The organism is Catellatospora sp. TT07R-123 (genome assembly GCF_018327705.1).
Classification (GTDB): Bacteria; Actinomycetota; Actinomycetes; order Mycobacteriales; family Micromonosporaceae; genus Catellatospora.
In genome coordinates this window covers 2,805,822-2,862,934 of the sequence record NZ_BNEM01000001.1, presented here as the reverse complement: position 1 = coordinate 2,862,934, position 57,113 = coordinate 2,805,822, and the positions used below count along the sequence as shown (strand labels likewise).

Genomic DNA, 57,113 nt, shown 5'->3' with positions numbered 1-57,113 from the left:
CCCGTGGTGGCCCTGGATCGGCGGTGCGGTGGTGGCCGGGCTGCTCGTCGGCGGCGTGATCAACCTGGTGAAGCGGCGCCGGGCCTGACGCCGTACCCGCGAAAGAAGCCGTACCCGCGAAAGAAAGAGGCCCGCCGGTCGCGACCGGCGGGCCTCTTCTCGTCTTGTCCCTGCTCAGGCGGCGGGGGTGACCTTCGCCAGGCGGGCGAGCGTGCGCTCGCGGCCCAGCACCTCCAGCGACTCGAACAGCGGCAGGCCCACCGCGCGGCCGGTCACCGCGACCCGCACCGGCGCCTGCGCCTTGCCCAGCTTGAGCCCGTGCGCCTCGCCGACCGCGACCAGCGTGTTCTTGATCGACTCCGCGTCCCAGGACGGCAGGTCCCGCAGCGCCGCCGTCACGTCGGGCAGGATGCCCGCGTCCTTCGACGCCTTGGCCCAGGCCGCCTCGTCGAGCAACGGCTCGTCCAGGAACAGGAAGTCCACGTAGGAGACCACCTCGGACAGCAGCGCGATGCGGGTCTGCACCAGCTCGGCCACCTGCGCGAACACCGCCGGGTCGTACACGGCCGGGTCCCACGGCGGCGCGACGATGCCGTAGCCGCGCTCGGCCCGCTCGGCCTCGGTCGGGAACGGCCCGGTCAGCCACGGCGTGCACGCGTCGGTGAACTCCGCCGTGCTCAGCGCCCGGATGTACTCGCCGTTGAACGCGCGCAGCTTCTTCTCGTCGAAGAACGCCGAGGACGGGTTGACCTGCTCCAGGCGGAACTCATCCTCGATCACCGACCAGGGCACGATCTCGCGGTCGCCCGACGGTGCCCAGCCCAGCAGCATCAGGTAGTTGCGCATGGCGGCGGCGAGGTAGCCCTCGTCGCGGTACATCTCCAGGGCCACCTTGTCGCGGCGCTTGGACAGCTTCTGCCGCTTCTCGTTGACCACCACGGGCACGTGCGCCCAGACCGGCGGCTCGTGCCCGAGGGCCTCCCACAGCAGCTGCTGCTTGGGCGTGTTCGGCAGGTGCTCCTCGGCCCGGATCACGTGGGTGATCCCCATGGTCACGTCGTCGACCACGTTGGCCAGCAGGAACACCGGGGAGCCGTCGCCGCGCGCGATGACGAAGTCCTCGATCAGCTTGTTCTCGAAGGTCGGCTCGCCGCGGATCAGGTCGACGACCTTGGTGACACCCTCGTCGGGCGTACGGAAGCGCAGCGCGCGCCCCTCGCCCGGGGTGAGACCGCGGTCGCGGCAGAAGCCGTCGTATCCGGAGAACTTGTTCTCGGTGCGGGCCTGCACGTCGTCGCGGGTGCAGTCGCAGTAGTAGGCCCGGCCGGCGTCGAACAGCTGCTGCGCGGCCTTGGTCTGCTCGGCGAGGTACGACGACTGGAACAGCGGCCCCTCGTAGGTGTCGCGGGCGATGCCGATCCACTCCAGCGCCGAGAGGATGCCCTCGGTCCACTCGGGGCGGTTGCGCGCGGCATCGGTGTCCTCGATGCGCAGCACGAACACGCCGCCGTGCTGCTTGGCGTAGACCGCGTTCTGCAGGGCTGACCGGGCGCCGCCGACATGGAACATGCCGGTGGGAGATGGGGCGAATCGCACACGTACCGTCACGGCCTCCAGGGTACGGCCCGACCCCCGCCACCCCGCCACGAGGTTATCGGCACGCGGCGCGCGAGCTGCGCGGTCTACGCTCGGAGCGGTTCCCCACCGGAAGGAGCGTGCCGGATGCGCGCGGAGTACGTGGAGATCACCTCGGAGGACGAGCTGCGCGCGCTGCTGGGCGAGCCGCAACCCCGCTCGGTGGCCAAGGAGCGGTCCCGGCTGCACGAGATGGACCGGCGCTGGCTGGCCGCCGCGCCGTTCTGCCTGGTCGCGACGGCTGGCGCCGACGGCACCTGCGACGTGTCGCCCAAGGGCGACCCGGCCGGGTTCGCCCACGTCATCGACGACACGACGATCGCGATCCCGGAGCGGCCGGGCAACCGCCGCGCCGACGGCTTCCGCAACGTGCTGGCCAACCCGCACGTCGGGCTGCTGTTCCTGATCCCGGGGCGCACCGACACGCTGCGCGTCAACGGGCGGGCCCGGCTGCTGCGCGACGCCCCGTTCTTCGACGAGATGACGGTCAAGGGGCACCGGCCGCAACTGGCCCTGCTGGTGGAGATCGAGCAGGTCTTCCACCACTGCCCGAAGGCGTTCCTGCGCTCGCACCTGTGGCAGCACGAGGACTGGAACCCCGACGCGGTGCCCCCGCACCCGGAGATCATCAAGAGCGTCCAGTACACCGCCGAGTCGCTGGACGAGCTGCGCGAGTACTACGGCCCCTCGTACGCCGACCGGCTGTACACCGCGCCCAAGCCCTAGGGCCGGGGCGCGACCGCCGCAGGTTCGGCTCCGGCCGGGACCTGCGGCCTCGGCTGCGGTGAGCGCTCCAGCAGCACCACGGCCACGCCCTGGGTGCGCTGCTCGAACCGCGCGGTGAACTCGGTACGCAGCAGCTCGGCGCGGGTGGCGGGCAGCCAGCCGTACAGGTTGGGGTCCGGGGCCGAGGTGACCAGCCACAGCCGCCGCACGCCCTGCGCGCAGGCGGCCGGGTCGGCGCACTCCACCGCGTTGAAGGTGCCGGTGGCCTGAGCCGGGACGCTGACGAACACGTCCCTGGGCGCGGTGACGCCGCGCAGCTCGAAGGCCATGCCGCGGCGGAACACCCGGGGGCCGCCGTGCGAGGTGCCGCCGTAGGCGATGGCGTCGCCGGGCTCCAGCCGCGCCTTGATGATCGCCGCGGCGGCGCGCAGGTCGGCCTGGTTGCCCGCGGGCAGCGTGCGCGCGTCGACCTGGCCCGGCAGCGCGAGCCCGCCCAGCACCGCCAGGCCCGCGGCCACCACGATCCAGGCCCGGCCACTGCGCGGGGACACGGCTGCGAACCGGCCCTTGGCGGCGGCCACGAACGCGGTCACGGCCAGCGCCGCGCCCCGCCGCAGCGTCACCGAGGCCAGCAGCACCCACGCGGGCAGCGTGAACAGCAGATACCGCGACAGCATCAGGTTGACCGCCGGCGTGGCCGCCAGCACCACCGCGGGCGGCAGCAGCGCCCAGGCCATCAGCAGCCGGCGGCGCGGGTCGGCCAGCCGGATCGCGAGCACGCCCAGCGTCAGCACCAGCAGGCCGACGGTGAGGGAGCCGAACACCGCGGTGACGAACGAGCGGATCGACTCCTCCCGGGTCTCGATCCAGCCGATCTGCCGGGTCTGGCCCCGGCCGAGCAGCAGCAGCGGCACCACCGGCAGGCCGCCGCAGGCGGCGGCGACGGTCCAGTTGCGCACGGCGACCAGGCGCGGCGCGGCGGTGGCGAGCACCACCAGGGCGTGCGCGCCGAGCACGGTGAGCGCGACCAGGTGCGACCAGCCGATCAAGGTCACCACCAGGGCGTACGGCACCCAGCGGCGCACCAGGTCGGGCCGCTCCAGCGCGCGCAGCAGCAGCAGGGTCGCCCCGGCGGTGGCGGCCAGCGCGAACGCGTACGGCCGGGCCTCCTCGCCGTACCGGGAGATCGAGGGGAGCAGGGCGAACAGCAGGCCCGCGACCAGGCCGGTGCCCGGCGAGAACAGCTTGCGCCCGAGCGCGCCGATCAGGGCCGCGGTGAGCGCCATCGCCAGCGCCGAGGGCAGCCGCAGGCTGGTCAGGCTGTCCCCGAACAGGGTGATCCACGCGCGGGTGAACAGGTAGAACGGCGCGAAGACGGCATCTACGTTGGACAGCAGGTGCTTGAGGTCGGCGGGGGACAGGGTCGCCGCGTACCAGGTGGCGTACTCGTCGCGCCAGAGCGCGCGCCGGTCGTGCCCGAGCAGGACGGCGAGCAGGGTCGCGAGCGCGGGGGCCGCGACGGGCAGGCTGCGCATCAGCCGGTGGTCGGCGTGCACGGATGGGCGGGTCACGCGTTGTCTCCAGTGCGGGGCAGTGCGCCTGGCGGCGCGGGGAACATGAAAAGTCCTTATTAGGGCAATACATCAGCTTTCGAGCCTTATCGCTTATGTTGGGTCGTTGTGAAGCAGATTGTCAAACGCCTCCTACCCCGTCCCGCGCTGCGCGCCGCCGCGTGCCGCCTCCCGCTGCGTCAGCGGGTCCGCATCGCGAAGCTGCTGGTCGGCGTGCCGAACCGCAGCAGCCGGGTACGCAGCCACGGGGTGCCCGCGGTCGCCATCGCGGGCGCGTCCCCGGCGACGGCGTGGCACGGCAACCTGCAGATCGTGCTCGGCCTGCTGGAGGACGCCGGGCTGGACTACTTCTGCGTGCCGCACACCGATCCGCGGTGCAGCGCCGTGGCCGTCGGGGTCGAGCACCGGGCCGCCGTGCTGCGGCTGCTGCGCACCCAGCCCGCCGCACCCGGCATGGTGGTGCGGACCATGGACACCGGCGGGCGCCGGACCAGCCCGCAGCGGTGCCGGGTGGTGCAGGTCTACCAGGCCGTGACCAGCCCGGAGGGCAACGCGCTGCTCGACGGGGCGTACGCCTGCGAGATCGAGTTCTGGGACACCGTGAAGGGGCCGGGCTGGGACGCCCCGCGCCTGGTCGGCCCGCGCAACCACCGCGTCGGCACCGTCGTCAGCGTCGACACCCCGGTCGAGTACGTCCCCGCCGGGCGGCTGTCGCAGTTCATGCCCACCGCGCCCGAGCCGCGCTTCCGCAGCCGCGCCGTCTACGCCGAGCCCGGCCCCAACGACGTGCGGTTCCCCGTCGACGTCGTCTACACCTGGGTCGACGGCGACGACCCGGCGTGGCAGGCGCGCAAGTCCAAGGCGATGGGCACCGACGACTCGTTCAACGGGCTCGCCACCAACGCGTCCCGGTTCACCTCACGCGACGAGCTGCTCTACTCGATGCGCTCGCTGCACGCCTTCGCGCCCTGGGTGAACCACATCTACCTGGTCACCGACGACCAGGTGCCGAGCTGGCTGGACCTGTCCTCGAACCGGGTCACCCTGGTCAGCCACCGGGAGATCTTCGGCGACGTCGGGGTGCTGCCCACGTTCAACTCCCACGCCATCGAGTCGCGGCTGCACCGCGTCCCCGGCCTGTCCGAGCACTTCCTGTACTTCAACGACGACATGATCCTGGGCCGCCCCGTGCTGCCCGGCCAGTTCTTCTTCGCCAACGGGGTGGCCAAGTTCTTCCCGTCAAGCTCGCTGGTCGACCTGAACCCACCCGCCCCGGCCGACCACCCGGTGGACGTGGCGGCCAAGAACAACCGGCGGCTCATCCAGGCGCGGTTCGGCACGCAGGTCTACCAGAAGATGCGGCACGTGCCGTACCCGCTGCTGCGCACCGTGCTGGAGGAGATCGAGACGGAGATGCGCGAGGAGTCGCACGCCACCGCCTCGCACCAGTTCCGCGACCGCGGCGACCTGTCCATCCCGTCGTCGCTGGCGCACTACTGGGCGCACAGCACCGGGCGCTCGGTGCCCGGCGGGATCGCCCACGTCTACATCGACCTGGGCCGCCTGGTCGCGCCGGTGATGCTGGCCCGGCTGGTGCGCCAGCGCAACACCGACGTGTTCTGCCTCAACGACACCAACTCGCAGGTGGCCGACCTGGACGAGCAGGCGCAGATGGTCCGGGAGTTCATGGACGCGTACTTCCCGTTCAAGGCCCCCTGGGAGCTGGCCGACGCCGCCGGCCGCATGGGACTGACCCAGCAGCGCCGCGACACCACCCCCACCCACCCCAAGGTCACCGCCTGACCCACCCCAAGATCGGCCAAGCCCCAAGATCGGCCAAGTTGTCGGGCAATCGGGGGAAAGAGTGGTCCTCTTTCCCCCGATTGCCCGGCAACTTCGGTGGTCTTGGCGACTGGGGTGGTCTCGGGGACTTCGGTGGTCTTCAGGAGAGGGTTACGGACTCGCCGAGGTCGATCCGGCTGTACTCCGTGTTTCCCTTCCAGTCGATCCAGCGGTCGACGCCGTTGAGCCCGCGCTCGCTGAGCATGGCGTCGTGGATGGAGTGGGCCCGCTGCGGCTTCACCGCCCGGACGAAGTCCAGCATCCCGGCCATGGTGAACCACGGTCCCGAGGTCGGCACGAGCAGCGTACGGACCTGCTGGGACGGCACGAAGAACGAGTCGCCCGGGTGGTAGACGTCGCCGGCCACGACGAACCCGACGTTGGCGCAGCCGGGCAGGCCCTCGTAGATCTCGGCGTGCAGGCCGCCGACGACCTCGACCGGCAGCCCGGCCGCGGTGACCGTGTCGCCGACGGCGACCGTGACCACCGTGGCGCCGCGCTCGGTGAGCTGGGCCGCGATCGGGTCGGGGGCGTAGACCCGCAGGTCGGCGTCGGCGGCGGCCGCGGCGGCGATCCGGTCGACGTCGATGTGGTCCGCGTGCTCGTGCGTGACGAGCACCGCGTTCGCCCCGGCCAGCGCCTCGTCCTCGCTCCAGGTGCCCGGGTCGATCACCAGCACCTGGCCGTCGTGCTCGATCCGGACACAGGCATGGGTGTACTTGATCAGACGCATGGGGCTCACAGTAACTCGAACGCGCGCTGGTGTTTGGCCAGTTCCCCGCGCATCGCCTCGGCGTACGGGTGCAGCTCCGCGTCCAGCCGCAGCGCCTGCTCGGGCGTCAGCACCACCGCGGCCTGCTGGAACGGCGCCGCCGTGAGCAGGTCGTGGCGCCGCCCCGGCGACGGGTGGCTGCTGAACAGCGAGGCGTGGGTGCGGTTGGACAGCTGCCGCAGCCGGGCCGCCCGCTCGGCGTTGCGCTCGCGGGCCAGCGCCAGCCCGGCCCGCCAGCGGGGCAGTGCCGCACCGGCCTCGACCCGGCTGTCCACCACGGGCGCGAGCACGGGCCACAGCGCCATGTCCGCCGTCAGCCGCAGCGCGGCGGCCGACCCGGCGGCCCGCGCCGCCCGCAGGTCGGCCAGCGCCTCGGCGTGCCGGCTGGCCCGCCCGGCCAACAGGTGCATGCTGATGTGCGCGCTGTACAGCAGCCAGCACAGCACCCCGCCGACCACCTGCCACACGGTCAGCACCAGGGCCGCCAGGTCCGACAGGCCGAGCTGCCAGGCGTCGCGGCGGGGCGGCCGCAGGGCGCGGGCGAAGGTGGCGAACATCGTGCGCGCGGGCTGGGTCAGCAGCCCCCGGCGGATGTCGGCGTTGCTGAAGTGGCTCAGCTCGTGCGCCACCAGCGCGACCGTCTGCTGCGGATCCAGCGCGACCAGCAGCGGGATGCCCAGCACCAGCACCCGGCGCCGCCGCAGGCCGACCTGCGCCGTCCACGCGTTCCACTGCTCAGCCAGCGCGACGTGGTCGGGCAGCGGCGTCCCGACCTCGGCCGCGGTACGCGCGATCAGGGCGAACAGCTCCGGCTGCTTGGCCGCCGAGAGCGGGTACGTGTCGTGCGTCTCGTCCTTCATCCGCCCGAGGCGGGGGCGCAGCCCGTACGCCGCGGCGAGCAGGAGCAGCCCGAGCAGGATCTGCGGCACGAAGCCGCCGCTGACGGCGATCAGCCACCCGCCGGCGGCCAGCAGGCCCAGCGGGATCAGCAGCAGCACCGCCGAGACCGCGACCAGCACGACCGTCCCCACCCGCAGCCTCGGCCTGGCCTCGGCGGTGGCCAGCTCGCCGACGAGCTCGGCGTCGGAGGCGTAACCCAGCCTGCGCTCGTGCCGGCTCAGCCAGCGGAACAGCCACATGGCGTCCGGCGGCGGGAAGTGGTCGAGGTTCCACTCGCAGCGTTCGCACCAGGGTGCTTCGCCGGTCTCACCGACCAGGCGCGACTGGCACCTGGGGCAGAGCACGGCGGTGGCGGTGTCGGTCGTGGTGGGAGGCACGAGGCAGTGTGATCATCCCGTGCCGCGCTGTCAACGCCTGGCGGCCCAGACCAGGCCGCGCTCGGTGAGCGTACGGATCTGGGGGACGTCCAGATCCGGCAGGTGGTGCCCGACGGTGGAGACGAAGATCCGTCCGGCGCCCCACTGCCGCGTCCACACCGCCGGGTGGGTGACCGGCTCCTGCCAGGGCTCGCCGTCCTCGACCGGGAACGTGATGGTGGCCAGCACGTCGTTGAGCGGGTCGGCCAGCAGCCAGTAGCGCTCGGTGTCCAGCTCGACCCGGTCGATCCCCGCCGTGATCGGGTGATCGGCGTGCTCGGGCAGCACGGTGAGGGTGTGCCTGACGAAGTTCGACGGGTGGCAGACGAACCAGGCGCCGGTCAGCCACTGGTAGCGGCGCTCGGTGAACGCGGCGACGATGCCGCCGTGCCAGCCCGCCAGCCCGGTGCCCGCGCGCACCGCCTCGTCGAGGTTGCCCGCGCGCTCGGGGGTGAGCTCGTCACCGCCCGCGGTCCAGCAGTTGACCACCAGGTCGGTGGCGGCGAGCAGGTCGCGGTCGTCGTACACGGCCAGGTCCTCGGCGACGGTGACCTCGAAGCCCTGCTCCTTGAGGAACGGCAGGAAGCTGTCGGTGGTGCCGACGGGGTCGTGGAACTCGGCTCCGCCCCGGACGATCAACGCGCTGCGCATGCCCGACAGGGTAAGCGTTTACCTCCCCCAGGGGAACCGCGGACCGGCCGCCGCTTACCGGTCGGCAGGTAGAGTCGGAGCATGACGGCGGAGACCCCCACCGCGCCCGAGGTCGGCCTGCGCACCCTCTGGCCCTACCTGCGCACCCACCGCACCTCGCTGCTGCTGGTGGCGGTGCTGTCCCTGATCACCACGGCCGGCACGCTGGCCCAGCCGGTGCTGACCCGCGACGTCATCGACGGGCTCCAGCACAGCGTACCCGTCACCTCCAGCGTCATCGGGCTGTGCGTGCTGCTCGTCGGAGCCGCCTCGATCAACGGGCTGCGCCACTACCTGCTCCAGCGCACCGCCGAGGGCCTCGTGCTCACCGCGCGCCGCCGCCTGGCCGGGCACCTGCTCCGCCTGCCCATCACCGAGTACGACAACCGCCGCACCGGCGACCTGCTCTCCCGCGTCGGCGCCGACACCACGCTGCTGCGGGCGGTGGTCACCTCCGGCCTGTTCGAGACCGTCACCGGCGCGATCACCGTCGTCGGCGCCGCCACCGCGATGATCGTGCTGGACCCGGTGCTGTTCGGCGTCACCCTGGTCGGCCTGGTCGTCGGCCTGTCCGGCGGCATCTTCTTCGCCCGCAAGGTGCGCGGCATGTCCCGGCAGGCCCAGGAGCGCATCGGCGACATGACCGCCGCCGTCGAGCGGTCGATCACCGCCGCGCGCACGATCCGGGCCAGCCGTGCCGAGGCCCGCGAGACCGCGACCGTCGTCCACAGCGCCGAGCAGGCGTTCCGCGCGGGCATCCGCATCGCGCGGCTGCAGGCGATCGTCGAGCCCGCCATGGTGACCACGATCCAGGGATCGTTCCTGCTGGTCCTGGGCGTGGGCGGGGCCCGGGTGGCCAGCGGCACCATCACCGTCGGCGACCTGGTGGCGTTCGTGCTGTTCGTGTTCTTCCTGGTCATGCCGCTGGGGCAGGCGCTCAACGCGTACACGCAGCTCCAGGCCGGGCTCGGGGCGCTCCAGCGGATGGAAGAGGTGCTGGTCATCCCGCTGGAGGGCGAGCAGGCGCCGCCGGTGCCCGCGCCGCGCGGGCCCGCCGACGCGCCCGCGGTCGAGTTCGACCGGGTCGGGTTCGCGTACGCCGCCCAGGACGGCGCCCCGCCCGCCCAGATCCTGCACGAGGTGAGCTTCCGCGCCCCCGCCGGGAGCCGCACCGCGCTGGTCGGCCCGTCCGGCGCGGGCAAGTCGACCCTGCTGTCGCTGGTCGAGCGCTTCTACGAGACCAGCTCGGGCAGCATCCGCGTCGGCGGCACCGACATCCGCGACCTCGACCACGACACCCTGCGCGGCCAGCTCGGCTACGTCGAGCAGGAGTCGCCGGTGCTCGCCGGGACGCTGCGCGACAACCTGCGCCTGGCCACCCCCGACGCCACCGACGAGCGGATGCGCCAGGTGCTCGACGCCGTCAACCTCGGTGAGCTGGTCGAACGCACCCCGCTCGGCCTGGACGCCCAGGTCGGCGAGGGCGGGGTGCTGCTGTCGGGCGGCGAGCGCCAGCGCCTGGCCATCGCGCGTACGCTGCTGGCCGCGCCGCCGATCCTGCTGCTGGACGAGCCGACCAGCAACCTCGACGCGCGCAACGAGGCCGCGCTGCGCGCCGCGATCGACACCGTCGCCAGCGGGCGCACGCTGCTGATCGTGGCGCACCGGCTGTCCACCGTGCTCGACGCCGACCAGATCGTGGTGCTCGAACACGGCCGGGTCGTGGCGACCGGCCGCCACCACGAGCTGCTGGAGACCAGCCCGCTCTACCGCGAGCTCGCCGCCCACCAGTTCCTGGTCGCACCGCTCGTCGAGGCCGACTGACCACTCGCCCGACAGGTGGATACGCCTCGGGGCCACACCTCCTGCGGTGTACGTACACCACAGGACGTGTGACCCCGAGAGCGGTACTGCTTAGGAGTCGCCGCCGGTCTCGCCGGCCGGGGCCGCGGTCACGTCGTCGATCGCGTACTTGCGGAACGCCTCGGCGGGCGCCGACGCCGGCACCTCACCGGCGCGGGCCAGCTGCGACAGCACGGCCACCACGACCGACTCCGCGTCCACGTTGAAGTGGCGGCGCAGCGCCGAGCGGGTGTCGGACATGCCGAAGCCGTCCGTGCCGAGCGACGTGTAGTCGCCGGGCACCCAACGCGAGATCAGGTCCGGGACGGCCCGCATCCAGTCGGAGACGGCCACCTTCGGGCCCGGGGCGCCTTCCAGCGCCCGGGTCACGTACGGCACCTTCGCCGGCTGGTCCGGGTGCAGCAGGTTGAACTGCTCCGCCTCGACCGCGTCGCGGCGCAGCTCGGTCCAGCTCGTCGCCGACCACACGTCGGCCGACACGCCCCAGTCCTCGGCGAGCAGCTGCTGGGCCTTGATCGCCCACTGCATGCCGACGCCGGAGGCCATGATCTGCGCCTTCGGGCCCTCCGCCGGGCCGGACGAGTACCGGTACAGGCCCTTGAGCAGGCCCTGCACGTCGATGCCCGCGGGCTCGGCCGGGTGCACGTACGGCTCGTTGTACACCGTGAGGTAGTAGAAGACGTCCTCCGGCGACTCGCCGTACATGCGGCGCAGGGCGTCCTCGACGATGTACGAGATCTCGAAGCCAAACGCCGGGTCGTACGCGACCGCAGCCGGGTTCGTCGCCGCGATCAGGTGCGAGTGGCCGTCCTCGTGCTGCAGGCCCTCACCGTTCAGCGTGGTGCGACCGGCGGTGGCGCCCAGCAGGAAGCCGCGCGTCATCTGGTCGGCCGCGGCCCACAGGCCGTCGGCGGTCCGCTGCCAGCCGAACATCGAGTAGAAGATGTAGACCGGGATCATCGGCTCGCCGTGGGTGCTGTACGAGCTGCCCACCGCGGTGAACGAGGCGACCGAGCCGGCCTCGTTGATGCCCTCGTGCAGGATCTGCCCGGCCGTCGACTCCTTGTACGACAGGAACAGCTCGCGGTCGACGGCGGTGTACTGCTGGCCGTGCGGCGAGTAGATCTTCGCCGTCGGGAACAGCGAGTCCATGCCGAACGTGCGCGCCTCGTCCGGGATGATCGGCACCCAGCGGTGGCCGATCTGCTTGTCCTTCATCAGGTCCTTGAACAGGCGGACGAACGCCATCGTGGTGGCGATCTTCTGCTTGCCGGAACCCTTCTTCAGGTCCGCGTACACCTTGTGCTCGGGCAGCTGGAGCGCCGTGTACTTGGTGTTGCGCTGCGGCAGCGAGCCGCCCAGCGCCGCCCGGCGCTCCAGCAGGTACGCCATCTCGTCGCTCTTGGCGTCCGGCTTGTAGTACGGCGGCTCGTACGGGTTGGCCTCCAGGACCGAGTCCGGGATGTCCAGGTAGAGGCGGTCGCGGAACGTCTTCAGGTCGTCCAGCGTCAGCTTCTTCATCTGGTGCGTGGCGTTGCGGCCCTCGAAGTGCGAGCCCAGCGTCCAGCCCTTGATGGTCTTGGCGAGGATCACGGTCGGCTGGCCGGTGTGCTCGGTCGCCGCCTTGTACGCCGCGTACAGCTTGCGGTAGTCGTGCCCGCCGCGCTTGAGACCCCAGATCTCGTCGTCGGACATGTGCTCGACCATCTTGCGCGTGCGCGGGTCGCGCCCGAAGAAGTGCTCGCGCACGTACGCCCCGGACTCCGCCTTGTAGGTCTGGTAGTCACCGTCGGGCGTGGTGTTCATCAGGTTGACCAGCGCGCCGTCGGTGTCGGCGGCCAGCAGCGGGTCCCACTCGCGGCCCCAGACGACCTTGATGACGTTCCAGCCGGCCCCCCGGAAGAAGGCCTCCAGCTCCTGCATGACCTTGCCGTTGCCGCGCACCGGGCCGTCGAGCCGCTGCAGGTTGCAGTTGATGACGAAGGTGAGGTTGTCCAGCTCCTCGCGCGCGGCCAGGCCGATCGCGCCCAGGGTCTCCGGCTCGTCCATCTCGCCGTCACCGAGGAACGACCATACTCGCTGGTCGGACGTGTCCTTGATGTTGCGGTGGTGCAGGTAGCGGTTGAACCGCGCCTGGTAGATCGCGTTCAGGCCGCCCAGGCCCATGGACACCGTGGGGAACTCCCAGAAGTCCGGCATCAGGCGCGGGTGCGGGTACGACGGCAGCCCGCCGCCCGGGTGCGACAGCTCCTGGCGGAACCCGTCGAGCTGGTACTCGGTCAGCCGGCCTTCCAGGTAGGCGCGCCCGTACATACCGGGGGAGGCGTGCCCCTGGTAGAAGATGTGGTCGCCGCCGCCGGGGTGGTTCTTGCCGCGGAAGAAGTGGTTGAAACCGACCTCGTACAGCGACGCGGACGACGCGAAGGTCGAGATGTGGCCGCCGACGCCGATGCCGGGGCGCTGGGCGCGGTGCACGGTCATCGCGGCGTTCCAGCGGATGTACGCGCGGAGCCGGCGCTCGACGTTCTCGTCGCCCGGGAACCAGGGCTCGCGCTCGCTGGGAATGGTGTTGATGTAGTCAGTGGTGGTCAGTGGCGGAACGCCGACCTGGCGTTCACGGGCACGCTCCAACAGCCGCAACATGACGTAGCGGGCGCGTTTGGCGCCGCGTTCGTCGATCACTCCGTCGAGCGACTCAACCCACTCCGCCGTCTCCTCGGGGTCGATATCCGGGAGCTGGCTCGGCAGGCCGTCGCTGATCACCGGGCGCTTGCGTTCGGTGGCCACAGGCGTTCCCTCGTAGTTGTAGTGATAGTCGGTCTTGCCAACAGAAGTTGTCTGTTCGCCCCATCCTGCCCCTTCGCCGGGGCATTCGTCACGCAGACAGCCGCCCGGTGCGATCCGCGACACGCATACTGACCAGTAACTTCCGGGTCGGATGGGCGACTGCGGCGCGATCACAACGGCGCTGATCGATTAGCCTGCCGCGCATGCGACGACTCCTCGGTCTGCTCCTGTTCCTCTGGGGCTGCCTGCTCGCGGTCAACACGACCTTCCCCCTGGTGGCCGAGGTCGGCGGTGACCCGGTCACCGCGGTCGCCGCCACCGGCCGGGACTGCTCGGCGCCGTTCGGGGCGCCGCCCTGGGCCGGCATCCACCGCCACTGCGACGCCACCTGGACCCACGGCAGCCAGCGCCAGCAGGGCAGGCTGGTCGGAGCCGGGGTCGAGCAGTCGCTGACCGCCCCGACCGGCGCCGACGCGTACGTCATTCCCGGCATGAAGGGTTACGCCTTCCTCGCGCCGACCGGTGCCGAGCAGGTGGCGGGCATCGCGGGCCCGATCGTCGCGCTCCTGGGTCTCAGTCTGCTGTTCGCCCGGCGCCGCCGCCACCGCCGCCGTGCGCACGGCGGCAGCCACCACTCGCACGGCGACTCCGACTCCGACCCCGCCGACTACGACTCCGACGACAGCGGCGATTCCGGCGGCGACTCCGACGGCGGTGGCGGCGGCGGTGGCGGCGGGGACGGTGGCGGCGGGGACGGCGGCGGCGGCGATTGAGGCCCCGGGCGCAGCGGGCGCGGCGACATCCTGACCGGAGAACGCGATCATCGTGACCTGCCGCCCGCAAGATCGGTGTCTGCGGTCAAGAGGCGCCCCGCTGGTGGAGATTCCGCCCGCAGACAACGATCATCACCCCACCCCGCCACGCCCACCCAGCCCAGCTCCGCCCAGCCCAGCTCCGCCCAGCCCAGCTCCGCCCAGCCCAGCTCCGCCCAGCCCAGCTCCGCCCAGCCCAGCCCAAGCTCCGCCCCAGCCCCACCCCAGCGCCGCCCGGCTCTTCGGGGTGGACTGGGGCGGGTGCGTACGGTGATCGCATGGACAGCATCGTGATCACTGTGCGGACCGGGTCGCGGCCCAGCGTGGTGGATCTGACCGCGCAGGCGGAAACTTTCACCAGCGGCCGGGGCGACGGCCTCCTGCACGTGTTCGTGCCGCACGCCACTGCCGGGGTCGCGATCATCGAGACCGGCGCCGGCAGTGACGACGACCTGCTCACGGCGTTGGAGCACGTGCTGCCCGCCGACGACCGGTGGCGCCACCGGCACGGCTCGGCCGGGCACGGCCGGGATCACGTGCTGCCCGCCTTCGTGGCGCCGTACGCGACGCTGCCGGTGCTCGGCGGCCGCATCATGCTGGGCACCTGGCAGTCGATCTGCCTGGTCGACCCCAACGGCGACAACCCCACCCGCCAGGTCCGCTTCTCCTTCCTCCCCGGCTGACCGCCCCTCCCGGCTTACCGCCCTGCCCTGCCCTGCCCTGCCCCGCCCCGCGGCGCGGCCGGGGCGGGGCGTGCTTGGCGGTGCCTGGCCTCAAGACCAGCCAACTTGCCGGGCAATCGGGCACTCAACGCGGCTCTATTCACCCGATTGCCCGGCAAGTTGGCCGATCTTGACGGGCCGGGGGCGGCGCGGGGAGGTGCGGGGAGGTGCGGGGCGGGGTGTCCCGGGGCGGGCTGGCCGGGCGGGCGATTGACACTCCGGAAACGCTACGGCAATAATTCATGCGCACGAATGGGAGCGCTCCCACTCCGCTCCTGCGGTTCCCGCAGGTGGGACCGCCTCCGTGCCTCTTTCGATGCACCACCCGATCGCTTCATCGAAAGGAACCCCAGTGCGCAAACCCGTTCTGATCGCCATCGCGGCGGTGGCCGGGCTCGTCGCCACGAGCCTCACCGCCGCCGGCGCGTCAGCCGATCCGCCCGAGCAGATCGTCAACGGCACCTTCGACTCCGGGCACGCCCCGTGGTGGGGGACCAGCAACATCGTGCTCGACTCCAGCGGCGGCCAGCTCTGTGCGGACATCCCCGGGGGCACCGTCAACCCGTGGGACGTCATCATCGGGCAGGACAACGTCCCGCTGGTCGCGGGCGAGACCTACCAGTACGCCTTCAAGGCGAGCGCCACCCCCGACAAGGTGGGCAAGGCGCTCATCCAGCTCCCGGTGGATCCGTGGACCCAGTTCCTGGCCGCGAATCCGCTGATGACGGGCACTGCCACCGGCTACTCGTACACCTTCACCGCGCCCGTCTCCCTACCGAACGCGCAGGTGGCGTTTCAGATCGGTGGCAGTGCCTCCCCCTGGCGGCTCTGCCTGGACGACATCTCCCTCAAGGGCGGCGCCGCGCCCGAGGTCTACAAGCCCGACACCGGCCCCCGGGTCCGGGTCAACCAGGTCGGCTACCTGACCAAGGGCCCGAAGGGCGCCACGGTCGTCACCGACGCCACGGCCGCCCTGCCGTGGCAGCTCAAGAACGGCGCGGGCACCGTGGTCGCCAGCGGCAGCACCACCCCGCGCGGCGTGGACGCCAGCTCCGGGCAGAACGTGCAGTCGATCGACTTCAGCTCGTACACGGTGGCCGGCACCGGATACACCCTGGTCGCCGACGGGGAGACCAGCCGCCCGTTCGACCTCGGCGGCGACCTCTACGCCGGGCTGCGCGACGACGCGCTGAAGTTCTTCTACCCGCAGCGCTCCGGCATCGCCATCTCCAACGACCTGCGCCCCGGCTACGGCCGCGCGGCCGGGCACGTCGGCGTGGCCCCGAACACCGGTGACACCTCGGTGCCGTGCCAGCCGGGCGTCTGCGACTACCGCCTGGACGTCTCCGGCGGCTGGTACGACGCGGGCGACCACGGCAAGTACGTCGTCAACGGCGGCATCTCGGTGTTCCAGATGCTCAACGAGTTCGAGCGGGGCAAGTACGCCGCCAGCGGCCAGGCGCCGTTCACCGACGGGCAGCTGAACACGCCCGAGAGCGGCAACGGCGTGCCGGACATCCTCGACGAGGCCCGCTGGGAGATGGAGTTCCTGCTCAAGATGCAGGTGCCGGCGGGCAAGCCGCTGGCCGGCATGGCGCACCACAAGATCCACGACAGCGAGTGGACCGGGCTGCCCCTTCTTCCCGACCGGGACGACAAGGTGCGCGAGCTGCACCCGCCGTCGACGGCGGCGACGCTGAACCTGGCCGCCACGGCGGCGCAGGCGGCGCGCGTGTTCGCCTCGTACGACCCGGCCTTCGCCGCGCGCAGCCTGGCCGCGGCCCGCACCGCCTACGCGGCGGCGCTGGCCCACCCGGCGATCTACGCGAGCACCGCCGACGGCACCGGCGGCGGCACGTACGACGACGCCAACGTGACCGACGAGTTCTACTGGGCCGCGGCGGAGCTGTTCCTGACCACCGGCGAGAACCAGTACCGCGACGCGGTGACCGCCTCGCCGCTGCACACGTCCGACATCTGGTCCGGCGGCGGCTTCGGCTGGCAGGGCGTGGCGGCGCTGGGCCGCATCGACCTGGCCACCCTGCCCAGCTCCCTGCCGAACCGGGCCGCCGTCCGGGCCTCGGTGGTGGCCGGTGCCGACAAGTACCTCACCGACGGGACCGCCCACCCGTACGGCGTGCCGTACGCCCCGGCGAACAACTCCTACGACTGGGGCTCCAACAGCGGGATCATCAACAACATGATCGTGCTGGCGGCCGCCTACGACCTCACCGGCCAGCGCAAGTACGCCGACGGCGTGGCCCGCGGCATGGACTACGTCCTGGGCCGCAACGCCCTGAACATGTCCTATGTCACCGGCTACGGCGAGGTGAACTCGCACAACCAGCACAGCCGCTGGTACGCCCACTCGCTCAACCCCGACCTGCCCAACCCGCCCAAGGGCACGCTGTCGGGCGGCGCGAACTCGTCCATCCAGGACCCGGTCGCGCAGCAGAAGCTGACCGGCTGCACCGGCCAGTTCTGCTACATCGACTCGATCGACTCGTGGTCCACCAACGAGCTGACGATCAACTGGAACGCCCCGCTGGCCTGGATCGCCTCGTTCCTGGCCGGTCAGGGCGACGGCACGGCCCCGGCCGCGGCGAAGTGCCAGGTGACCTACACCAAGCACGCGCAGTGGGACGGCGGCTTCAACACCCAGATCATCGTCAAGAACACCGGCAGCACCGCCGTCAACGGGTGGACGCTGCGCTGGTCGTTCCTGGGCGGCCAGTCGGTCGGCAGCGGCTGGAGCGCCGCGTACGCCCAGGCGGGCGCGCAGGTCAGCGCCAGCAACCTGGCGTACAACAAGGTCATCGCCCCCGGCCAGTCGCTGACCTTCGGGTTCATCGGCACCCCGGCCACCGGCGCCAACCCCGACCCGGCCCTGTTCACCCTGAACGGCGCCGCCTGCTCCTGAGCATTCACTCCTCCCTGGAAACCGGGGCGGTCGCGCGGCCACGAGCCGCGGGGCCGCCCCGGCCCCGTTGCGCCGCGAGCGCTGGCCAGGTTTCGGTAGCCTCGGCTTATGAGCCTCGAATCCCTCGACGCACCGATCACTGCCGTCACGGTCTTCCCCGACCGCGCCCGGATCACCCGGCGGGGCACCGTCACCCTCCCCGCGGGCGAGCACCGGGTCGCCTGTGGACCGTTGCCGCTCGGGCTGCTGCGCGACTCCGTCCGGGTCTCCGGGCACGGCCCGGCCGCCGTGGCCGGGGTCAACGTGATCACCAGGCGCGAGGCGGCGAGCGACGACGCGGCCGTGACGGCACTGGAGGCGCAGCTGCGCGAGCTGGAGACCCGGATCGGGGAACTGCTCGACGCCGACACCGTGGCCACGGCCCGGGAGCGGTTCCTGGCCCGGCTGGCGATGCGCGGCGCGGGCAACCTGGCGCAGGGCGAGGTCGCCGCGGCGGCCCGGTTCGCCGACGGCCTGGACGAGCAGCTGACCGCCCTGCACCGCGACCGGCGCTCGCGCGAGCTGGAGCGCACCGACCTGCACCGCCGGCGCGACGCCGTGGAGCGCCGCCTGATGGACCTGCGCGGCAGCGCGCGGCCCGACCGGCTGCTGGCCGAGATCCTGCTGGAGGTGGACTCCGGCGGCGGCGAGGTCGAGCTGGAGCTGACCTACCTGGTCCCGGGTGCGAGCTGGATCAGCGGGTACGACCTGCGCCTGGCCGGGGACCGGCTCGCCCTGACCTGGCACGGCATGATCACCCAGCGCACCGGTGAGGACTGGCCCGAGTGCCAGCTGCGCCTGTCCACCGCCCGCCCGGCGGGCGCGCTGACCGTCCCCGAGCTCGACCCGTGGTTCGTCGACGTGTTCCACCCGGCGCCGCCGCAGGTGTACGGCATGACGGTCGGCGGGGCGCCGATGGCCGCCGCCGCGATGCCCGCCCCCGCCCCGGGCGCCGCCCCGATGCAGGCGATGGCGCCCAAGGCGCGGGCCGCGGTGCGGGAGACCAGCGCGGCGGTGGAGGAGGGGCCGGTCGCGGCGACGTACACCCCGCTCAAGTCGGTGGCGGTGCCCGCTGACGGCACCGCGCACCGGACCCTGATCGCGACCTTCGACCTGGAGGCCAAGCTCGACCACATCACCGCGCCGGTGCGCGCCCAGGAGGCGACGCTGCGGGCCACGGTGCGCAACACCTCCGGCCACACGCTGCCGCCCGGCCAGGCCGCGCTGTTCCACGAGGGCGACTTCGTCGGCTCCACGCGGCTGGAGCCGTGGGCGCCGCTGGAGGAGCGGGAACTGGCCCTGGGCGTCGACGACCGGGTGCGGGTGGAGCGGGAGCTGGTGCGCCGGGCCGCGAGCCGGGCCACGCTCGGCTCCACCCGGCGCACCGACGCCGAATACAAGATCACCATCGCCAACCACAGCCCCCGGCCGATCTCGGTGACCGTGCTGGACCAGCTGCCGGTGTCGCGCGACGCGCAGATCGCCGTACGGGAGCTGCACGCCAAACCCGAGCCCGCCGAGCGCTCCGACCTGGGCGTGCTCACCTGGAAGCTGGCCCTGCCGCCCGGCGCCGGGGCCGAGATCCAGTTCGGCCTGCGCGTCGAGTCGGCCAAGGGCGTCGACATCGCCGGATGGCGCGACTGACCTGGCCGGACGGGGCGACCGGCGTGTCCGATCGGCGATCCGAGTGGTTGCCGGTCGCCCTCCTGGGTCATGCTGTGCTGCGTGAGCACCTCTCATGATCTCGACGAACGGTTCCGCGGCGCGCTGACAGCCTGGTCCCACCAGCCCACCACGACACCGGCCGCCGATCCCCATGCGACGGTGCGCGGTGACAGCGCCCTGACCGCCGCCCAGGCGCGCGAGCTGTTCGACGCCCAGGTCACCAGCCGCCACCTCGACCTGGCCGCGCGCCGCCTGCGCGCCGACGGGGCCGGTTTCTACACCATCGGCTCGGCCGGGCACGAGGGCAACGCGGCCGTCGCCGCCGCGCTGCGGCCCACCGACCCGGCGCTGCTGCACTACCGCTCCGGCGCATTCTACTGCGCCCGCGCCGCCCAGCTGCCCGACGGCAAGGTCGACCCGATCCGCGACGTGCTGCGGGGCATCGTCGCCAGCGCGGCAGAGCCGATCGCGGGCGGGCGGCACAAGGTCTTCGGCAGCACCGAGCTGAACATCATCCCGACCACCTCGACCATCGCCTCGCACCTGCCGCGCGCGGTCGGGCTCGCGTTCGCGATCGAGCGGGCCCGGCAGGGCGGCGACGCGCTGCGGGCCGGGCGGCACGCCGCGCCCGAGGCCGACGTCGCGCTGCCGCCGTGGCCGCGGGACGCGATCGCGGTGTGCTCGTTCGGCGACGCCTCGGTCAACCACGCCAGCGCCACCGCCGCGTTCAACACCGCGGGCTGGTCCGACTTCACCGGCCTGCGGCTGCCGCTGCTCTTCGTGTGCGAGGACAACGGGCTGGGCATCAGCGTCCGCTCGCCCGCGGGCTGGGTCGGCGCCGCGCTCAAGGCCCGCCCCGGCCTGCGCTACCACCACGCCGACGGCTGCGACCTGGCCCAGACGTACGCGGTGGCCCGCTCCGCGGTCGCCTGGGTGCGCCGCCACCGCCGCCCCGCCGTGCTGCACCTGCGTACGGTCCGGCTGATGGGCCACGCCGGGGCCGACGCCGAGCTGGCCTACCGGGCGCCCGCCGAGATCGAGCACGACCTGGCCCTGGACCCGCTGCTGCGCACCGCGCGGCTGCTCATCGACTCCGGCCAGGCCACCGCGCCGGAGCTGCTCAGCCGCTACGACGAGCTCGGCTGGCGGGTGCGCCACGCCGCCGCCCAGGTGCGCGAGGAGCCCAAGCTCGCCTCGGCGGCCGAGGTCGTCGCCCCGCTGGCCCCGCGCCGCCCGCTGCGGGTGGCCCGCAGTGTCACCGGGGCGGGCGAACGTGCCGCCGGTGCGCTGCTGGCGGCCCGTACCGAGGCGTTCGGCGGCACCGCGCCCGAGCGCGGCGGGGCGCTGACCCTGGCCCAGAGCATCAACGCGACTCTGACCGACCTGCTGCTGACCCACCCGCAGGCGCTGGTCTTCGGCGAGGACGTGGCCCGCAAGGGCGGCGTGTACGGCGTCACCAAGGGCCTGCGCGACCGGTTCGGCCCGGCCCGGGTCTTCGACACGCTGCTGGACGAGACGTCCATCCTCGGCCTCGGGCTGGGCGCGGGGCTGGGCGGCATGCTGCCGATCCCCGAGATCCAGTACCTGGCGTACCTGCACAACGCCGAGGACCAGCTGCGGGGCGAGGCGGCCAGCATGCGGTTCTTCTCACAGGGGGCGTACCGCAATCCGATGGTGGTGCGCGTCGCCGGGCTGGCGTACCAGAAGGGCTTCGGCGGGCACTTCCACAACGACCACTCGGTGGCCGTCCTGCGCGACATCCCGGGCCTGGTCGTGGCCGCCCCGGCGCGGCCCGACGACGCCGCCGCGATGCTGCGCACCTGCGTGGCGGCGGCCGAGGTCGACGGCACCGTCAGCGTCTTCCTGGAGCCCATCGCGCTCTACCACACCCGCGACCTGCACACCGACGGCGACGGCGGCTGGACGGCGCCCTACGCCCCGCCCGCGCGCTGGGGCGACACGCACGTGCCCGTCGGACGCGCCCGCGGCTACAGCTTCGGCGCCACCGACGAGCTGACCATCATCACCTTCGGCAACGGCGTACGCATGTCGCTGCGGGTCGCGGCCCGCCTGGCCGAGGCGGGCCACGGCTGCCGCGTCGTCGACCTGCGCTGGCTGGCCCCGCTGCCGGTCGCCGACATCGTCCGCGAGGCCGCCGCCACCGGCCGGGTCCTGGTCGTCGACGAGACCCGCCGCACCGGCGGCGTCGCCGAGGGCGTGCTCGCGACCCTGGTCGACGCCGGATACGTCGGCCTGGCCCGCCGGATCGCGGCCGTCGACACGTTCCTGCCGCTGGGGCCCGCCGCCGACCACGTGCTGGTCGGCGAGGACGCCATCGAGCGGGCCGCGAGAGCGCTCCTGGCGGTGTGATCGGCGCCCGCCTTCGCGGGCGCGGGGGCATGGGCGGCGGATTTTCGGGACCCGCCCGGTGCGCCACTTGCGCTGGGAGCTAGAACTGTGTGGACTACCGGCAGTCGGCTGTGACGCCGACGACAATGGCAACAGAACGCGAAGGGCACGTTAACCCGCCGCAGCGGCGGGCGTGCGCGAACGGAAGAGGAGGCACGCGACAGTGAGCGCGACCGCTGGTCAGGCCGCCGAGGGCGTACGCAGCCTGGCGGACCGGTTCGGTATCGAGCCGGACATGGTGGTCATGGAGATGGGGTACGACGACGACGTCGACTTCGAGCTCCGTGACGCCCTGGCCGACGCATGCGGATCAGATCTGGTCGACGAGGACACCGACGAGGTCGTCGACGCGGTGCTGGTGTGGTACCGCGAGGACGACGGGGACCTGGTCGACCTGCTAGTCGATTCCATCGCCCCACTCGCCGAGAGCGGCGTGGTGTGGCTGCTGACGCCCAAATCAGGCCGGCCCGGACACGTCGAGCCGAGCGAGATCGCCGAGGCGGCACCCACCGCCGGGCTCACCCAGACTTCCACCCTCAGCGCCGGCAAGGACTGGAGCGCGGCGCGGTTGGTGGCACCGAAGGCGGCGCGCGCCCCCAAGCGCTGACAGCCGGCCGCCCGTCGTAGCGGCCTGCCCCACCCGGCAGGCCGCCAGACCGGGCTGCGATCATGAGCAGCGGCGCGGCCGGCCGGCGGCACTGCCCGCGCCTGAGGCAGCGGCCGCCGAGCTTTGGGGGAATCGCCATGATCGAGGTCGGGACGCAGGCACCGGACTTCGTGCTCAAGGACCAGAACAACCAGGAAGTGCGGCTGTCGGACTTCCGCGGCGGCAAGAACGTCCTGCTGGTCTTCTACCCGCTCGCCTTCACCGGCATCTGCCAGGGTGAGCTGTGCTCGGTCCGCGACAACATCGGCGACTTCGCCAACGACACGACCCAGGTCCTGTCGGTGAGCGTCGACTCGGTCTTCGCCCACAAGGTGTGGGCCGACCAGCAGGGTTACGACTTCCCGCTGCTGGCCGACTTCTGGCCGCACGGCGCCGTCGCGCAGGCGTACGGGGTCTTCAACGACGAGCGCGGCTTCGCCAACCGGGGCACCTTCGTCATCGACCGCGAGGGCGTCGTGCGCCACGCCGAGATGAACCTGCCTGGTGAGGCGCGTGACCAGGACGGCTGGCGCAAGGCGCTCGCCGCGCTGTGACACCTCGGGTGCGCCGGGGTTTCGAGATCCCGGCGCACCGTCAGGTAGGATGTCCGGGTTCCGTGCGGGCGCCTGCCCACCGGGCGCGTAGCTCAGCGGGAGAGCATCCGCCTTACAAGCGGAGGGTCGCAGGTTCGAACCCTGCCGCGCCCACTTCACGTGCTTCACGTGCCGAGTCCGGCCAGACCAAAAGGTGATCATGTCCAGCGCTCCGAAGACCACCGTCGTCGTGCCGACGTTCAACGAGCGGGAGAATCTGCCCAAGCTGGTGGAGCTGCTCGCGGCGCTGAACATCCCGAACCTGGGCGTGCTGGTCGTCGACGACAACTCCCCGGACGGCACCGGCGAGGTCGCCGACAAGCTCGCCGTCGACGGGCCGATCCCGGTCAGCGTGCTGCACCGCACCGAGAAGAACGGCCTCGGCCGGGCGTACGTGGCGGGCATGACCCGGGCCCTGGCCGAAGGTGCCGACATCGTGATCCAGATGGACGCGGACCTGTCCCACCCGTGCTCGGCCATCCCCGGCATGCTGGACAAGCTCGCCCACACCGACGCCGCCGTCGTGCTCGGCTCGCGCTACGTCCCCGGCGGCGCGCTGGCCGCCGACTGGCCCTGGCACCGCAAGGCCCTGTCGGCCTGGGCGAACTTCTACGTCAACGCGATCCTCCAGCTCAGGGTCAAGGACGCCACCGCCGGCTTCAAGGCGTGGCACGCCGACACCCTGCGCGCGATCGACGTCGCGTCGGTGCAGAGCAACGGATACGCGTTCCAGGTGGAGATGAACTACCGGGTGGTGCGGCAGGGGCTGCGGATCGACGAGGTGCCGATCCGGTTCGAGGAGCGCGCCGAGGGCGTCTCCAAGATGAGCCTGGGCGTCCAGCTGGAGTCCGCGATGGTCCCCTGGAAGCTCCGCTTCGGCAAGAAGCCCAGCTGACCCTGGCACCGAGCTGACCGCACACCAGCTACTCCGCGCCCCGCTCTCCGGCGCCCCGCTTTGTCATAGACGTTGGCCTATGACGTCGACTTCGATCTGCGTGGAGTCGATGTCATAGGCCAACGTCTATTGAGGGCGGGGTGTCAGGGCATGGTGAGGTTCGCGTGCGCCCGGCGGAGCAGGGCGTTGAACTGGGCCATCTCGGCGGGGGCGAAGTCGGCGAACATCCGTCCGACCGTACGCCCGAAGATCGGCGGCACCAGCGGCAGCAGCGCCCGCCCGGCCGGGGTCAGCTCGATCACCACCGCCCGCCGGTCCTCCGCGTGCGGGGAGCGCCGCAGCAGGCCCTTGCTCTCCAGCCGGTCGACCAGCCGGGTCATGCCCGCGGTGTCGGTGCCGAGGTCGGCCCGCAGGCTGCTCGGGGTCACCGGCCCGCCCGCCGCGTGCATGAGCAGGGCTGCCTGCTGCGTCGTCAGGCCGTGCTCGGCGAACTGCCGGTCCAGCAGATTGGTGAGCTCCCGGGAGACCTGGTGCAGCATCGAGCCGCCGCCGAGGGCCGCGAAGTCGGGTAGGCGCTTGTCCATGACCTGATGCTAGCTGTCGCGACGGCTGCTGTCATGACGGTTGCTGTCGTGACAGGTATGCCGTTAGTCTCACCGGCATGAACGACACCGTCATCCCCGCCCGAGGAGGAGACCCGCTGCACGTGATCATCGCCGGCGCCGGCCTCGGCGGCCTGTGCCTGGCCCACAGCCTGCACCGCAGCGGCGTCAGTGCCGCCGTCTACGAGCGCGACGCCACCGCCGAGTCCCGCGACCAGGGCTACCGCATCAGCCTCAAGGGCACCGGCGCCCAGGCGCTGCGCGAGTGCCTGCCGCCCCACCTGTACGACCTCGCCCAGGCCACCGCCATCCGCCAGGCGCGCCTGATGGCCTTCCTGGACGACCAGCTCGTGCCGAAGTTCGCCAAGGACATCCCGCCCGCCACCGACGGCGGCTTCGGCGTCAACCGGCGTACGCTGCGGGAGATCCTGCTGGCCGAGCTGCCTCAGGTGCACTTCGGCCGGGCCTGCCGCGGCTATGCGGCCACCGCCGGCGGGCGGGTCGAGGCCCGCTTCGGCGACGGCTCGGCCGCCGTCGGCGACCTGCTGGTCGGCGCCGACGGCACCGGCTCGGCCGTGCGCGCCCAGCTGCTGCCCGACGCCGGGCACGACGACCTGGGCTGGGGCCTGTACGGCCGCACCCCGCTCACCCCGGACCTGCTCGCCGCGACCCCGGACGTGCTGGTCGACAGCTTCAACCGGGTGACCGCCGCCGACGGCAGCGCGTTCGCGGCCGCCACCTGCCGCCCGGTCACGCCGTACGCCGAGGCGGTGGCGCGGTTCGCCCCGCACGTGCGGCTGACGCCGGTCGCGGACTGCTTCGCCTGGACGATGACGGTGAACGCGCCCCTGCCCAGCGGCGTGGACGCGGCCGGGCTGCACGCGCTGGCGGTGCGGACGGCGGCGGGCTTCCATCCGGCCGTACGCCGGATCGTGGCCGAGGCCGACGTGGCCGCGACCTTCCCGGTGGTGCTCAGCTCGGCGCGGCCGACGGGGTTCTGGCGCGAGCCCGCGGTGACGCTGCTCGGCGACGCGATCCACACCATGTCGCCGGGGCGCGGCGACGGCGCGAACATCGCGCTACGCGACGCGAGCCTGCTGGGCGCCCTGCTCGCCGACGCGGCGCGCGGCACGATGCCGCTGCTGCGGGCCAAGCAGGAGTACGAGGCGCAGATGCTGGAGTACGGCTTCGCCGCCGTCGACCAGTCCCGCACAGCCCCGTTCGCCCCACCGCGCCCCGCCCCGGCCGGCGTGCCGACAGGCGCCCCGACCGGCCTGCCCCGTTCCTACGCCGCCCCTGACCACCCGCCGCCCCTGACCACCCGCCGCCCCTGACCACCCGCCACCCCTGACCACCCGCCACCCCTGACCACCCCTCACCCCACCCCGTTTGCCATTGACGTTGGCCTATCACATCGACTTCGATCTCGATGCAGTCGATGTGATAGGCCAACGTCTATAGAAGAAGGGGTCGGGTGGCGCGAGGTGTGCCGAGGTCACCGGTGCGGTGAAAGGTCTTTCAAGCCGTGTGGCGTGCCATTCCACTGTCTACACGTTGACCTGACGGCAAGCCGCTTGTAACTTTGCTGAAAGATTTCAGCCAGGTTTCCATCGTGTATGGAGTGTCCCCATGAGACGACGCAGGCTCCTCCCACTGGCGCTGACGGCCGTCCTGGCCGCGAGCGCCGTCACCGGCCTCACCGGCCTCACCGCGGCCGCCCCCGCCGCGGCCGCCCCGTCCGGCACCAAGGACGTGATCGTCCAGCTCTTCGAGTGGAACTGGCCCTCGGTCGCCGCCGAGTGCACCAACTTCCTCGGCCCGCGCGGCTACGGCTACGTGCAGGTCTCCCCGCCGCAGGAGCACGCGACCGGCCAGCAGTGGTGGGTGGCGTATCAGCCGGTCAGCTACCGGATCGAGTCGCGCAAGGGCACCCGGGCGCAGTTCCAGTCGATGGTGACCACCTGCCACAACGCGGGCGTGAAGGTGATCGTCGACGCGGTGGTCAACCACATGACCGGCGTCGGCTCGGGCACCGGCTGGGCGGGCTCGACCTACACCTCGTACACGTATCCGGGCATCTACCAGACGCAGGACTTCCACCACTGCGGCCGCAACGGCAACGACGACATCGTCAACTACAACGACCGGTACGAGGTGCAGAACTGCGAGCTGGCCAACCTGGCCGACCTCAAGACCGAGAGCGACTACGTCCGCACCAAGATCGCGGGCTACCTCAACGACCTGCTGAGCCTCGGCGTGGACGGGTTCCGGCTGGACGCCAGCAAGCACATGCCCGCCGCCGACATCGCCGCCATCAAGGCGAAGCTGTCGCGCAGCGCGTACCTCGTGCAGGAGGTCATCTTCGGGGCGGGCGAGCCGATCCTGCCGACGGAGTACACCGGCAACGGCGACGTGCACGAGTTCCGGTACGGCAAGGACCTGGGCCGGGTGTTCCGGTACGAGAAGCTCGCCTATCTGAACAATTTCGGTGAGCCGTGGGGCTACATCTCCACGTCCAAGGCGGTCGTGTTCACCGACAACCACGACACGCAGCGCGACGGCGGGGACATCCTCACGTACAAGGACAACGGGATCTACGCGCTGGCCAACGCGTTCATGCTGGCCTGGCCGTACGGGTCGCCCGCGGTGATGAGCAGCTACGAGTTCAGCAACCGCGACCAGGGCCCGCCGTCGAACGCCGCGGGCAAGACCAACGACGCGACGTGCTTCACCGGCGGCTGGCGCTGCGAGCACCGCTGGCAGGTCATCGCGAACATGGTCGCCTTCCACAACGCGGTCAAGGGCACCACGGTCGTCAACTGGTACGACAACGGCAACAACCACATCGCGTTCGGCCGCAACGGCAAGGGCTACCTGACGATCAACGACGAGGACGCCGCGGTCAACGGGCGGTCGTACCACACGAACGTGCCCGCCGGGCGCTACTGCGACGTCATCCACGGCGACTACACGGGCAGCGCCTGCACCGGTCCGGTGATCACGGTCGACGCCAACGGCTGGTTCGTCGCCAACGTGGCGGCCCACGACGCGATCGCGATCCACGTCGGCGCGAAGATCGGATAGCGTTCCCGATAGCGGTATGAAACACGCGCCCCGGCCCTCCCCGGCCGGGGCGCGTGGCACTCTGGGGTGATGAGCGCCGCCGGCACGGACCTCCGCTCGACCGCGTCCCGCCCTGTGGACGAGGACTGCGACGTCGGCCTGTTCGGGCCCGACTCGGTCACCTGGCGCGTGCACGCCGAGCCGATCCTGTACGTCGCGGGCGTACGCTCCCTGTTCCTGCAGGCCCTGCACCCGCGCGCCATCGCCGGGGTGGTGCAGAACTCGAACTACAAGACCGACCCGTGGGGCCGCCTGATCCGCACCGCCGAGTATGTCGGCACCGTCGTCTACGGCACCACCGCGCAGGCCAGGTCGGCCGGGCGGCGGGTGCGCGGGGTGCACGCGCGGATGCGGGCGGTCGATCCGCGTACCGGCGAGCAGTTCCGCGTCGACGAGCCGGAGCTGCTGCGCTGGGTGCACGTGACCGAGGTGGAGTCGTTCGTCGGCACCGCCCGCCGGGCCGGGCTGGCGCTGACCGACGCCGAGGTGGACCGGTACTTCGCCGAGCAGCGGGCGGCGGCCGCCCTGATCGGCCTCGACCCGGACACCGTGCCCGGCAGCGCGGCCGAGGTGGCCGCCTACTACCGGGCGATGCGCCCCGGCCTGGCGATGACCCGCGAGTGCGCCGACACGCTGCGGTTCCTGATGGCCCCACCGCTGCCGTGGCACCTGGGCCTGACCCCGGCCCGGCTGCTCTACACCGGCCTGGCGGCCACCGCGTTCGCCCTGCAACCGGCCTGGGCCCGCCGCGTCTACGGCACCATCGCCCTGCCCACCACCGACGTCTCCGCTTCCATCTCGGTCCGGGCACTCCGCCTGGCGGTCGGCGTCCTGCCCGAACGCCTCCTGCACGGCCCCCTCTACCGCGACGCCCTACGCCGCGCCGTGAACGCCGGTCTGCGCGGCTGAGCAGGCTCCCCTCAGGTCCAGGCGGGGGAGGGGGGCTGGGACTGCTGGGCTTCGGGGGAGACCCGGGGGTCGGCGGCTTCGTGCGCCTCCCACCAGCGGACTCCGGCGGCGACGAAGGTGGTCAGCGGGATCGGGGAACCGTCGGCACGCTCGATCTCCAGCCGCTCGAACCGGATGTCGCCCTCGATGCAGTAGCCGATGTCGCCGCCGGGCTCGGCGCGGCCGCACTCGCAGAACCAGTACAGGGTGTGCGTGCCGGGGCCGTCGGCGGGGCCGTTGGGCGAGGTCAGCGTGAAGCTCAGCTCCTCGGGCCAGCCGTGGGTCAGCTGCGGGTCGTCGACGAAGCTCCAGCCGTACATCGGATTGGACCAGCCGACCGAGGCCAGGAAGCGGTCCGCGTCGTCGGCGTCGGCCAGCGTGATCGCCTTGCTGTAGTCGCGGTTGTTGCTGCGGTCGGTGCGCAGCAGCACGCGCAGCTGGGAGACGCCGGTGAAGATCAGTGCCCGCCGCGTGTCGGGATCGGCCGGACCGAGCTCCGGCAGCGCCAGCACGTGCAGCAGCAGCCGTACGGTGCGGCCGGGCCAGTAGACGCGCAGGCCGACCACGTCGGCCTCGTTCAGCGCGGTGTTGAGGCCCGCCACGACGGATCGATCCTGGAGCATGGCCACATCATCGCGCGGCAGTGACGTTCGCGCATGGACCGATCGACCCCATCGACAGTACACCTGGCCGAACGGCGGGTAACGCCCGAGCGAGCGGGCCTCTCGCCGCACGGCCGAGATGGCCCTAAGGTGTCCGCATGCGAGTTAGGGGATACGCACCGGCCACGCCGTGCTGGGCGGAGTACGCCGCAGCCGACGTCGCCGGAGCGACGGCGTTCTACGCGGCCATGTTCGGGTGGGAGCCGGGGGAGGTGTTCTCGCTGGACGGCAGGGCCGTGGCGGGGATCAGACCGGGCACGCCGGGACGGCCCTCCGCCTGGCTCGGGTACGTCTCGGTGGTCAGCGCGGACGACGCCGCGGTGACGGTGGCGGACGCTGGCGGCGCCGTCCTGGCGGGACCGAGCGACATCGGCCCGCGTGGCCGTACAGCGCTGTGCGCCGATGCGGAGGGGGCCGTGTTCGGGCTCTGGCAGAAGGGCAGCTTCGGCGGTGCCGAGCTCGCCAACGAGCCGGACACCCAGTGCTGGACCGAGGTCGTCGCGCGCGACGAGTCGGCCGCGGTGTCGTTCTACGGCAAGGCGTTCGGCTGGTCGGAGCGTAAGGGCGAGATCGTCGAGGGGGTGCCGTACATCGAGTGGCTGAAGGAGAGCCGGACCGTCGGCGGCCTGTCGGTCATGGATGCGCGCTACCCGCTGGACGCGCCCGCGCACTGGCGGGTCACCTTCGAGGTGAGCGACTGCGCGCGAGCGGTGGCGCGGTGCCGGGAGCTGGGCGGGCAGGTGCTGACCGGGCCGCTGGAGATGCCGGTCGGCAACTACGCGATCCTCGCCGACCCGCAGGGCGGCATGTTCGCGATCATCGAGCTGTCCGAGCTCGTCCTGGAGACGATGGGGCGCTGATGGGAGACCGGCTGCGGGGGCTGTGGGACTTCGGCGATCTCGACACCACGTGGCAGCGGTTGTCGGCCCGGCTCGACAGCGAGCCGGGCGACACCGGCCGTGCGGAGGTGCTGACCCAGCTGGCCCGGGTGCACGGGCTGCGCGGTGAGTTCGCCGCCGGCGACGAGCTGGTCGACCGGGCGGAGGCCCTGGCCGGGTCGGTGCCGGTGGTGCGGGCGCGGGTCTGGCTGGAGCGCGGGCGGCTGCGGCGCAGCGGTGGCGACCCGGCCGCGGCGCTGCCGCTGTTCCTGGGGGCGTACGAGGCGGCGCGGGCCGACGCCGACGCCTCGGCCCCGTTCGTGGCCGTCGACGCCGCGCACATGGTGGCACTGGTGCAGCCCGAGGCCGCCGACCGGCGCGCGTGGACGCGCACGGCACTGGAGCAGGCCCGGTCCTCCGCCGACGCCGAGGTGCGCCGCTGGCAGGGCTCGCTGCTCAACAACCTGGGCTGGGACCTGCTGGAGGCCGGCGAGCCCGACGCGGCGCTGGACGCGTTCCGCCAGGCGCTGGCGCAGCGCCTGGCCCACCCGGACTCCCCCGCCCTGGTCCCGATCGCCCGGTACGCCGTGGCGAAGGCGCTGCGGCTGCTGGGCCGCCCGGCCGAGGCGCTGCCGGAGCTGGAGACGGCCGTCGCCGAGTCGGCGGCCCCGGACGGCTGGCTCTACGAGGAACTGGCTCTGTCGTACGCCCTGGCGGGCCGCGACGCCGACGCGGCCGCACCGGCCCGCCAGGCGCTGGAGCTGCTGCCCGGCTGCGACCCCGCGTTCGCCGCCGACTCCGCCCGCACGGATCCCCTCCACCGCCTGGCCGGGCGGTAGCGGGCAGCTCAGACGGCGGTGCGCAGGCGGGCGCGCAGGGCCGCGAGGTCGGCCTCGGGCAGGCCCGCGCCGAGCAGGTAGGCCTCGATCGAGCCGTGGTGACCGCGCAGCTGCGTCAGGAAGGTCAGCATCGCCTCGGCGGGGGTGCCGGCCAGGTACGGCTCCAGCGGCGGCTTTCCCGGCCGGTGCTCGTCGCGCCAGGCCAGGAAGCGGGCCGTGCCCTGCTCGGTGCGGTGGTAGTCGGCGGCGATGTCGGCGTCGGCGACCCCGCACAGCGCCAGCACCAGCGCGATCACCACACCGGTCCGGTCGCGCCCGCCCCAGCAGTGCACCACCGCCGGGCCGCAGCCGGGATCGGCCAGGATGCGCACGGCGCGCACGATGTCGTCGGCGGCGTGCCGGGCCGCCTCGTGGTAGCGCTCGACCAGGAACGCGGCCACGCCGTCGGCGGGGGAGTAGTCCTCGTGCCGCCACATCGGGTTGTTCAGCGGCACGTTGTGCCAGCGCTCGCAGGCCCACTCCGGCGCCCGCCCGTAGCGGTCCAGCTCGACCTGCTTGCGCAGGTCGACGACGGTTCGGATGCCCAGCGCGGCGTACGCCTCCCGGTCGGCCTCCGCCAGGTCGCACAGCGCGTCGGAGCGGTACAGCAGCCCGGGGCGCACCGCGGCCCCGTCGGCGGTGGGGACGCCGCCCGCGTCGCGGAAGTTGAAGACCGTACCCGTGAAATCGAGCATCTCGCCGGTCATCGCTGGAGCAGCCGGTCGCGCAGCATGGCGATCCGGTCCGGGTGCAGCCCGGCCGCGACCAGGTACTCGCGTACCGACCCGTACCGCCCGCGCAGCTCGTGCAGGGTGATCAGCATCGCCTCGGCCGGGGTCTGCTGGTAGACGATCGGGGTCGGCTGCTGCGCCTGCTCGGGGTGGGTCTGGAGGAACCAGCGGGTGAACGCGGCCTCGCTGAGGCCGGTCAGCGCGTAGTCCTGGGCGATCTCGTCGTCGCCGACCCCGAGCAGCTCCAGCGTCATCGCGACGATCAGGCCGGTGCGGTCCTTGCCGGCCAGGCAGTGCACCACGGTGGGGCCGTTGTCGGCGTCGGTGAGCATGCCCACGACCCGGGCGATGTCGCCCCGGCCGAAGTGCGCCAGCTCCAGGTACCGGTCGGCCAGCCAGCGGGCCACGCCGGTCTCGGCGGTGTACGTGCTGTGGTCCCACAGCGGGTGGTCCAGGTGGTTGTGCCGCCACACCACCCCGGTCCACTCCGGCACCCGCCCGTAGGCGGCGACCTCGCTGGGGCGGCGCAGGTCGATCACGGTACGGACGCCCAGCGCGCCGAAGGAGTCGCGGTCGGCCTCGATGAGGCGGCTCAGCGTGTCCGACCGGTACACGGTGCCCGGCCGGACCACGGCCCCGCCGCCGGCGGGCAGCCCGCCGAGGTCGCGGAAGTTGAAGACGGCGGTGAAGGCGATGCTGCGGTCGGGCGTGATCGTCACGCCCCTACCGTAGTGTCCGTCCGGGCGCCCGTTCCACCGCCGCCCGCCTCGACGCGTCGCCCCGTCAGCCGACCTGGATCGACCGCTTGGCCAGCCCCATCCAGAACCCGTCGATGATGCTGCGCTGGCTGTCCAGGTCGGATTCGCCGGCCCCCAGGGTGACGAACAGCGGCGCGAAGTGCTCGGTGCGCGGGTGCGCCATCCGGCCCGCGGGCGCGGCGTGCAGGAAGTCCAGCAGGCCGTCGACGTCGCCGGCGGCCAGCGCCCGCGCGCCCCACTCGTCGAACTCGGCCGACCAGCCCTGCACCGGCGCGTCGGCGCCGAGGAATCCGTACTGCATGGCGGCGCGCAGGTTGTGGGTGAAGAAGCCGCTGCCCACGATCAGCACGCCCTCGTCGCGCAGCGGCGCCAGCCGCCGCCCGATCTCCATCAGCTCGCGCGGGTCGAGGCTGGGCATGGAGATCTGGAGCACCGGGACGTCGGCGTCGGGGTACATCTCCTTCAGCGGCACGTACGCGCCGTGGTCGAGGCCGCGGTCGGGCACGTCGACGACGGAGCGGCCGGGGCCGCGCAGCAGCGAGCGCACCTTGGCGGCGAGCTCGGGCGCGCCCGGGGCGGGGTAGGTGACCTCGTAGTAGCGGCGCTCGAAGCCGCCGAAGTCGTACACCAGCGGGACCGTCTCGGTGGCGCCGAGGGCCAGCGGGGCGTTCTCCCAGTGCGCGGAGACCATCAGGACCGCGGTGGGGCGGGGCAGCCCGGCCGACCAGTCGGCCAGCTGGCGGGTCCACAGCGGGTCGTCGGCCAGCGGCGGGGCGCCGTGGCTGAGGTACAGGGCGGGCATGCGCTCGGTCATGTGGACCAGAATACTTGAGCGTTCAACAATCGCCCAGCCGCGAGGCGGAGCCAGGGCGCACTGTCGTGACCTGCGGATTACGCAATCGTGCGCTGTGGCATCAGACACAGCACCCGTGGCCTGCCCAGTCGCGTTCGAGGGGCGCCACGGCGTCCCGGAATACGGGAGCTTGCTGGCCTGGGCACCGCAAAAGTGGGACGCTACCGAACGTGATCCGCCCCGTACTGATTATTCGCACCTAGCGTGCCGGCCCGCCTGGACCCCCAGGCCCCTCGCCGACGCGCAGACCTCCCGCGACCGCGGGGGGTCTTTTGTTTTTGCCGATCCAATGATCGGCGTCAACGTCCCATCCATGCGGCATGCGGCTCTAGGAGGAGCGACATCATGCAGATCTTCGACACCACGCTGCGCGACGGGGCACAGCGGGAGGGGATCACGTACTCGGTGGCCGACAAGCTCGCGGTGGCCCGGCTGCTCGATCAGTTCGGCGTCGGCTTCATCGAGGGCGGCTGGCCCGGCGCCGTGCCGAAGGACACCGAGTTCTTCGCCCGCGCGCAAACCGAGTTGCAACTCAAACATGCGGTCCTGGTCGCGTTCGGCTCCACCCGCAAGGCGGGCACGCCGGTCGCCGACGACCAGCAGATCGCGGGCCTGCTCGCGGCGAACACCCCGGCTGTGTGCCTGGTCGCCAAGTCCGACCGGCGCCACGTGGAGCGGGCCCTGCGCACCACGGTCGAGGAGAACCTCGACATGGTCCGCGACAGCATCACCCACCTGCGCGAGCACGGCCGCCGCGTCTTCGTGGACTGCGAGCACTTCTTCGACGGCTTCCGCTTCGACCCCGACTACACCGCCGAGGTGGTGCGCACGGCGCTGGCGGCCGGCGCCGAGCGCGTGGTGCTGTGCGACACCAACGGCGGCATGCTGCCCTCGCAGGTCACCCGGGCCATCGAGGCGCTGTGCGGCATGCTCGGCATCGACGCCGACGTGCTCGGCATGCACGCCCAGAACGACACCGCCTGCGCCGTCGCCAACACCATCGCCGCGGTGGAGGCGGGCGTACGGCACGTGCAGGGCACCGCGAACGGCTACGGAGAGCGCCCCGGCAACGCCGACCTCTTCGCCATCACGGCCAACCTGCAGCTCAAGCTCGGCATGACCGTCCTACCGGACGGGTGCCTGGAACAGATGGCGCACGTCTCGCACGCCATCGCGGAAATCGCCAACATCGCACCCGACACCCACCAGGCCTACGTCGGGTCCGCCGCCTTCGCCCACAAGGCGGGGCTGCACGCGAGCGCGATCAAGGTCGACCCGGCGCTCTACAACCACGTGGACCCCGCGGTCGTCGGCAACGACATGGCGATCCTCGTCACCGAGATGGCCGGCCGGGCCAGCATCGAGCTCAAGAGCCGCGAGCTCGGGCTGGACCTGGCCGCCCATCCGGACACGCTGTCCAAGGTCACCCACCGGGTGAAGGAGCTGGAGGCGGCGGGCTGGTCGTTCGAGGCGGCCGACGCCTCGTTCGAGCTGCTGGTGCGCCAGTCGCTGGGCGAGCAGACCACCCCGTTCGCGCTGGAGTCCTACCGCGTGAGCGTGGAGCACCGCGAGGACGGGGCGGTGGTCAGCGAGGCGACCGTCAAGCTGCGGGTGCGCGGCGAGCGGGTGATCGCCACCGCCGAGGGCAACGGCCCGGTCAACGCGCTGGACCACGCGCTGCGCCAGTCGCTGTCGCGGCACTACCCGCAGCTGGCCGGGCTGGAGCTGGCCGACTACAAGGTGCGCATACTGGCCGGGTCGCACGGCACCGACGCGGTGACCCGGGTGCTGGTCGAGACCGTCGACACCGACGGCCGGGACTGGACCACGGTCGGCGTGCACGAGAACGTGGTCGAGGCCAGCTGGCGGGCCCTGGTCGACGCGCTGGCGTTCGGCGTGACCGCAGCGGGCGACGGCGGGCGGGTGCGTTCCGGGCACTGAACGTGCAGGATTACTTCATGAACACATCAGTTCATGTAAAGTATTGACATCGACGTACGTGGTTGGCATGGTTTCGCCATGCCCCCTCGTACCCTCAGAAATGCCCTTATCCGGGCACTGACCGTGCTGGTGATGGCGGCCGTCGGCTCGACGGCCGCCGTCGTCGTCGGTGCCGCCCCCGCCCACGCCGACGGCTGCTACACCTGGACGCGCAACCTGTCCACGGGCACGTCCGGCGAGGACGTGCGCCAGCTCCAGATCCGGGTCGCGGGCTGGCCCGGCTACGGCGGCTTCATCACCATCGACGGCGTGTTCGGCCAGCAGACCCACGACGCGGTGGTCCGCTTCCAGTCCGCGTACGGCCTGGGCGCCGACGGCATCGCCGGGGCGCAGACCTACAGCAAGATCTACTCGTTGCAGGACGACGACTGCACCCCGGTCCACTTCGCCTACAGCGAGCTGAACACCTGCAACAGCACCTGGGCCGGCGGCAACGTCTCGGCCGCCACCGCCAAGGCGAACGCGCTGAAGGTGATGTGGCGCCTGGAGGCGCTGCGGCACGCGCTGGGCGACCAGCCCATCCGGGTCACCTCCGGGTTCCGCAGCCAGGCCTGCAACGCCGCGGTCGGCGGCGCCTCCGACAGCCAGCACCTGTACGGCAACAGCGCCGACCTCGGCGCCGGGTCGCACACGCTGTGCACCATGGCCAAGGAGGCCCGCTACCACGGGTTCAACGGCATCCTCGGGCCCGGCTACCCCGACCACAGCGACCACGTGCATGCCGACATCCGGGCCAGCCGCCTCTGGTCGGCCTCGCAGTGCTTCTGACCTGACCGTCCCGCCGATCCGGTCCGGATCGGCGGATCGGCCGAACCCCGGCCCGTGGTCCGCGGCGCTACGCTGCGAGCCACGGGCCACCCCTTGCGCCCGGGACGGAGGCGGCAATCCCATGCGCGACAACCCCTACCAGGCACCCGCGAACCCGGCGGCGGCCACCGCCGTGGCCGAGGCGCCGGTGCCCGTCGCGCCGGCCGACCCGAACCAGGTGCGGGCCCGGCAGATGTGGCGCGGTCTCGGGCTGTCCGCCCTCGGCCACCTGGGCACCGTCCTGGCGGCGACGGTGTTCGCGCTGGCGTTCGGCAGCGGCCCCGACTACTACGGCTCCGACATCGAATCGGTCTACGCCGTCACCGGGCTGATCAGCCAGGGGCTGCTGGCGGTGGCGGCGGTGACGTACAGCGTCGTGCGCCTGGTCCGCCGCGACACCGGCACCGGCACCGGCGTGCTCGTCGGCTGGGGCGTCGGGCTGATGGTCACGCCCGTCGTCGCGGTCATGGTGCTCGTCATCCTGACCCGCTGAGACCCTCACGCCGCTGACGGGGCAGACCGCGCCGCCGGGACCTGCTACCGTGCTCGGCCGTAGCCGATCATGAGGAGTGCCGTGGCCGTCCTGGAGCCGCCCTGCGGGGGCTGTTTCGTCTGCTGTTCCCCGGCGATCTGCTGCGATCTCCACAGCCAGGCATGGCTGCACCTGCCCGAGGTGGTGTTCCGGGCGGTGGCCGGGTTGTTCACGGCCGCGCCGGTGGCCGGGCCGCGCCCCGGCGTCGCCACCCGGCTGGCCGAGAACCTGATCCGCGAGTACCAGCTGCGAATCTCCGCGCGCACCCCGGCCCACTGCCGGTTCACCCCGAGCTGTAGCAACTACGGCCTGGAGGCGGTGCGCCGCCACGGTGCGTGGACCGGTGCGCGCATGATCGCGCAGCGGCTGCTGCGCTGCCGTGCCACCGTCCCGGTCGGCACCGCCGACCCGGTCCCGTCGGCCGCCTGAGCCGCGCTAGGCGGCGGCCGCCGCGACCGTGAGCGTGCCCGCGTCGACGTCGAGCACGGCCCGGGTGCCCAGCGGCACCGCGGTGTGCTGGGCGCCGTGGCCGACCGGCAGCCCGCCGAGCACCGGCAGGCCCAGCCCGGCCAGGCGCTCGGCGACGACCTCGGCCACGGTCACCGGCCAGCCGTCGGCGCAGTCGGTGAACTGGCCCACCGCGATCCCGGCGACCCCGTCGAGCGCGCCGCCGCGGCGCAGCTGGGTCAGCATCCGGTCGATGCGGTACGGGAACTCGCCCACGTCCTCGATCAGCAGGATCGCGCCGGTCAGGTCGGGGGAGTGCGGGGTGCCCAGGGTGCTGGCCAGCAGGGACAGGTTGCCGCCGAGCAGCACGCCCTCGGCCCGCCCGGAGGTGCGCACCGGGTAGGTCTCCTCGGCCGGGTCGGCCGCGACCACCACCGGCTCACCGGTCATCAGCGCGTGCCGGGCACCCAGCGCGGTCGGCGAGTCGGCGCCCTTGTCGAACTGGGCCGCGACCGGCCCGTGCACAGTGGCCAGCCGGGCGCCCTGCCACAGCGCCAGGTGCAGCGCGGTGATGTCGGAGAAGCCCATCACCAGCTTCGGGTCGCGCAGCACCGCGTCGAGGTCGATGCCGTCGACGATGCGCTGGGCGCCGTACCCGCCGCGGGTGCACAGCACAGCCCGCATCCGGTGGTCGGACAGGGCCGCGTTCAGGTCGTCCAGGCGCTGCTCGTCGGTGCCGCCGAAGAAGCCGTGCCGGGCCAGCACGTGCGGGTACACATGCGGGCGCAGTCCCCAGCCGGTCAGCACGGCCACCGCCGCGTCCACCCGCTCGGCGGGCACCGGGCCCGACGGCGAGACCAGCGCCACCGTGTCGCCGGGCCGCAGCCGGTCCGGGTGCAGGGTCGGCAGCAGGGCGGGAGCGGCGGACGGGGCGGCCGGGGCGGTCATGGGGGCAGAGCTTAGCTCTGCACACAACCTTCACAAAGGCGGCCCCCGAGCTCGGGCGCCGCTGCCTAGAGTCCGAGCACATGCGGAGCTTCCTGCGGTTCACCGTCCGGTCCGTGCTGCCGTGGCTGCTGGTGCTGCCCGGCGCGATGTGGGCGCTGCTGCGCCTGACCGGCGCGGACGAGTGGTACCCGATGACCCAGCTGATCGCGTTCACCCCGTACGTCGCGCTCGGGGCGCTGGTGCCCCTGGCGGTCCTGCTGGTGTGGCGGCGCTGGCCCGCCGCGGCCGCCGCAGGCCTGGTGGCGGTGCTGCTGGCGGCCGTCGTGCTGCCCCGGATGACCGCAGACGGCGACCCGCTCGCCGGGGCGAAGGGCCCTGAGCTGAGGGTGCTGACCGCCAACGTGCTGGCGGGCTCGGCCAGCTCGGCCGGGCTGGTGGCACTGGTGCGCGAGCAGCGGGTGGACGTGCTGGCGATCCAGGAGATGACGCCGACCTTCGTCGCGGAGCTGGAGGCGGCCGGGCTGCGCGACACGCTGCCGTACTGGGTGACCTATCCGGACCCGAACGTGGGCGGCTCCGGCCTGTTCGCGCGGTATCCGCTGCGTGACGCCGGGATGCGGCTCAACCCGTGGCACTTCGGGCAGGCCAAGGCCGTGCTGACCATGCCGGGCGGGCAGGAGGTGGCGCTGGAGTCGATGCACCCGACCGCGCCGTCGACCGAGGTCGCGGTGCCGCCGTGGCGGACCAGCTACGCCGACCAGCAGCCGGCCACGCCGGACGGGCCGGTGCGGGTGCTGCTGGGCGACTTCAACGCCACGCTGGACCACCACTTCGTGCGCGACCTGGTCGACTCCGGCTACCGCGACGCCGCCGACGTGACCGGGCACGGGCTGATCGGCACGTGGGGCCCGTACGACGGGGACCGGATCCCGCCCGTGGTGCTGGACCGGGTCCTGGCCGACCGGCGCGTCGGCATCCGCGACTACCGCGTGCTCTCCCTGCACGGCAGCGACCACCGCCCCGTCCTGGCCGAACTCGTCCTGCCCTGACCCCACCCGGGGGTCGGGGGGTGAGCTGGGTCGCAGGTGACTTGAGCGATCGCTCAAACATGGCTACAGTCTGAGTTGACCGATCGCTCAAATCGCGCGGAGGGAGGGCGGTATGCGGCCGATCTACGTGGAGACGCTGGTGCGGGCCGGGCTGGAGCCGCTGTGGCGCGCCACCCAGGACCCGGGCGAGCACCAGCGCTGGGACGCCCGCTTCGGGCGGATCAGCTACCTGCCCCGGCCGGACGGGCAGCCGCAGCGGTTTCGGTACGCCACCACCGTGCTGCCCGGACTGACCGTCCACGGCGTCGGCGTGAGCGCGGGGGAGCGCGTGCGCCCCGACGGCACCCGCACCTCGGTGCTGCGGTTCCGGGCGGAGCACCCGCTGTCGCTGGTCGACACCGGGTCCGGCTACTGGCGGTACGTCCCGGTCCCCGGCGGCACCAGGTTCCTCACCGGGTACGACTACCGCCCCGGCTGGGGCCGCCCCGGCACGGTCGCCGACCGGCTGTTCCGGCCGGTGTTCGGCTGGCTCACCGCGTGGTCGTTCGACCGGCTGCGGCTGTGGCTCGACCACGGGATCGACCCGCGGCGCTCGCTGGCGCACGCCCTGGCCGAGACCGCCGTCCGGGCGGCCGTCACCGTGGCCGCCGCGCTGCTGGGCGGGCCGGTGGCGGGGCTGGCCGCCGGGGTGCTGGCGCTGGCCGTGCCCCCGCATCCGGCCACTCCCGCCGCCCGCCGCTGCCTGCGCCGCCCACCCGACCGCACCGCGGCCACCGCCCCCGCCCGGCTCGACCCCCTGGAGCAGCCATGACCTCGATCTTCCAGCGCGCGCTTGGCGCCGACTTCGACCGCCTGCACCCGCAGTTGCGCCGCCGCTTCGGCTTCGCCAGCGACGACCGCACCGCCTGTGTCGGCACCGGGGTGATGGCCGAGATCTGGCGCGGGCGCGCCTTCACGCTGCCGTTCCTGTACGCGGGCGCCACCCGCAACATCCTGTTCCCCGAGCGCGGCCGCGACGTGCCGTTCACCATCCAGAACTTCGCCTACCGCGACTCCCACGACCGCGAGACCGTCACCTTCGTCCGCACCTTCGACCTGGGCGGAGTGCGCCGCCGCTTCGACGCGACGATGATCTACAGCGCGGCCCGGGGCCGGGTCGTGGACTACCTCGGCACGCACCAGCACCTCGCCGTCGACCTCGACCTGCGCGTGGACGGCCAGGGCGGCCTGCACATCCGCACCGGCAGCCAGCGCTTCCACGAAGGACTCATCGGCATGCGGCTGCCGCTGGCGCTGTCCGGCACCGCCCGCGTCCACGAGTGGTACGACGACGACGCGGGCTGCTTCCGGATCCAGGTCGACGTCGCCAACAGCAGGTTCGGGCCGCTGTTCGGATACCGGGGCGCGTTCACGGCGACCTATCTCGACACCGCCGCGTCGCCGGTGCCGGATTCTGTCAGACCCGTGCGCGAGAGTCTCCGAGACTGAGTCGGATAACAGACTTCGGGCGGCGCCGGCCACAAAGGCAACGGGGGGTGGCCGGCGCCGCCCGGGACCTCTACCTAGGCTGGACGGGCGGAGAGGGGAACGATGTCCGACACCAAGCAGCGGCTGCTCGACGGTGCCATGGCCACGCTGCGCGACCACGGCATCGCGGGCGCGTCGGCGCGCACGATCGCCACCGCCGCCGGGGTCAACCAGGCGCTGATCTTCTACCACTACGGCAGCGTCGAGGACCTGCTCGTGACCGCCTGCCAGACCGCCACCGCGGCCCGGGTCGAGGCATACCGGCAGCGGCTGGAGTCGGTCACCTCGCTGCGCGGGCTGCTCGACGTCGGCCGCGCCCTGCACGAGGAGGAGCGCGAGCTCGGCAACGTCGCGGTGCTGGCACAGATGCTGGCCGGGGCGCAGCACGGCGGCAAGCTCACCGAGACCACCGCGCAGGCGCTCGCACTGTGGACGGTCGAGATCGAGCACGTGCTGCGGCGGGTGCTGACCGGCTCGCCGATCTCCGAGATCGCCGACGTCCCCGGGCTGGCCACGGCGGTGTCGGCCGCGTTCATCGGACTCGAGCTGTACGAGGGCGTCGACCGCGACGGCGCCCAGCGGGCCATGGCGGCGCTGGAGCAGCTCGCGGTGCTGGTCGAGATGGTCGAGGACCTCGGCCCGGTGGCCCGCCGCGCCCTGCGCGCCCGCATCGCGAAGAAGACCTCCCGCCGCCCCTGACCCGCCCGTGTCCCTTCGGGCACACGGGATTGCGCCCCGCCGCTACGCTTCGCCGCGACGAACGGGGCGACGCATGCGGCGATGGCACGACATGAGGGCGGCGCGCAAGGCGACCGCGGTGGGCATGGGCTTCGTGCTCGCCGCCGCGTCTTTCGGCCTGCAGCATGCCATCGTCGGGGCCGAGGTGCCCCCGGCCGATCCACTGCCCCGAGTCTGCGGCCTCATGCGGCCCGAGCTGCTGGCGAGCCTGCTGCCGGGCGGCGCGGAACCGGACGAGTTGTGGGGCGAGAAGAGCGACCGGCGCTGGGCGGCCTGCATCGCCGGGAGCCGGGAGGTCGCCGGTGCGAAGCTCTCGGTGCAGGTCACGCGCTTCGGCAGGGGCGAGCACGGCGGCCCGGCCGACCAGGCGAAACACGCGCACGGCGGCTTCCTGGCGGCGGACAGGGACATTCCCGTGTCAGGTCTGGGCGACGCGGTCCGCTGCTGGATGGACCACGACTTCACGGAGGCCTACCTGATGGTCTGGTCCGGTACGTACGTGCTCTACCTGCACTACAAGAATCCGCAGGCCAGAGGCAAGCAGCTGGTCGAGGGCGTGCTACTGACGGGGCAGGAGGTGCTCGCCGCGCTATGACGTACGGTCACTCACCCGTTCCGGCGGTGACGAACCTGCGCGACAGCCTGCCGCCGCGCCATCGGCTCACCCGGTTCGAACGCAAGGTCGCGGCCCTGGTCCTGGTCGCGACGCTGGCCGCCGGGTTCGGCGGGTACGGCCTCGGACTGCTGGTCGTCGGGAGGCTCACCCAGTGGCAGATCGTCGTCGAGGACGGCATGCGGGGCCGCCCCCAGCGCCCCGTGCTGCCCACGGCCCCGTTCCGTGGCGCGTCGCCGCGCCCGACCGGCACCCCGGGGCCGACACCCTCCTGACCGGGCGGGCTAACCTCGTCGGCGTGGCGACCGCACTGGTGATCGAGAACGACCCGACCGACGACCTGCGCCGACTCGGCGACTGGCTGACCGAGGCCGGCCTGGACCTGGCCGTGCTCCGGCCGCACGCCGGCGAGGAGCTGCCCGACGACCTCGCCGGGTACGACGCGTTCGTGGTGCTCGGCGGTGAGCAGGACGCGTTCCCGACCGGCGGGGTGCCCGGCGCGCCGTGGTTCCCGAAGCTGGAGGGGCTGCTGCGCAAGGCCGTCAAGCACCGGGTGCCGACGCTGGCGATCTGCCTCGGCGGGCAGCTGCTCGCCCAGGCGCACGGCGGCACGGTCGAGCGGTCCACCACGGGTCCCGAGATCGGCGCCCGGCTGGTGGCCCGGCGCGACGTGGCCGAATCCGACCCGCTGTGGTGGGCGGTGCCGTTCGCGCCCGACGTGATCCAGTACCACTTCGACGAGATCACCGAGCTGCCGATCGGGGCGACCCTGCTCGCGGCCTCGCCGCGCTACCCGCACCAGGCGTTCCGGCTCGGCGACCGGGCCTGGGGCACCCAGTTCCACATCGAGTGCGACCTCGACATGTTCGCCGGGTGGATCGAGAACAACCGCGACTGGATGACCGAGCAGGGCTGGCAGCCCGACGGGCTGATCGCGGGCGTCGAGGCCACGCAGGAAGACGTGGCCGAGGTGTGGCAGCCGTTCGCGCGGCGCTTCGCCGACCTGGCGCTGGGGCGTACGCCCGAGGTGGACGTGCGCCGGGATCTGCCGCTGCTGGGCTGACCCCCGGCCAACCGATAGCCTGGGCGCGTGGCGGGCATCGGCAGGCTGGCGCGGTTCGGCTTCACCCTCGGGGCGACCGGGCCCGACCCGGTGGTGCTGCTGCGCGGGCTGCGCCTGTGGGACCCCGAGGCGCAGCGGCCCGTCGACGAGGAGAGCGCGCTCGTCCTGGAGCAGCTCGGCCGCGCCGCCGACCCCGACCTCGCGCTGCGCCAGCTGCACCGCATCTGGGAGCGCGACCCCGAGGTGCTGGAGCGGCTGGGCGCCGACGAGGACCTGCGCATCCGGCTGCTCACCGTGCTCGGGGCGTCGTCGGCGCTGGGCGACCAGCTCGCGGCGCAGAGCGGGCAGTGGCGGGTGCTCACTCACACGGTGCCGCCGCGCTACGAGGTGCACAGCGGGCTGGCCGACGTGCCCGCGCTGCGGCTGGGATACCAGCGGGGGCTGCTGCGGATCGCGGCGGCCGACCTCGCCGACGGGGTCGACGTCGAGACGACGATGGCCGAGATCACCGCGCTGGCCGACGCGACGCTGCGGGCGGCGTACCGGATCGCGCTGGGGCGGGTGCCGACGCGGCCGAGGCTGGCCGTGATCGCGATGGGCAAGTGCGGCGGGGACGAGTTGAACTACGTCTCCGACGTGGACGTCATCTTCGTCGCCGCCGAGGACGAGGACCTCAGCGCCGGTACGACCGTCGCGGCGGCGCTGATGGAGATCTGCGGGCACGTGGCGTGGCCGGTCGACGCGGCGCTGCGGCCCGAGGGCGGGCGCGGCCCGCTGGTGCGTACGCTGGCCAGCCACCTGGTGTACTACAAGCGCTGGGCGCGGACCTGGGAGTTCCAGGCGCTGCTCAAGGCGCGTCCGGTGGCCGGGGACGCGGGGCTGGGCAAGGCGTGGCTGGCCGCACTGCAACCGCTGGTCTGGCACGCCGCCGAGCGGCCCGAAGCCGTCGAGGACGTGCGGGCCATGCGGCGGCGCATCATCGACCAGGTGCCCCGCAACGAGGTCGACCGCGAGATCAAGCGCGGGCCGGGCGGCCTGCGCGACATCGAGTTCGCGGTGCAGCTGCTGCAACTGGTGCACGGCCGCGGCGACGAGTCGCTGCGCTCGGGCAACTCGCTGCGCGCACTGCGGGCCCTGGTCGCGGGCGGGTACGTCGGCCGCGGCGACGGCGAGGCGCTGAGCAAGGCGTACCGGTTCCTGCGCAACGTCGAGCACCGGCTGCAACTGCAGCGGCTGCGGCGTACCCACACGGTGCCCGCCGACGACGGCGCCGCCGGGACCGCCGCGCTGCGCTGGCTGGCCCGCGCCATGAACTACCGGCGCGAGGAGCCCGCCCTCGGCGTGGGACGCGCCCGCGAGGGCGCCGGGCTCGACCCGGTGGCGGCGTTCCGCGCAGACTGGGTCACCCACGCCGCCGAGGTGCGCCGCCTGCACGCCAAGCTGCTCTACCGCCCGCTGCTGGCGGCCGTGGCCCGGGTGCCCGCCGACGGCCTGTCGCTGCGCGCCGAGGGCGCCCGGCGCCGCCTGGAGCTGCTCGGCTACGCCGACCCGGCCGGGGCGCTGCGCCATATCGAGGCGCTGACCGCCGGGGTGTCGCGCACCGCCGCGATCCAGCGGACGCTGCTGCCGGTGCTGCTGGCCGAGTTCGCCGACGCGCCCAACCCCGACGCCGGGCTGCTGGCCTACCGCCAGGTCTCCGACACCCTCGGCAGCACCCCGTGGTACCTGCGGCTGCTGCGCGACGAGGGGCCGGTGGCGCTGCGCCTGGGCCGGGTGCTGGACAGCTCCCGCTACCTCACCGACCTGCTCACTCGCGACCCGGAGGCGCTGCGGCTGCTCGCCGACGACACCGAGCTGGCGCTGCGGGCCCGCGAACCGCTCTGCGACGGCCTGGCCGCCGCCGCGGCCCGCCACCCCGACCCGCGCTCGGCCGTCGCGGCGGTCCGCGCGATGCGCCGCCGCGAGCTGTTCCGCATCGGCAGCGCCGACCTGCTCAGCGGCGCGGGCGAGCTGGCCCCCGCCAGGCCGCTGGACGTGCTCGAGGTGGGACAGGGCCTGGCCGACCTCACCGACGCGACCCTCGGCGCCGCGCTGGCGGTGGCTCGTCAAGCGGTCGGCGCGCCGCCGGACTTCCGCTTCGCGATCATCGGTATGGGCCGCCTCGGCGGCGCCGAGCTGAGCTATCCCAGCGACGCCGACGTGCTGTTCGTCTACGAGCCCGCCCCCGGCATGCGCGACACTGAGTCGACTGCTCGTCGCATGCGCGACGACGAGGCCAACGGCGTCGCCCTGGCCATCGCCGAGCAGCTGCGCACGCTGCTGTCGGCCCCGGCGCCCGACCCGCCGCTGGGCGTCGACGCCGACCTGCGCCCCGAGGGCCGCCAGGGCCCGCTGGTGCGCAGCCTCGCCGCGTACCAGCGCTACTACGCCACCTGGTCGCAGGTGTGGGAGGCGCAGGCGCTGCTGCGGGCCCGCCCGGTGGCCGGCGATGCCGACCTGGCGCGCCGGTTCACCGCGCTCGTCGATCCGATCCGCTACCCCGCCGACGGGCTGCGCCGGGAGCAGATCACCGAGATCCGCCGGATCAAGGCACGGGTCGAGAGCGAGCGGCTGCCCCGGGGCGCCGACCCGCTCACCCACACCAAGCTGGGCCGGGGCGGCATCGCCGACGTCGAGTGGACGGTGCAGCTGTGGCAGCTGCGCCACGGCCACGAGGTCGAGGGCCTGCGCAGCACCCGTACCCTGGTCGCGCTGCGTGCCGCGCACGAGGCCGACCTGGTCTCGGTCGAGGACGCCGAGGTGCTCGACGCGGCCTGGACCCTGTGCTCCCGGGTCCGCAACGCGCTCACGCTGATCCGCGGCCGGGCCGTCGACCAGCTGCCCCGCCACGGCGACGAGCTCGCGGGCGTGGCCCGCATCCTGGCGGCGGGCGACCCCGGCGAGTTCCTGGACGAATACCTCAAGACCACCCGTCGCGCCCGCGCCGCCGTCGAGCGACTGTTCCACGCGTGAGCCCACACCTCATGCGGTGTGTCCACACCACATGAGGTGTGGACCGCGATGAGGAATACGCCGCCGACCGTGTTCCGGCCGTGATCGTTTTCGAAACGCGCCTGGCGTACTGTGTGCCCCGTGACGCTGTATGTGGTCGGTGACGTGCATGGACACCTCGTGCCACTGACCCGGGCGCTGCGCGGGACAGGCCTGCTCGACGAGCACGGTGCCTGGTCCGGCGGCGACGCGCGGCTGTGGTTCCTGGGCGACCTGACCGACCGGGGCCCGGACGGGGTCGGCGTGATCGACCTGATCCGGCGCCTGCAGGGCGAGGCCGCGGCGGTCGGCGGCGAGGTCGGCTGCGTCATCGGCAACCACGACATGCTGCTGTACGGCAGCAGGCACACGCCCCACTCCGCCGTCACCGACCTGCGCGACATCATCGGCGTCTGGGCCCTCAACGGCGGCCAGGAGGCCGACCTGGCCGGGCTCGACGACGGGCGCTCGGACTGGCTGGCCGCCCTGCCCGCGGTGGCGCTGGTCGAAGACCACCTGCTCATCCACGCCGACACCATGGCCTACCTGGAGTTCGGCGCCACGATCGACGAGATCAACGCCGCGGTACGGCAGATCATGCTCGACCGCGACCCGGAGACGTTCGGGCGCAACACCCGGCTGCTGTTCCGCCGCTTCGAGTTCCTGTCCACCGGCGGCCCCGACAACGCTCGCGACCTGCTGTCGCGGCTCGGGGGCAGCCGGATCGTGCACGGGCACTCCACCATTCCGGAGACGTTCGGGGTGCCGCCGGAGGTGGTGTGCGCGCCGGTCGTGTACGCCGAGGGGCTGGCGGTGGCCGTCGACACGGGGATCTCGCTCGGCGCGGCCTGCCTGGTGGTGCCGCTCCCGCTTCAGCAGGCCTAGAGACCGCTTCAGCAGGCCTAGAGACGAAGGAGGGGCACCTGCTTGCAGGTGCCCCTCCTGACCTCTGGCGGCGGACGCTAGGGCGTCAGCGTCAGGGTCTGCTCGGTCTCCTTGTCGGTGCCGAAGCGGAACGGCAGCAGCTGGCCCGTACGCCACAGCTCGAACTGGTCGAAGTAGTTGTCGTGGAACGCGTGGCCCGAGTTGCCGGTCAGCTGCACCCAGCGCGAGTCGTCCAGGTCCGCCAGGTTGACGATCATCCGCATCGACGGCACCGCGTCGACCTCGTACCCGTCGCCGGCGCTCCAGCCGGTCGCGTTGACGATCGAGTCGCCGCCGGAGACACCGGCCGCGGGCTCGTTGAACAGCCACTCGATCGGGCCGATGCCCGACTCGCCGAACGTCGCGTGGGTCGGGGTCAGCGTGTGCATGGCACCCCAGCGCCACTGCGACACGTCCTCGCCCTGCGCCTCCGACAGCTCCTTCACCGCGTCCGACATGGCCCGGACCAGGATGTCGTCGCGCTTCTCCACCGCCGAGGTGGACTTCACGTCCCAGTACGGGTCGTCCGGCTTGTCCAGCAGCGCCCGCACCACCTCGAACCACCGGTCGCCGCCGTCGGGGGCGTAGTCGGCCGGGATCTCGTCGAAGGTCAGCAGCAGCAGGTTGCGCCAGATCGCGTTGTAGTACGCCGCGGCCGCCGAGCCCTCGCCCTGCTGGAAGTCCCAGCCCTGGAGCAGCTTGTCCGCGTCCTGCTCCACCTTCGAGCGGCCCGCCCGCTGGTCGGCCTGGAGCACCGGGATCAGCGTCGGGGCGAAACCGTTGCGGTTGTCGAACTGCATCTGCTGCACGTCGTCCAGCGTGATGCCGGACTTCGCCTTGATCATGTCGTTGATGCGCTGGCTGCGGTAGCCGAAGCTCCAGTCGTCGGTCAGGTGGTGCTGGTACTGGTCACCGATGACCTTCTGGTTGGCGGTGGCGACGTACCCCTGCTCCGGGTTGAACACGCTGGGCAGCTCCGCGAACGGGAGGTAACCGGTCCAGTCGTACTTGCTGTCCCAGCCCTGGGCGAACCACCTGCCGTCGCCCTGGGCGCCCCGCACGGGGATGCGGCCGGGGGACTGGTAGCCGATGTTGCCGTCGACATCGGCGTACACGATGTTCTGCGCCGGGACCTCGAACAGTGACGCCGCCGACCGGAACTCGGTCCAGTCCTTGGCCTTGTTCAGCGAGAACAGGGCGTCCGCGGTGCGGCCGGGGTCCAGCGCGGTCCAGCGGATCGCCAGGCCGTACTGGCCGCCGAGCTTCTTCAGGCTCTCGCTGGCGTCCGACAGCAGCGGGCCGTGCTTGCTGGAGCGGACCGTGATGGTCACGTCCTGGCCGCCCGCGACCTTGATGACCTCCTGGCGGGTGGTCAGCGGCTCCCAGGCGCCGTCGACGTTCACCTTGTCGCCGTCGAGCTTCTCCAGGTACATGTCGATCACATCGGGGTCGAGGTTGGTGAAACCCCATGCGATGCGGTCGTTGTGGCCGATCACCACGCCGGGCACGCCGGAGAAGGTGAAGCCCGCGACCTTCAGGCCGCACTCGCAGAACAGGCCCATCTGGTACCAGATGCCGGGCTGGCTCGGGCTCAGGTGCGGGTCGTTGGCCAGGATCGGCTTGCCGGTCGCGGTCAGCTTGCCCGAGATCACCCACGAGTTCGAGCCGATGCCGTCGCCGTCGGCGTTGCCCATCAGACCCGGCAGCTTGGCCAGGCCGTCGGCCAGATCCATCAGGCCGCCCGCGGGCAGCGGCACCGTGTCGGCCTTCGGGGCCGAGGTGGTCGGCTCGCCCTTCGCGTTCTGGTCGAACGCCCCGTTCACCACGGCGCCGCCGGGCACGATCGGCACGTTGCGGTCCACCGGGTACGCCGGGTAGAGCTGCTCCACCTGCTCGACCGTCAGGCCCTCGGCCTTGAGCGCCTCGCGGCGGATCTCGGTCTCCATGTTGCCGCGCAGGTCCCACGCCATCGCCTTGAGCCAGGCGAGGCTGTCGGCGGCCTGCCACGGCTCCACCACGTAGTCGGAGTTCTGCAGCCCGAGGATCGAGTACTCCAGGCTCAGCGCGCCCGAGGCGGCGAAGCCCGCACCCTTCTTCTCGGTGTTGGCGGCCAGCCACGCGTTCACGCCGTCGGCGTACGCCTTGAGGCCCTGCTGCGCCTGCGGCGACAGCAGCCCCACCTCCTGCTCGGCCACCCGGCGCCAGCCCATGGTGCGCAGGTACTTGTCCGTGTCGAGCTGGCTCGCGCCGAACAGCTCCGAGATCCGGCCCGCCGTCACGTGGCGGCGGAAGTCCATCTCCCAGAACCGGTCCTGGGCGTGCAGGTAGCCCTGCGCCCGGTACAGGTCGTCGGCGGTCTTCGCGAAGACCTGGGGGATGCCGTGCCCGTCGCGCTTGACGGTGACCGGCGCGGACAGGCCCGGCAGGGACAGGGTGCCGTCCTGGGTGGGGAAGGCCCGGCGCACCGACCACACCCCGAGCCCGGTGGCGACGATGGCGAGCACCACCACCACACCGAGGGCCCAGAGCGCGACCTTGCGCAGGCGGCGCAGGAAAGTACGTGGGGGTTTCACGTTGGCGGAGTCTACGCACCAGGTGTGATCGTCGTTACCGCCAGGTAACGGAAATCCTACGGACGGCTGGCCGAGGCTGGCCGAACCGCCAGCAGGGCAGGTGGGGGCAGGTGTCGTACACGCGACGCCTCCCGGCGACCCGAGGCATCTAGGCTCATGCGCGTCTTCGGGCTTCACCCCCCTTTAGGGAGCAACCGCATGTACCTGCTCAACAAGCAGTTCTGGATCGGCACCATGGAGCGTGCGATCAAGACCTTCGTCCAGGCGCTGATCGCGGCGTTCGGCGTCGGGTCGGTCAGCGGCGCCATCGGCGCCGACGTCACCGCCATCGAGTGGCGCGGGGCGCTGTCGCTGGCGGTCAGCGCGGCCCTGCTGTCGGTGCTGATGTCGGTCGGATCGGGCCCGATCGGCGCCCCGAACAGCCCCAGCCTGGTATCGCTGGCCGCCCCGGTCCTCGGCGCCTCCCCGGCCGCCGTCGCCCTGGCCACCGCCACCGCCACCGCCCCCGCTCCGGCCGCCCCCGCGCCCGCCGCCCCCGCCGCCCCGGCTCCGGCCGCTGCTGCTCCGGCCGCTGCTGCTCCGGCCGCTGCTGCGGCGGCCCCGGCTGCGCCCGCTGCCTCCTCCGCCGCGTCGGCGCCGACGGCCTGATCCACCGGCCCGGATCGGGTCGGCGTCGCCTTTCGACGTCACCGGCCCGGAGACGGGCCCGGTTGGCGACGCGATGGGTCCGGCGAGGCGAAGAGTCGGCGACGCGACGGCTCCGGCGACCTGCGCGGGACCGGCGACGTACGCGGGTCCGGCGACCTGCGCAGGTCCGGCGACGTACGCGGGACCGGCGACGTACGCGGGACCAGCGACCTGCGCAGGTCCGGTGGCGTGCGCGGGACCGGTGGCGTGCGCGGGACCGGTGGCGTGCGCGGGACCGGTGGCGTGCGCGGGACCGGCGGTCACCCGGGCGGGTCGGACTGCGGCTTCAGGCGGTTGATCGCCGTCTTCGGTCGAAAGGTGGGCTGGATGCCCAGGCCGCGACCGAAGACGGCGATCATGCGGACACCCGGCAGCCGCGAACGGTGTTTGACGCCGGAAAGCGGTCGGCTGCTGCGGCGATCGTCGCGATGCGGCTCTGATGATCGCTGGTTGCGGTCGCGAAATGAACTCTGAGCGCATCCGATGACCGGAAACCCCGATCTTGGCGCGAAGGCCTGGCAGAACGCGGGGCCTGGCAGAACGCGGGGCCGGCGCGGTGCGTGTTGGTGGAGCGCGTGGCGGCTAGAGCGCGGACGCCGGCGGGCGCCAGGCCGGTGGCGCGGAAACCCCGGCGGGCGCGGAAACCCCGGCGGGTGCGGAAGCTCGTGGGCGCGTGGCGCGGTGGCGCGGTGGAATGTCGTGGCGCGGTGGAATGTGGTGGAAGAGGGAGAGGGCCGGGCGTTTGACGCCCGGCCCTCTCGCCGTGGTGCAGCGGCTGCTGGAATCAGCAGTCGAAGTACATCTGGAACTCGTGCGGGGTCGGGCGCAGGCGGACCGGGTCGATCTCGTTGGACCGCTTGTAGTCGATCCAGGTCTCGATCAGGTCGCTGGTGAACACGCCACCAGCCTGCAGGTAGTCGTTGTCCTTCTCGAGCGAGTCGAGCACGTCGGACAGCGAGCCCGGCACCTGGGTGACGTTCGCGACCTCCTCCGGCGGCAGGTCGTAGAGGTCCTTGTCGATCGGAGCCGGGGGCTCGATCTTGTTGCGGACACCGTCGAGACCGGCCATCAGCATCGCCGAGAACGCCAGGTACGGGTTCGACGACGGGTCCGGGCAGCGGAACTCGATGCGCTTGGCCTTCGCGTTCGTGCCGGTCACCGGGATACGGGTGCAGGCGGAGCGGTTGCGCTGCGAGTACACCAGGTTGACCGGCGCCTCGAAGCCCGGCACCAGGCGGCGGTACGAGTTGACCGACGGGTTGGTGAAGGCCAGCAGCGACGGCGCGTGGTGCAGCAGACCGCCGATGTACCAGCGGGCCATGTCCGACAGGCCGCCGTAGCCGGTCTCGTCGTAGAACAGCGGCTCGCCGCCCAGCCAGAGGCTCTGGTGGGTGTGCATGCCCGAGCCGTTGTCGCCGAACAGCGGCTTCGGCATGAAGGTCGCGGTCTTGCCGGCCTGCCAGGCGGTGTTCTTGATGACGTACTTGAACAGCTGCATCTGGTCGCCGGAGGCGAGCAGCGTGGAGAACTTGTAGTTGATCTCAGCCTGACCGGCGGTGCCGACCTCGTGGTGACCGCGCTCGACCGTGTAGCCGAGGTTCACCAGGTTGGTCACCATCTGGTCGCGCAGGTCCGCGTAGTGGTCGGTCGGCGCGACCGGGAAGTAGCCGCCCTTGTAGCCGGGCTTGTAGCCGCGGTTCGCCGAGCCGTCGGCGTTGGTCGCCGCACCCGTGTTCCAGGCACCCTCGATCGAGTCGATGTGGTAGAACGCCTGGTTCGGCTGGGTGGAGTAGCGGATCGAGTCGAAGATGTAGAACTCCGCCTCGGCGCCGAAGTACGCGGTGTCGGCGAAGCCGCTGGCGGCCAGGTAGGCCTCGGCCTTCTTCGCCACGTTGCGCGGGTCACGCGAGTACGCCTCACGCGTGAACGGGTCGTGGGTGAAGAAGTTCAGCGCCAGGGTCTTCTGGACCCGGAACGGGTCGATGAACGCGGTGGTCACGTCCGGCAGCAGCATCATGTCCGACTCGTGGATCTGCTGGAAACCACGGATGGACGAGCCGTCGAAGGCGAGCCCGTCAGTGAAGACGCTCGCGTCGAACGACTGCACCGGCACCGTGAAGAACTGCATCACGCCGGGCAGGTCACAGAAGCGGACGTCGACGAACTTGACGTCTTCGTCCTTGAGGTACCGAAGCAGTTCTTCGGAGTTGGCGAACACACGTCCTCCTGGCACGGATGGTCTCTGGGAGAGCTACGGCCCCCACTCAGCACATCTCTCGGGGGCTCTTCCCTGGGAAACGCGGCCGACGGCGCTGCGTTGCGTCGGGTGGCCATTGGCTGGTCGCGACGCTAGAACCGCGGCGTTGCCCGGCCGTGTCAGTTTTGTTTCGGCCGTGTTACGTCACCTGTAAACCGGCCCGATGAGCTGCCCCAGACCCGGGCGGTACGCTCACCGGGTGACAGACGCCTCGCTACCTGCTGTTCCCTCGCTGGCCAGGCGGTTCGGCGCCCTGCTGCTCGACTGGATGCTGTGTGTCCTCGTCGCCGGGTTGTTCGCCCGTCCGATGGTGGACGCCTGGGCCCCGGTTGTCGTGCTCATCGCCGAATACACCTTCTTCGTCGGCCTGTTCGGCCAGACGCCCGGCATGCGCCTGGCGAAGATTACCTGCCTGGGTGAGCAGACGGGTCAGCCGGTCGGCCTACTTCGCGGTGCCGTCCGCGGCATCCTGCTCGCGCTGGTCCTGCCGGCCCTGCCGCTGGACGCCGAGCGCCGCGGCCTGCACGACCGCATCACCGGCACCCTGATCCGCCCCGCAGTCTGAGCGTTCCCGGCGCCCGCCCCCGCGGAACAACCTGGAACTGACAGCTCCCGCTGCGGGCTCCACCCGCACGACCACCGCTTCCGCGCGACGCGCCACGAACCCCCGTTGCGCCACGGACCTCCGTTTTTCATAGACGTTGGCCTATCACATCGAGCCCGACGGCGTGCCAACTCTTTGTAATAGGCCAACGTCTATGAAAAACGAGTCTGTCAGGCGGCTGCGCCGGTCAGGGTGGCGCCCCGCAGGGCGGGGACCGCGACGCACAGGGCCGCCGCCACCAGCTCCAGTGACGCGCTGCCCGCGAACGTCGCCACCGTCCCGAACGTGCCCGCCGCAGCGCCGACCGCCGCGATCGCCAGCGGGGTGACCCCCAGGCTGGCCAGCGTATTCACACTGGCGATCCGCCCCCGGTGGGTGTCGGCCGTGTGCCCCTGCACCAGCGCCGACAGCAGCACCCCGAGCGGCCCGCTGGTCAGCCCGACGACGGTCGTGGCGGCCACCGCCCACCCCGCCGCCGGGGCCAGCGCGACGGAGAACACCGCAGCCCCCTGTAGGGCCGCGGCGGCGGCCAGGACCGGGCCGAGGCGGCGCTTCGGGCGTACCCGCAGCATGGCCAGGCTGCCCACCGCGGCGCCGGCGCCGAATCCGGCGAGCATGGCCCCGATGCCGCCTGCGCCCCAGCCCCGGTCGTCGGCGACCAGGGCCAGGCCGACGTTCATCGGTCCGACGAAGCCCACGTTGACCAGCAGGGACACCCCGAGCGTGCTGCGCAGGACCGGGTGGCCCGCCAGGTGCCGCAGGCCGTCGCGGATCGAGGCGGCCAGCGGTGTACGGGCGGCGGCGGCCGGGGCGGGCGCGGGGCGCACCGACCAGAGCGCGAACACCGATACGGCGAAGGTGGCCGCGTTGACCAGGCAGGCCAGCGGCAGGCCGCCGAGCGGCAGCAGCAGGCCGCCCAGCGGGGCGCCCAGCGTGAGCGCCAGGCGCGCGGCCAGGCCGGACAGGGCCAGCCCGCCGGTGAGCTGCGCCGGGGCGAGCAGGCGCGGCGGCATCGTGCCCGCGGCGGGCAGGAACAGCGCGTCGGCGACGCCGAACGCCAGCGCGACCAGCACCAGCAGGGTGATGCTCGGCTGGGCGAGCGCGATGGCGGCGGTGGTCAGCGCGATCGCGCCCCGGGCCAGGTCGCTGCCGATCATGAGGCGGCGGGGGCCGTACCGGTCGACGAACGCGCCGCCGAACAGCAGCAGCAACAGCCGCGGCACCGAGGAGACGGCCAGGACGGCACCGGCGGTGGCCGGGTCGGCGAGCTGGACGGCGGTGTACGACAGCGCGACGTACCAGACCTGGTCGCCGAGGACGGAGACGGCCTGACCCGTGACGTAGCGCAGGTAGGCGGGTTCGCGGTGGGCGGGGCGGGCCGGGGTGGTGGCCGGGGCGGGGGCGAGGGTGGCGGTGGTCATCGGGGGCTCCAGCCGGTGCTCAGGGACGCTCGGGGAAGGCGTGGAAGAAGAGGAAGACGTGCTCGCGGTCGGGGTCCGGGTCCGGGGCGGCGGCACGTTCGCGGCCGCGGCCGGCCCAGCGCACGAGCACCTCGTGCAGTTCGGCGGTCAGCTCGCCCAACTCGTCCGGGGTGAGCCGGAGGAACGAGTCGCTGCTGGTCGCGGCGGCCTGCCACTGGGGGCTCCAGGTGTCGCGGCCGCGCTCGTACGCGCGCACCCGCTCGAACTCGTCGATGACGACCTGGGCCTTGGCCGCCGCGGCGACGGCCTGGCCCTCCGGGGTGGGGAAGTCGACGTGGGCCCAGCCGGTGGAGCCGGGCACGGCGCGCCACCAGCGCTCGCGGCGGTCGCGGGCCAGCTCGGGCACGTCCTCGACGAAGCCGTGCCGGGCCAGCTCGCGCAGGTGGTAGCTGGTCTGCCCGGGATCGGTCCCCAGCCGCTTGGACAGGGTCGCGCCGGTCGACGGCCCGAGCTGCACGAGCAGCCGGTACAGCTTCTGCCGGATCGGCTGGGCGAGCCCCTTGAGCACCTGCGGATCGGTGATGCGTCGCATGCCGTAGACGTTAGATCCAGTAGAACTCTTCCGGAAGCTTTCTACTGGATCTTATAGATATCGATGAACTGAAGCATAAGAAAGGGCACCTTCCACCGCGTCAAGCGATGAGAAGGTGCCCTTCCGTACGTCAGCGTCAGCGCATGCGGCCGCGGGGCATCTTGGGGCGGAACTCCTTGGGGAGGCCGCCCTTGGGCATCTGTGGGCGGGCCGTCAGCGCGGTCAGCGCGCGGTCCAGGGCGTTGATGTCCTTGCCCTTCAGGCGGGGAGGCAGGCGCAGCAGCGTGGTACGCAGCTTGCGGATGCTCAGCTGGCCCTCTTCGGTGCCGATGATGTAGTCGTACAGCGGGGTGTCGCCGATGACCTTGGCCAGGCGGCGCTTCTGCTCGCCGAGCAGCGGCTTGACCCGCTGCGGGGCGCCCTCGGCCAGCAGGATGATGCCGGGCTTGCCGATCACCAGGTGCACCACGTCCATCTGCGCGGTGGCGCTGACGGCCTGCTTGACCCGCCAGTCACCGCGCATCTGCTCGACGAGCTGGCCCGCCGCGCCCGGCTGGCCCTCCATCATGTTCATCATCGCGGTGTTGGACCGCAGGTTGAGCACGATGAGCACCGCGAGCAGCGCGAACAGGATGCCGATGGGGAGCCACATCCAGCCGGCGCCGAGCAGCACGGCGGTGATCGCCACGGCCAGCGGGATCAGCGAGGCGGCCGCGACCAGCGGCACGAACCAGCGGTCCTGCTTGGCGGTGAACGAGAACACCATGCCGATCTGCTTCAACCGCTGGAAGAAGGAGACCTTTTCTTCGGCCTTTGCCATGGGTGTGGATCCTAAGGGTCGATGTCGACGGTTCAGGCGGCGGTACGGGCTGCCAGGGCCTGACGGTACAGGCGTCCGGCCCGGTACGACGAGCGAACGAGCGGACCGCTCATCACCCCGGCGAAGCCGATCTCGGTCGCCTCGGCGCTCAGCTCGACGAACTCCTCCGGCTTGACCCACCGCTCGACCGGGTGGTGGCGCGGGGTCGGGCGCAGGTACTGCGTGATGGTGATCAGCTCGCAGCCGGCCGCGTGCAGGTCGCGCAGCGCCTGCGACACCTCTGCGCGCTCCTCGCCCAGGCCCAGGATCAGGTTGGACTTGGTGACCAGTCCGGCCGCGCGGGCCTTGGTGATCACTTCGAGGGAGCGCTCGTACCGGAACGCGGGCCGGATGCGCTTGAAGATGCGCGGCACGGTCTCCACGTTGTGCGCCAGCACCTCGGGCGCGGCCGCGAACACCTCGGCCAGCTGCTCGGGGACGGCGTTGAAGTCGGGGATGAGCAGCTCGACGCCGCAGCCCGGGACCAGGTTGTGGATCTGGCGCACGGTCTCGGCGTACAGCCAGGCGCCGCCGTCGGGCAGGTCGTCGCGGGCCACCCCGGTCACGGTGGCGTACTTCAGGCCCATGGTCGCCACGGACTCGCCGACCCGGCGGGGCTCGTCGGCGTCGAACTCGGCGGGCTTACCGGTGTCGATCTGGCAGAAGTCGCAGCGACGGGTGCACTGGTCGCCGCCGATGAGGAAGGTGGCCTCGCGGTCCTCCCAGCACTCATAGATGTTCGGGCAGCCCGCTTCCTGGCAGACCGTGTGCAGGCCCTCCCGCTTCACCAGCGAGTGCAGCTGGGTGAACTCCGGGCCCATCTTCGCTTTAACCTTGATCCACTCGGGCTTGCGCTCGATCGGCGTCTCGGCGTTGCGGGCCTCTACGCGCAGCAGGCGGCGGCCCTCAGGAGCGACGATGGTCATGCGGCCAGCGTACGCGCCGACGACCCCTTGATCTCAGCATGGGTAACGGACGTCTCAGCGCCCGACACGGCCCGAAAACGGTTGCCCACGGCGCGGCGGACCGCTAGCGTCGTCGCTCAACAGCTGGGACGGGGCGAATCACCGGAGTGACGCCCGGGTCGAGCCGGTCAGACCGTGCT

At 72.5% G+C, this 57,113-nt stretch carries 50 protein-coding genes and 1 tRNA gene (1 of these 51 only partly in view); 33 read left to right on the top strand and 18 right to left on the bottom strand.

All coding sequences use genetic code 11. The features are described from left to right. A protein-coding gene (locus Cs7R123_RS12170) for a copper resistance CopC family protein (protein WP_212826134.1) crosses the window boundary here: on the top strand, positions 1-88 show its 3' end. The gene continues 497 nt to the left of window position 1, outside the view; 88 of the gene's 585 nt are visible here — the last part of the coding sequence; its start codon lies beyond the left edge, outside the window; its stop codon occupies positions 86-88. Positions 89-174: 86 nt separating this feature from the next. Here Cs7R123_RS12170 and gltX read toward each other — a convergent pair whose 3' ends face one another. Further along, positions 175-1,608 carry a glutamate--tRNA ligase gene (gene gltX / locus Cs7R123_RS12165; RefSeq protein WP_280517291.1) on the bottom strand — a complete coding sequence of 478 codons (1,434 nt, stop codon included), beginning with the start codon at positions 1,606-1,608 and terminating at the stop codon, positions 175-177. Between the two features lie 114 nt (positions 1,609-1,722). Here gltX and Cs7R123_RS12160 point away from each other — a divergent pair, with 114 nt between their 5' ends. Continuing rightward, a complete protein-coding gene (locus tag Cs7R123_RS12160; RefSeq protein ID WP_212826132.1) occupies positions 1,723-2,361 on the top strand; it encodes a pyridoxamine 5'-phosphate oxidase family protein in 639 nt (212 codons plus the stop codon). Here Cs7R123_RS12160 and Cs7R123_RS12155 read toward each other — a convergent pair. Beyond that, positions 2,358-3,932: a glycosyltransferase family 39 protein gene (locus Cs7R123_RS12155; protein ID WP_212826130.1), complete on the bottom strand. Its 1,575-nt coding sequence runs from the start codon at positions 3,930-3,932 to the stop codon at positions 2,358-2,360. The genes Cs7R123_RS12160 and Cs7R123_RS12155 overlap by 4 nt on opposite strands. Before the next feature lie 108 nt (positions 3,933-4,040). Here Cs7R123_RS12155 and Cs7R123_RS12150 point away from each other — a divergent pair, with 108 nt between their 5' ends. Further along, complete coding sequence (locus tag Cs7R123_RS12150) at positions 4,041-5,735, top strand: stealth family protein (RefSeq protein ID WP_212826128.1); 1,695 nt, start codon at positions 4,041-4,043, stop codon at positions 5,733-5,735. A 139-nt stretch (positions 5,736-5,874) separates the two neighbouring features. Here the strand turns inward: Cs7R123_RS12150 and Cs7R123_RS12145 are convergent, their stop codons facing one another. From Cs7R123_RS12145 to Cs7R123_RS12135, 3 genes are read right to left on the bottom strand one after another with little or no spacing between them, the layout of a single operon-like run. Beyond that, positions 5,875-6,507, bottom strand: coding sequence for an MBL fold metallo-hydrolase (locus tag Cs7R123_RS12145; RefSeq protein ID WP_212826126.1), 633 nt, complete (start codon positions 6,505-6,507; stop codon positions 5,875-5,877). Positions 6,508-6,512: 5 nt separating this feature from the next. Beyond that, on the bottom strand, positions 6,513-7,823 hold the full coding sequence (locus Cs7R123_RS12140) for a M48 family metallopeptidase (protein ID WP_212826124.1): 1,311 nt from the start codon (positions 7,821-7,823) through the stop codon (positions 6,513-6,515). A gap of 30 nt (positions 7,824-7,853) precedes the next feature. Further along, positions 7,854-8,513 carry a ThuA domain-containing protein gene (locus tag Cs7R123_RS12135; RefSeq protein WP_212826121.1) on the bottom strand — a complete coding sequence of 220 codons (660 nt, stop codon included), beginning with the start codon at positions 8,511-8,513 and terminating at the stop codon, positions 7,854-7,856. Positions 8,514-8,594: 81 nt separating this feature from the next. Here Cs7R123_RS12135 and Cs7R123_RS12130 point away from each other — a divergent pair, with 81 nt between their 5' ends. Beyond that, the gene (locus Cs7R123_RS12130) at positions 8,595-10,376 is read left to right on the top strand and encodes an ABC transporter ATP-binding protein (protein ID WP_212826119.1); all 1,782 of its coding nucleotides are present in this window, start codon (positions 8,595-8,597) and stop codon (positions 10,374-10,376) included. Between the two features lie 90 nt (positions 10,377-10,466). Here Cs7R123_RS12130 and aceE read toward each other — a convergent pair whose 3' ends face one another. Further along, positions 10,467-13,202 (bottom strand): pyruvate dehydrogenase (acetyl-transferring), homodimeric type, encoded by a 2,736-nt coding sequence (gene aceE, locus Cs7R123_RS12125; RefSeq protein ID WP_212826117.1) that lies wholly within the window; start codon positions 13,200-13,202, stop codon positions 10,467-10,469. Between the two features lie 203 nt (positions 13,203-13,405). On the opposite strand from aceE, the gene Cs7R123_RS12120 reads away from it, so the two are divergent. The 9 genes from Cs7R123_RS12120 (at position 13,406) to Cs7R123_RS12080 (ending at position 23,903) form a co-directional block, all read left to right on the top strand. After that, positions 13,406-13,975, top strand: a complete 570-nt coding sequence (locus Cs7R123_RS12120) for a hypothetical protein (RefSeq protein ID WP_212826115.1) — start codon at positions 13,406-13,408, stop codon at positions 13,973-13,975. Between the two features lie 317 nt (positions 13,976-14,292). Beyond that, entirely contained in the window at positions 14,293-14,697 is a 405-nt protein-coding gene (locus Cs7R123_RS12115; protein ID WP_212826113.1) for a YjbQ family protein, read from the top strand. A 355-nt stretch (positions 14,698-15,052) separates the two neighbouring features. Continuing rightward, positions 15,053-17,656 carry a glycoside hydrolase family 9 protein gene (locus tag Cs7R123_RS12110; RefSeq protein WP_212829107.1) on the top strand — a complete coding sequence of 868 codons (2,604 nt, stop codon included), beginning with the start codon at positions 15,053-15,055 and terminating at the stop codon, positions 17,654-17,656. 108 nt (positions 17,657-17,764) lie between these two features. After that, entirely contained in the window at positions 17,765-19,339 is a 1,575-nt protein-coding gene (locus tag Cs7R123_RS12105) for a DUF4139 domain-containing protein (protein ID WP_212826111.1), read from the top strand. A gap of 69 nt (positions 19,340-19,408) precedes the next feature. Further along, positions 19,409-21,730, top strand: a complete 2,322-nt coding sequence (locus Cs7R123_RS12100; RefSeq protein WP_212826109.1) for a thiamine pyrophosphate-dependent enzyme — start codon at positions 19,409-19,411, stop codon at positions 21,728-21,730. A gap of 202 nt (positions 21,731-21,932) precedes the next feature. After that, a complete protein-coding gene (locus Cs7R123_RS12095; protein ID WP_212826107.1) occupies positions 21,933-22,376 on the top strand; it encodes a DUF3052 domain-containing protein in 444 nt (147 codons plus the stop codon). A 137-nt stretch (positions 22,377-22,513) separates the two neighbouring features. Beyond that, positions 22,514-22,969, top strand: a complete 456-nt coding sequence (locus Cs7R123_RS12090; RefSeq protein WP_212826105.1) for a peroxiredoxin — start codon at positions 22,514-22,516, stop codon at positions 22,967-22,969. An 81-nt stretch (positions 22,970-23,050) separates the two neighbouring features. Next, a tRNA-Val gene (locus Cs7R123_RS12085) sits at positions 23,051-23,122 on the top strand. A gap of 46 nt (positions 23,123-23,168) precedes the next feature. Next, positions 23,169-23,903 carry a polyprenol monophosphomannose synthase gene (locus Cs7R123_RS12080; protein ID WP_212826103.1) on the top strand — a complete coding sequence of 245 codons (735 nt, stop codon included), beginning with the start codon at positions 23,169-23,171 and terminating at the stop codon, positions 23,901-23,903. 143 nt (positions 23,904-24,046) lie between these two features. On the opposite strand, the gene Cs7R123_RS12075 is transcribed toward Cs7R123_RS12080, so the two are convergent. Then, positions 24,047-24,487 (bottom strand): MarR family winged helix-turn-helix transcriptional regulator, encoded by a 441-nt coding sequence (locus Cs7R123_RS12075; RefSeq protein ID WP_212826101.1) that lies wholly within the window; start codon positions 24,485-24,487, stop codon positions 24,047-24,049. 77 nt (positions 24,488-24,564) lie between these two features. Between Cs7R123_RS12075 and Cs7R123_RS12070 the strand changes: the two genes are divergently transcribed. From Cs7R123_RS12070 to Cs7R123_RS12060, 3 genes are all read left to right on the top strand, one after another. Further along, a complete protein-coding gene (locus Cs7R123_RS12070; RefSeq protein WP_212826099.1) occupies positions 24,565-25,839 on the top strand; it encodes an NAD(P)/FAD-dependent oxidoreductase in 1,275 nt (424 codons plus the stop codon). 295 nt (positions 25,840-26,134) lie between these two features. Continuing rightward, a complete protein-coding gene (locus Cs7R123_RS12065) occupies positions 26,135-27,589 on the top strand; it encodes an alpha-amylase family protein (protein WP_212826097.1) in 1,455 nt (484 codons plus the stop codon). A 69-nt stretch (positions 27,590-27,658) separates the two neighbouring features. After that, positions 27,659-28,537 carry an oxygenase MpaB family protein gene (locus tag Cs7R123_RS12060; RefSeq protein WP_374706938.1) on the top strand — a complete coding sequence of 293 codons (879 nt, stop codon included), beginning with the start codon at positions 27,659-27,661 and terminating at the stop codon, positions 28,535-28,537. A gap of 11 nt (positions 28,538-28,548) precedes the next feature. On the opposite strand, the gene Cs7R123_RS12055 is transcribed toward Cs7R123_RS12060, so the two are convergent. Next, positions 28,549-29,199 (bottom strand): hypothetical protein, encoded by a 651-nt coding sequence (locus Cs7R123_RS12055; protein WP_212826095.1) that lies wholly within the window; start codon positions 29,197-29,199, stop codon positions 28,549-28,551. A gap of 137 nt (positions 29,200-29,336) precedes the next feature. Here Cs7R123_RS12055 and Cs7R123_RS12050 point away from each other — a divergent pair, with 137 nt between their 5' ends. Then, positions 29,337-30,098: a VOC family protein gene (locus Cs7R123_RS12050; protein ID WP_212826093.1), complete on the top strand. Its 762-nt coding sequence runs from the start codon at positions 29,337-29,339 to the stop codon at positions 30,096-30,098. After that, positions 30,098-30,955 (top strand): tetratricopeptide repeat protein, encoded by an 858-nt coding sequence (locus Cs7R123_RS12045; protein WP_212826091.1) that lies wholly within the window; start codon positions 30,098-30,100, stop codon positions 30,953-30,955. The genes Cs7R123_RS12050 and Cs7R123_RS12045 overlap by 1 nt, the downstream gene beginning before the upstream one ends. Before the next feature lie 8 nt (positions 30,956-30,963). Here the strand turns inward: Cs7R123_RS12045 and Cs7R123_RS12040 are convergent, their stop codons facing one another. The 3 genes from Cs7R123_RS12040 to Cs7R123_RS12030 form a co-directional block, all read right to left on the bottom strand. Then, complete coding sequence (locus Cs7R123_RS12040) at positions 30,964-31,701, bottom strand: tyrosine-protein phosphatase (protein WP_212826089.1); 738 nt, start codon at positions 31,699-31,701, stop codon at positions 30,964-30,966. Next, a complete protein-coding gene (locus Cs7R123_RS12035; protein ID WP_212826087.1) occupies positions 31,698-32,444 on the bottom strand; it encodes a tyrosine-protein phosphatase in 747 nt (248 codons plus the stop codon). Before Cs7R123_RS12035 ends, Cs7R123_RS12040 begins: the two co-directional genes overlap by 4 nt. 64 nt (positions 32,445-32,508) lie before the next feature. Then, positions 32,509-33,297: a dioxygenase gene (locus tag Cs7R123_RS12030; RefSeq protein WP_244871772.1), complete on the bottom strand. Its 789-nt coding sequence runs from the start codon at positions 33,295-33,297 to the stop codon at positions 32,509-32,511. 384 nt (positions 33,298-33,681) lie between these two features. Between Cs7R123_RS12030 and cimA the strand changes: the two genes are divergently transcribed. The 4 genes from cimA to yidD all read left to right on the top strand — a co-directional run bounded on the left by cimA (position 33,682) and on the right by yidD (position 37,105). Continuing rightward, the gene (gene cimA, locus Cs7R123_RS12025; protein WP_212826085.1) at positions 33,682-35,277 is read left to right on the top strand and encodes a citramalate synthase; all 1,596 of its coding nucleotides are present in this window, start codon (positions 33,682-33,684) and stop codon (positions 35,275-35,277) included. Between the two features lie 78 nt (positions 35,278-35,355). Continuing rightward, entirely contained in the window at positions 35,356-36,105 is a 750-nt protein-coding gene (locus tag Cs7R123_RS12020; RefSeq protein ID WP_212826083.1) for a D-Ala-D-Ala carboxypeptidase family metallohydrolase, read from the top strand. Positions 36,106-36,226: 121 nt separating this feature from the next. Next, a complete protein-coding gene (locus Cs7R123_RS12015; RefSeq protein WP_212826081.1) occupies positions 36,227-36,637 on the top strand; it encodes a hypothetical protein in 411 nt (136 codons plus the stop codon). Positions 36,638-36,718: 81 nt separating this feature from the next. Next, positions 36,719-37,105, top strand: a complete 387-nt coding sequence (yidD, locus tag Cs7R123_RS12010) for a membrane protein insertion efficiency factor YidD (protein WP_244871771.1) — start codon at positions 36,719-36,721, stop codon at positions 37,103-37,105. 6 nt (positions 37,106-37,111) lie between these two features. Here yidD and Cs7R123_RS12005 read toward each other — a convergent pair whose 3' ends face one another. Next, entirely contained in the window at positions 37,112-38,071 is a 960-nt protein-coding gene (locus Cs7R123_RS12005) for an LD-carboxypeptidase (protein ID WP_212826077.1), read from the bottom strand. A gap of 80 nt (positions 38,072-38,151) precedes the next feature. On the opposite strand from Cs7R123_RS12005, the gene Cs7R123_RS12000 reads away from it, so the two are divergent. From Cs7R123_RS12000 to Cs7R123_RS11960, 9 genes are all read left to right on the top strand, one after another. Then, positions 38,152-39,120, top strand: a complete 969-nt coding sequence (locus Cs7R123_RS12000) for an endonuclease/exonuclease/phosphatase family protein (protein WP_212826075.1) — start codon at positions 38,152-38,154, stop codon at positions 39,118-39,120. Positions 39,121-39,232: 112 nt separating this feature from the next. Further along, the gene (locus Cs7R123_RS11995; protein ID WP_212826073.1) at positions 39,233-39,931 is read left to right on the top strand and encodes a hypothetical protein; all 699 of its coding nucleotides are present in this window, start codon (positions 39,233-39,235) and stop codon (positions 39,929-39,931) included. Continuing rightward, on the top strand, positions 39,928-40,608 hold the full coding sequence (locus Cs7R123_RS11990) for a DUF4166 domain-containing protein (RefSeq protein ID WP_212826071.1): 681 nt from the start codon (positions 39,928-39,930) through the stop codon (positions 40,606-40,608). The genes Cs7R123_RS11995 and Cs7R123_RS11990 overlap by 4 nt, the downstream gene beginning before the upstream one ends. 102 nt (positions 40,609-40,710) lie before the next feature. Then, positions 40,711-41,346 (top strand): TetR/AcrR family transcriptional regulator, encoded by a 636-nt coding sequence (locus Cs7R123_RS11985; protein WP_212826069.1) that lies wholly within the window; start codon positions 40,711-40,713, stop codon positions 41,344-41,346. A 73-nt stretch (positions 41,347-41,419) separates the two neighbouring features. After that, entirely contained in the window at positions 41,420-41,980 is a 561-nt protein-coding gene (locus Cs7R123_RS11980; protein ID WP_212826067.1) for a hypothetical protein, read from the top strand. Then, complete coding sequence (locus Cs7R123_RS11975; protein ID WP_212826065.1) at positions 41,977-42,273, top strand: hypothetical protein; 297 nt, start codon at positions 41,977-41,979, stop codon at positions 42,271-42,273. The genes Cs7R123_RS11980 and Cs7R123_RS11975 overlap by 4 nt, the downstream gene beginning before the upstream one ends. Positions 42,274-42,296: 23 nt before the next feature. Continuing rightward, complete coding sequence (locus tag Cs7R123_RS11970; protein WP_374706937.1) at positions 42,297-43,061, top strand: type 1 glutamine amidotransferase; 765 nt, start codon at positions 42,297-42,299, stop codon at positions 43,059-43,061. Positions 43,062-43,088: 27 nt separating this feature from the next. After that, positions 43,089-46,073: a bifunctional [glutamine synthetase] adenylyltransferase/[glutamine synthetase]-adenylyl-L-tyrosine phosphorylase gene (locus Cs7R123_RS11965; RefSeq protein WP_212826063.1), complete on the top strand. Its 2,985-nt coding sequence runs from the start codon at positions 43,089-43,091 to the stop codon at positions 46,071-46,073. 120 nt (positions 46,074-46,193) lie between these two features. Beyond that, positions 46,194-46,976, top strand: coding sequence for a metallophosphoesterase (locus Cs7R123_RS11960; protein ID WP_212826061.1), 783 nt, complete (start codon positions 46,194-46,196; stop codon positions 46,974-46,976). A 77-nt stretch (positions 46,977-47,053) separates the two neighbouring features. On the opposite strand, the gene Cs7R123_RS11955 is transcribed toward Cs7R123_RS11960, so the two are convergent. Further along, a complete protein-coding gene (locus tag Cs7R123_RS11955) occupies positions 47,054-49,588 on the bottom strand; it encodes a penicillin acylase family protein (RefSeq protein WP_244871770.1) in 2,535 nt (844 codons plus the stop codon). A 198-nt stretch (positions 49,589-49,786) separates the two neighbouring features. On the opposite strand from Cs7R123_RS11955, the gene Cs7R123_RS11950 reads away from it, so the two are divergent. Further along, positions 49,787-50,236 (top strand): holin, encoded by a 450-nt coding sequence (locus Cs7R123_RS11950; protein ID WP_212826059.1) that lies wholly within the window; start codon positions 49,787-49,789, stop codon positions 50,234-50,236. A gap of 823 nt (positions 50,237-51,059) precedes the next feature. On the opposite strand, the gene glnA is transcribed toward Cs7R123_RS11950, so the two are convergent. Further along, on the bottom strand, positions 51,060-52,493 hold the full coding sequence (glnA, locus tag Cs7R123_RS11945) for a type I glutamate--ammonia ligase (protein ID WP_212826057.1): 1,434 nt from the start codon (positions 52,491-52,493) through the stop codon (positions 51,060-51,062). A gap of 238 nt (positions 52,494-52,731) precedes the next feature. Between glnA and Cs7R123_RS11940 the strand changes: the two genes are divergently transcribed. Next, positions 52,732-53,097, top strand: a complete 366-nt coding sequence (locus Cs7R123_RS11940) for an RDD family protein (RefSeq protein WP_244871769.1) — start codon at positions 52,732-52,734, stop codon at positions 53,095-53,097. 209 nt (positions 53,098-53,306) lie between these two features. On the opposite strand, the gene Cs7R123_RS11935 is transcribed toward Cs7R123_RS11940, so the two are convergent. From Cs7R123_RS11935 to lipA, 4 genes are all read right to left on the bottom strand, one after another. Next, positions 53,307-54,557 carry an MFS transporter gene (locus Cs7R123_RS11935; protein ID WP_212826053.1) on the bottom strand — a complete coding sequence of 417 codons (1,251 nt, stop codon included), beginning with the start codon at positions 54,555-54,557 and terminating at the stop codon, positions 53,307-53,309. A 19-nt stretch (positions 54,558-54,576) separates the two neighbouring features. Then, on the bottom strand, positions 54,577-55,149 hold the full coding sequence (locus Cs7R123_RS11930; protein WP_212826052.1) for a helix-turn-helix domain-containing protein: 573 nt from the start codon (positions 55,147-55,149) through the stop codon (positions 54,577-54,579). Positions 55,150-55,285: 136 nt separating this feature from the next. After that, entirely contained in the window at positions 55,286-55,969 is a 684-nt protein-coding gene (locus Cs7R123_RS11925; protein WP_212826050.1) for a DUF4191 domain-containing protein, read from the bottom strand. 32 nt (positions 55,970-56,001) lie between these two features. Next, a complete protein-coding gene (lipA, locus tag Cs7R123_RS11920) occupies positions 56,002-56,934 on the bottom strand; it encodes a lipoyl synthase (RefSeq protein WP_212826048.1) in 933 nt (310 codons plus the stop codon). Positions 56,935-57,113: the final 179 nt, after the last annotated feature.

Bases quoted from the DNA above. Each gene is read 5' to 3' on its own strand.
- Cs7R123_RS12045 (WP_212826091.1), top strand. From the start codon at position 30,098: ATGGGAGACCGGCTGCGGGGGCTGTGGGACTTCGGCGATCTCGACACC.
- Cs7R123_RS12050 (WP_212826093.1), top strand. From the start codon at position 29,337: ATGCGAGTTAGGGGATACGCACCGGCCACGCCGTGCTGGGCGGAGTAC.
- Cs7R123_RS11990 (WP_212826071.1), top strand. From the start codon at position 39,928: ATGACCTCGATCTTCCAGCGCGCGCTTGGCGCCGACTTCGACCGCCTG.
- Cs7R123_RS12120 (WP_212826115.1), top strand. From the start codon at position 13,406: ATGCGACGACTCCTCGGTCTGCTCCTGTTCCTCTGGGGCTGCCTGCTC.
- Cs7R123_RS12040 (WP_212826089.1), bottom strand. From the start codon at position 31,701: ATGACCGGCGAGATGCTCGATTTCACGGGTACGGTCTTCAACTTCCGC.
- Cs7R123_RS12005 (WP_212826077.1), bottom strand. From the start codon at position 38,071: ATGACCGCCCCGGCCGCCCCGTCCGCCGCTCCCGCCCTGCTGCCGACC.
- Cs7R123_RS12145 (WP_212826126.1), bottom strand. From the start codon at position 6,507: ATGCGTCTGATCAAGTACACCCATGCCTGTGTCCGGATCGAGCACGAC.
- Cs7R123_RS12075 (WP_212826101.1), bottom strand. From the start codon at position 24,487: ATGGACAAGCGCCTACCCGACTTCGCGGCCCTCGGCGGCGGCTCGATG.
- Cs7R123_RS11930 (WP_212826052.1), bottom strand. From the start codon at position 55,149: ATGCGACGCATCACCGATCCGCAGGTGCTCAAGGGGCTCGCCCAGCCG.
- Cs7R123_RS11950 (WP_212826059.1), top strand. From the start codon at position 49,787: ATGTACCTGCTCAACAAGCAGTTCTGGATCGGCACCATGGAGCGTGCG.
- Cs7R123_RS12130 (WP_212826119.1), top strand. From the start codon at position 8,595: ATGACGGCGGAGACCCCCACCGCGCCCGAGGTCGGCCTGCGCACCCTC.
- Cs7R123_RS12080 (WP_212826103.1), top strand. From the start codon at position 23,169: ATGTCCAGCGCTCCGAAGACCACCGTCGTCGTGCCGACGTTCAACGAG.
- Cs7R123_RS12160 (WP_212826132.1), top strand. From the start codon at position 1,723: ATGCGCGCGGAGTACGTGGAGATCACCTCGGAGGACGAGCTGCGCGCG.
- Cs7R123_RS12135 (WP_212826121.1), bottom strand. From the start codon at position 8,513: ATGCGCAGCGCGTTGATCGTCCGGGGCGGAGCCGAGTTCCACGACCCC.
- Cs7R123_RS12020 (WP_212826083.1), top strand. From the start codon at position 35,356: ATGCCCCCTCGTACCCTCAGAAATGCCCTTATCCGGGCACTGACCGTG.
- Cs7R123_RS12105 (WP_212826111.1), top strand. From the start codon at position 17,765: ATGAGCCTCGAATCCCTCGACGCACCGATCACTGCCGTCACGGTCTTC.
- Cs7R123_RS12015 (WP_212826081.1), top strand. From the start codon at position 36,227: ATGCGCGACAACCCCTACCAGGCACCCGCGAACCCGGCGGCGGCCACC.
- cimA (WP_212826085.1), top strand. From the start codon at position 33,682: ATGCAGATCTTCGACACCACGCTGCGCGACGGGGCACAGCGGGAGGGG.
- Cs7R123_RS12055 (WP_212826095.1), bottom strand. From the start codon at position 29,199: ATGCTCCAGGATCGATCCGTCGTGGCGGGCCTCAACACCGCGCTGAAC.
- Cs7R123_RS12060 (WP_374706938.1), top strand. From the start codon at position 27,659: ATGAGCGCCGCCGGCACGGACCTCCGCTCGACCGCGTCCCGCCCTGTG.
- Cs7R123_RS12110 (WP_212829107.1), top strand. From the start codon at position 15,053: ATGCACCACCCGATCGCTTCATCGAAAGGAACCCCAGTGCGCAAACCC.
- Cs7R123_RS11925 (WP_212826050.1), bottom strand. From the start codon at position 55,969: ATGGCAAAGGCCGAAGAAAAGGTCTCCTTCTTCCAGCGGTTGAAGCAG.
- Cs7R123_RS12100 (WP_212826109.1), top strand. From the start codon at position 19,409: ATGCTGTGCTGCGTGAGCACCTCTCATGATCTCGACGAACGGTTCCGC.
- Cs7R123_RS12000 (WP_212826075.1), top strand. From the start codon at position 38,152: ATGCGGAGCTTCCTGCGGTTCACCGTCCGGTCCGTGCTGCCGTGGCTG.
- Cs7R123_RS11980 (WP_212826067.1), top strand. From the start codon at position 41,420: ATGCGGCGATGGCACGACATGAGGGCGGCGCGCAAGGCGACCGCGGTG.
- Cs7R123_RS11935 (WP_212826053.1), bottom strand. From the start codon at position 54,557: ATGACCACCGCCACCCTCGCCCCCGCCCCGGCCACCACCCCGGCCCGC.
- lipA (WP_212826048.1), bottom strand. From the start codon at position 56,934: ATGACCATCGTCGCTCCTGAGGGCCGCCGCCTGCTGCGCGTAGAGGCC.
- Cs7R123_RS12090 (WP_212826105.1), top strand. From the start codon at position 22,514: ATGATCGAGGTCGGGACGCAGGCACCGGACTTCGTGCTCAAGGACCAG.
- Cs7R123_RS11975 (WP_212826065.1), top strand. From the start codon at position 41,977: ATGACGTACGGTCACTCACCCGTTCCGGCGGTGACGAACCTGCGCGAC.
- Cs7R123_RS11995 (WP_212826073.1), top strand. From the start codon at position 39,233: ATGCGGCCGATCTACGTGGAGACGCTGGTGCGGGCCGGGCTGGAGCCG.
- Cs7R123_RS12065 (WP_212826097.1), top strand. From the start codon at position 26,135: ATGAGACGACGCAGGCTCCTCCCACTGGCGCTGACGGCCGTCCTGGCC.
- Cs7R123_RS12070 (WP_212826099.1), top strand. From the start codon at position 24,565: ATGAACGACACCGTCATCCCCGCCCGAGGAGGAGACCCGCTGCACGTG.
- Cs7R123_RS12030 (WP_244871772.1), bottom strand. From the start codon at position 33,297: ATGACCGAGCGCATGCCCGCCCTGTACCTCAGCCACGGCGCCCCGCCG.
- Cs7R123_RS11985 (WP_212826069.1), top strand. From the start codon at position 40,711: ATGTCCGACACCAAGCAGCGGCTGCTCGACGGTGCCATGGCCACGCTG.
- Cs7R123_RS12115 (WP_212826113.1), top strand. From the start codon at position 14,293: ATGGACAGCATCGTGATCACTGTGCGGACCGGGTCGCGGCCCAGCGTG.